The 57671-nt window shown below is 47.4% G+C and carries 49 protein-coding genes (1 of these 49 only partly in view); 21 read left to right on the top strand and 28 right to left on the bottom strand.

The features are described from left to right. The first annotated feature begins 33 nt into the window (after positions 1 to 33). Complete coding sequence (locus Q4Q54_RS07945; protein WP_311988153.1) at positions 34 to 1509, top strand: DUF4145 domain-containing protein; 1476 nt, start codon at positions 34 to 36, stop codon at positions 1507 to 1509. Positions 1510 to 1594: 85 nt separating this feature from the next. Here Q4Q54_RS07945 and Q4Q54_RS07950 read toward each other — a convergent pair whose 3' ends face one another. Further along, entirely contained in the window at positions 1595 to 1942 is a 348-nt protein-coding gene (locus tag Q4Q54_RS07950; RefSeq protein WP_311988154.1) for a hypothetical protein, read from the bottom strand. Between the two features lie 374 nt (positions 1943 to 2316). Between Q4Q54_RS07950 and Q4Q54_RS07955 the strand changes: the two genes are divergently transcribed. Continuing rightward, on the top strand, positions 2317 to 4188 hold the full coding sequence (locus Q4Q54_RS07955) for a methyl-accepting chemotaxis protein (RefSeq protein ID WP_311988155.1): 1872 nt from the start codon (positions 2317 to 2319) through the stop codon (positions 4186 to 4188). A gap of 84 nt (positions 4189 to 4272) precedes the next feature. On the opposite strand, the gene Q4Q54_RS07960 is transcribed toward Q4Q54_RS07955, so the two are convergent. Then, a complete protein-coding gene (locus Q4Q54_RS07960) occupies positions 4273 to 5244 on the bottom strand; it encodes a LysR family transcriptional regulator (RefSeq protein WP_220591414.1) in 972 nt (323 codons plus the stop codon). A gap of 113 nt (positions 5245 to 5357) precedes the next feature. Between Q4Q54_RS07960 and Q4Q54_RS07965 the strand changes: the two genes are divergently transcribed. Both Q4Q54_RS07965 and Q4Q54_RS07970 read left to right on the top strand, forming a co-directional pair. Beyond that, the gene (locus Q4Q54_RS07965; RefSeq protein WP_106649064.1) at positions 5358 to 6566 is read left to right on the top strand and encodes a multidrug effflux MFS transporter; all 1209 of its coding nucleotides are present in this window, start codon (positions 5358 to 5360) and stop codon (positions 6564 to 6566) included. Positions 6567 to 6723: 157 nt separating this feature from the next. Further along, positions 6724 to 7347 (top strand): tRNA-uridine aminocarboxypropyltransferase, encoded by a 624-nt coding sequence (locus Q4Q54_RS07970; protein WP_311988156.1) that lies wholly within the window; start codon positions 6724 to 6726, stop codon positions 7345 to 7347. 719 nt (positions 7348 to 8066) lie between these two features. Here the strand turns inward: Q4Q54_RS07970 and Q4Q54_RS07975 are convergent. Next, on the bottom strand, positions 8067 to 10187 hold the full coding sequence (locus tag Q4Q54_RS07975; RefSeq protein ID WP_311988157.1) for an EAL domain-containing protein: 2121 nt from the start codon (positions 10185 to 10187) through the stop codon (positions 8067 to 8069). A gap of 293 nt (positions 10188 to 10480) precedes the next feature. Between Q4Q54_RS07975 and Q4Q54_RS07980 the strand changes: the two genes are divergently transcribed. Both Q4Q54_RS07980 and Q4Q54_RS07985 read left to right on the top strand, forming a co-directional pair. After that, positions 10481 to 10852 carry a hypothetical protein gene (locus Q4Q54_RS07980; RefSeq protein WP_199908772.1) on the top strand — a complete coding sequence of 124 codons (372 nt, stop codon included), beginning with the start codon at positions 10481 to 10483 and terminating at the stop codon, positions 10850 to 10852. A gap of 106 nt (positions 10853 to 10958) precedes the next feature. After that, positions 10959 to 11609 carry a methyltransferase domain-containing protein gene (locus Q4Q54_RS07985; RefSeq protein ID WP_311988158.1) on the top strand — a complete coding sequence of 217 codons (651 nt, stop codon included), beginning with the start codon at positions 10959 to 10961 and terminating at the stop codon, positions 11607 to 11609. An 84-nt stretch (positions 11610 to 11693) separates the two neighbouring features. Here Q4Q54_RS07985 and Q4Q54_RS07990 read toward each other — a convergent pair whose 3' ends face one another. Beyond that, positions 11694 to 12023, bottom strand: coding sequence for an antibiotic biosynthesis monooxygenase (locus Q4Q54_RS07990; RefSeq protein ID WP_311988159.1), 330 nt, complete (start codon positions 12021 to 12023; stop codon positions 11694 to 11696). Next, a complete protein-coding gene (locus Q4Q54_RS07995; RefSeq protein ID WP_259511014.1) occupies positions 12020 to 12403 on the bottom strand; it encodes an NIPSNAP family protein in 384 nt (127 codons plus the stop codon). The genes Q4Q54_RS07990 and Q4Q54_RS07995 overlap by 4 nt, the downstream gene beginning before the upstream one ends. Before the next feature lie 64 nt (positions 12404 to 12467). On the opposite strand from Q4Q54_RS07995, the gene Q4Q54_RS08000 reads away from it, so the two are divergent. The 6 genes from Q4Q54_RS08000 to Q4Q54_RS08025 all read left to right on the top strand — a co-directional run bounded on the left by Q4Q54_RS08000 (position 12468) and on the right by Q4Q54_RS08025 (position 19399). Continuing rightward, on the top strand, positions 12468 to 13187 hold the full coding sequence (locus Q4Q54_RS08000) for a winged helix-turn-helix domain-containing protein (RefSeq protein WP_311988160.1): 720 nt from the start codon (positions 12468 to 12470) through the stop codon (positions 13185 to 13187). Positions 13188 to 13808: 621 nt separating this feature from the next. Further along, a complete protein-coding gene (locus Q4Q54_RS08005; protein WP_014620553.1) occupies positions 13809 to 14078 on the top strand; it encodes a hypothetical protein in 270 nt (89 codons plus the stop codon). Further along, positions 14075 to 14308 (top strand): hypothetical protein, encoded by a 234-nt coding sequence (locus Q4Q54_RS08010; protein WP_311988161.1) that lies wholly within the window; start codon positions 14075 to 14077, stop codon positions 14306 to 14308. The genes Q4Q54_RS08005 and Q4Q54_RS08010 overlap by 4 nt, the downstream gene beginning before the upstream one ends. Positions 14309 to 15036: 728 nt before the next feature. Continuing rightward, positions 15037 to 16440, top strand: coding sequence for an amidohydrolase (locus Q4Q54_RS08015; protein ID WP_311988162.1), 1404 nt, complete (start codon positions 15037 to 15039; stop codon positions 16438 to 16440). Between the two features lie 137 nt (positions 16441 to 16577). Further along, positions 16578 to 17909: a pitrilysin family protein gene (locus Q4Q54_RS08020; protein ID WP_259524021.1), complete on the top strand. Its 1332-nt coding sequence runs from the start codon at positions 16578 to 16580 to the stop codon at positions 17907 to 17909. A gap of 26 nt (positions 17910 to 17935) precedes the next feature. Then, positions 17936 to 19399: a M16 family metallopeptidase gene (locus Q4Q54_RS08025; RefSeq protein ID WP_409438284.1), complete on the top strand. Its 1464-nt coding sequence runs from the start codon at positions 17936 to 17938 to the stop codon at positions 19397 to 19399. 131 nt (positions 19400 to 19530) lie between these two features. On the opposite strand, the gene Q4Q54_RS08030 is transcribed toward Q4Q54_RS08025, so the two are convergent. Further along, on the bottom strand, positions 19531 to 21552 hold the full coding sequence (locus Q4Q54_RS08030; RefSeq protein WP_311988164.1) for a S9 family peptidase: 2022 nt from the start codon (positions 21550 to 21552) through the stop codon (positions 19531 to 19533). 294 nt (positions 21553 to 21846) lie between these two features. Between Q4Q54_RS08030 and Q4Q54_RS08035 the strand changes: the two genes are divergently transcribed. After that, on the top strand, positions 21847 to 22431 hold the full coding sequence (locus Q4Q54_RS08035) for a hypothetical protein (RefSeq protein WP_311988165.1): 585 nt from the start codon (positions 21847 to 21849) through the stop codon (positions 22429 to 22431). Between the two features lie 42 nt (positions 22432 to 22473). Here the strand turns inward: Q4Q54_RS08035 and trmL are convergent, their stop codons facing one another. Beyond that, complete coding sequence (gene trmL / locus Q4Q54_RS08040; RefSeq protein WP_012090515.1) at positions 22474 to 22938, bottom strand: tRNA (uridine(34)/cytosine(34)/5-carboxymethylaminomethyluridine(34)-2'-O)-methyltransferase TrmL; 465 nt, start codon at positions 22936 to 22938, stop codon at positions 22474 to 22476. A 160-nt stretch (positions 22939 to 23098) separates the two neighbouring features. On the opposite strand from trmL, the gene Q4Q54_RS08045 reads away from it, so the two are divergent. The 3 genes from Q4Q54_RS08045 to Q4Q54_RS08055 all read left to right on the top strand — a co-directional run bounded on the left by Q4Q54_RS08045 (position 23099) and on the right by Q4Q54_RS08055 (position 25826). Further along, positions 23099 to 23872 carry a transporter substrate-binding domain-containing protein gene (locus Q4Q54_RS08045; RefSeq protein ID WP_268649929.1) on the top strand — a complete coding sequence of 258 codons (774 nt, stop codon included), beginning with the start codon at positions 23099 to 23101 and terminating at the stop codon, positions 23870 to 23872. A gap of 126 nt (positions 23873 to 23998) precedes the next feature. Continuing rightward, positions 23999 to 24856, top strand: a complete 858-nt coding sequence (locus Q4Q54_RS08050) for a DMT family transporter (RefSeq protein ID WP_012090513.1) — start codon at positions 23999 to 24001, stop codon at positions 24854 to 24856. Between the two features lie 28 nt (positions 24857 to 24884). Continuing rightward, positions 24885 to 25826 carry a LysR family transcriptional regulator gene (locus Q4Q54_RS08055; RefSeq protein WP_006084548.1) on the top strand — a complete coding sequence of 314 codons (942 nt, stop codon included), beginning with the start codon at positions 24885 to 24887 and terminating at the stop codon, positions 25824 to 25826. Here the strand turns inward: Q4Q54_RS08055 and Q4Q54_RS08060 are convergent. Together Q4Q54_RS08060 and Q4Q54_RS08065 are read right to left on the bottom strand one after the other, a co-directional pair. Next, complete coding sequence (locus Q4Q54_RS08060; protein ID WP_311891800.1) at positions 25810 to 26691, bottom strand: patatin family protein; 882 nt, start codon at positions 26689 to 26691, stop codon at positions 25810 to 25812. The genes Q4Q54_RS08055 and Q4Q54_RS08060 overlap by 17 nt on opposite strands. A gap of 78 nt (positions 26692 to 26769) precedes the next feature. Continuing rightward, a complete protein-coding gene (locus tag Q4Q54_RS08065) occupies positions 26770 to 27783 on the bottom strand; it encodes a LysR family transcriptional regulator (protein WP_311891799.1) in 1014 nt (337 codons plus the stop codon). Between the two features lie 124 nt (positions 27784 to 27907). Between Q4Q54_RS08065 and Q4Q54_RS08070 the strand changes: the two genes are divergently transcribed. Next, positions 27908 to 29908: a ligand-gated channel protein gene (locus Q4Q54_RS08070; protein ID WP_311988166.1), complete on the top strand. Its 2001-nt coding sequence runs from the start codon at positions 27908 to 27910 to the stop codon at positions 29906 to 29908. A gap of 56 nt (positions 29909 to 29964) precedes the next feature. Here the strand turns inward: Q4Q54_RS08070 and Q4Q54_RS08075 are convergent, their stop codons facing one another. From Q4Q54_RS08075 to Q4Q54_RS08085, 3 genes are all read right to left on the bottom strand, one after another. After that, on the bottom strand, positions 29965 to 30906 hold the full coding sequence (locus tag Q4Q54_RS08075; RefSeq protein WP_311988167.1) for a DUF4424 domain-containing protein: 942 nt from the start codon (positions 30904 to 30906) through the stop codon (positions 29965 to 29967). Positions 30907 to 30934: 28 nt separating this feature from the next. Next, entirely contained in the window at positions 30935 to 31168 is a 234-nt protein-coding gene (locus Q4Q54_RS08080; protein WP_106649081.1) for a hypothetical protein, read from the bottom strand. Between the two features lie 132 nt (positions 31169 to 31300). Continuing rightward, positions 31301 to 32638, bottom strand: a complete 1338-nt coding sequence (locus tag Q4Q54_RS08085; protein ID WP_311988168.1) for a coproporphyrinogen III oxidase family protein — start codon at positions 32636 to 32638, stop codon at positions 31301 to 31303. A gap of 379 nt (positions 32639 to 33017) precedes the next feature. Between Q4Q54_RS08085 and Q4Q54_RS08090 the strand changes: the two genes are divergently transcribed. Next, positions 33018 to 33920 (top strand): bile acid:sodium symporter family protein, encoded by a 903-nt coding sequence (locus Q4Q54_RS08090; protein ID WP_311988169.1) that lies wholly within the window; start codon positions 33018 to 33020, stop codon positions 33918 to 33920. Positions 33921 to 33992: 72 nt separating this feature from the next. Here the strand turns inward: Q4Q54_RS08090 and Q4Q54_RS08095 are convergent, their stop codons facing one another. Further along, positions 33993 to 35384 (bottom strand): hypothetical protein, encoded by a 1392-nt coding sequence (locus Q4Q54_RS08095; protein WP_311988170.1) that lies wholly within the window; start codon positions 35382 to 35384, stop codon positions 33993 to 33995. Between the two features lie 395 nt (positions 35385 to 35779). On the opposite strand from Q4Q54_RS08095, the gene Q4Q54_RS08100 reads away from it, so the two are divergent. Next, positions 35780 to 35971 carry a hypothetical protein gene (locus tag Q4Q54_RS08100; RefSeq protein ID WP_261273625.1) on the top strand — a complete coding sequence of 64 codons (192 nt, stop codon included), beginning with the start codon at positions 35780 to 35782 and terminating at the stop codon, positions 35969 to 35971. Here the strand turns inward: Q4Q54_RS08100 and Q4Q54_RS08105 are convergent. The 3 genes from Q4Q54_RS08105 to Q4Q54_RS08115 form a co-directional block, all read right to left on the bottom strand. Beyond that, complete coding sequence (locus Q4Q54_RS08105; RefSeq protein WP_311988171.1) at positions 35934 to 36824, bottom strand: hypothetical protein; 891 nt, start codon at positions 36822 to 36824, stop codon at positions 35934 to 35936. The two genes, Q4Q54_RS08100 and Q4Q54_RS08105, sit on opposite strands and share 38 nt — an antisense overlap. A gap of 133 nt (positions 36825 to 36957) precedes the next feature. Further along, positions 36958 to 38499 (bottom strand): esterase-like activity of phytase family protein, encoded by a 1542-nt coding sequence (locus Q4Q54_RS08110; RefSeq protein ID WP_311988172.1) that lies wholly within the window; start codon positions 38497 to 38499, stop codon positions 36958 to 36960. A 353-nt stretch (positions 38500 to 38852) separates the two neighbouring features. Next, positions 38853 to 40436, bottom strand: a complete 1584-nt coding sequence (locus Q4Q54_RS08115; RefSeq protein ID WP_311988173.1) for a methyl-accepting chemotaxis protein — start codon at positions 40434 to 40436, stop codon at positions 38853 to 38855. Between the two features lie 667 nt (positions 40437 to 41103). Between Q4Q54_RS08115 and Q4Q54_RS08120 the strand changes: the two genes are divergently transcribed. Beyond that, positions 41104 to 43161 (top strand): TonB-dependent receptor domain-containing protein, encoded by a 2058-nt coding sequence (locus Q4Q54_RS08120; RefSeq protein WP_311988174.1) that lies wholly within the window; start codon positions 41104 to 41106, stop codon positions 43159 to 43161. A gap of 80 nt (positions 43162 to 43241) precedes the next feature. On the opposite strand, the gene Q4Q54_RS08125 is transcribed toward Q4Q54_RS08120, so the two are convergent. From Q4Q54_RS08125 to Q4Q54_RS08180, 12 genes are all read right to left on the bottom strand, one after another. Continuing rightward, on the bottom strand, positions 43242 to 44225 hold the full coding sequence (locus Q4Q54_RS08125) for a formate dehydrogenase subunit gamma (RefSeq protein ID WP_311988180.1): 984 nt from the start codon (positions 44223 to 44225) through the stop codon (positions 43242 to 43244). A gap of 79 nt (positions 44226 to 44304) precedes the next feature. Continuing rightward, positions 44305 to 44874, bottom strand: a complete 570-nt coding sequence (fdh3B, locus tag Q4Q54_RS08130) for a formate dehydrogenase FDH3 subunit beta (protein ID WP_006083570.1) — start codon at positions 44872 to 44874, stop codon at positions 44305 to 44307. 29 nt (positions 44875 to 44903) lie between these two features. Further along, the gene (locus Q4Q54_RS08135) at positions 44904 to 47756 is read right to left on the bottom strand and encodes a molybdopterin-dependent oxidoreductase (RefSeq protein WP_311988175.1); all 2853 of its coding nucleotides are present in this window, start codon (positions 47754 to 47756) and stop codon (positions 44904 to 44906) included. A 17-nt stretch (positions 47757 to 47773) separates the two neighbouring features. Further along, entirely contained in the window at positions 47774 to 47974 is a 201-nt protein-coding gene (locus Q4Q54_RS08140; RefSeq protein WP_006084531.1) for a twin-arginine translocation signal domain-containing protein, read from the bottom strand. A gap of 382 nt (positions 47975 to 48356) precedes the next feature. Continuing rightward, positions 48357 to 49385, bottom strand: coding sequence for a formate dehydrogenase subunit gamma (locus Q4Q54_RS08145; protein WP_012090498.1), 1029 nt, complete (start codon positions 49383 to 49385; stop codon positions 48357 to 48359). A 49-nt stretch (positions 49386 to 49434) separates the two neighbouring features. Next, positions 49435 to 50031 (bottom strand): formate dehydrogenase FDH3 subunit beta, encoded by a 597-nt coding sequence (gene fdh3B, locus Q4Q54_RS08150; protein ID WP_106649087.1) that lies wholly within the window; start codon positions 50029 to 50031, stop codon positions 49435 to 49437. A gap of 26 nt (positions 50032 to 50057) precedes the next feature. Beyond that, positions 50058 to 52910: a molybdopterin-dependent oxidoreductase gene (locus tag Q4Q54_RS08155; RefSeq protein ID WP_220593090.1), complete on the bottom strand. Its 2853-nt coding sequence runs from the start codon at positions 52908 to 52910 to the stop codon at positions 50058 to 50060. Between the two features lie 17 nt (positions 52911 to 52927). Then, positions 52928 to 53125 (bottom strand): twin-arginine translocation signal domain-containing protein, encoded by a 198-nt coding sequence (locus tag Q4Q54_RS08160; protein ID WP_006083564.1) that lies wholly within the window; start codon positions 53123 to 53125, stop codon positions 52928 to 52930. A gap of 175 nt (positions 53126 to 53300) precedes the next feature. After that, positions 53301 to 53978, bottom strand: coding sequence for a molecular chaperone (locus Q4Q54_RS08165; RefSeq protein ID WP_106649089.1), 678 nt, complete (start codon positions 53976 to 53978; stop codon positions 53301 to 53303). Between the two features lie 10 nt (positions 53979 to 53988). Continuing rightward, a complete protein-coding gene (locus Q4Q54_RS08170; RefSeq protein ID WP_063882504.1) occupies positions 53989 to 55650 on the bottom strand; it encodes a 4Fe-4S binding protein in 1662 nt (553 codons plus the stop codon). 190 nt (positions 55651 to 55840) lie between these two features. After that, complete coding sequence (locus Q4Q54_RS08175) at positions 55841 to 56509, bottom strand: DUF3306 domain-containing protein (protein ID WP_259575059.1); 669 nt, start codon at positions 56507 to 56509, stop codon at positions 55841 to 55843. Further along, on the bottom strand, positions 56509 to 56973 hold the full coding sequence (locus tag Q4Q54_RS08180) for a DUF3305 domain-containing protein (RefSeq protein WP_006083560.1): 465 nt from the start codon (positions 56971 to 56973) through the stop codon (positions 56509 to 56511). The genes Q4Q54_RS08175 and Q4Q54_RS08180 overlap by 1 nt, the downstream gene beginning before the upstream one ends. Positions 56974 to 57292: 319 nt before the next feature. Between Q4Q54_RS08180 and Q4Q54_RS08185 the strand changes: the two genes are divergently transcribed. After that, positions 57293 to 57671: the start of a formate dehydrogenase accessory sulfurtransferase FdhD gene (locus tag Q4Q54_RS08185; protein WP_311988176.1), read on the top strand. It continues 494 nt past the right edge of the window; only the first 379 of its 873 coding nucleotides appear in the window; it begins with the start codon at positions 57293 to 57295; the stop codon falls past the right edge of the window.

Consider the following 57671-nt stretch of genomic DNA (forward strand, 5'->3'; position numbering starts at 1 on the left):
CGCAAACTCAATTCAGCCTGCAGGGAATCACTCATGGGGACGAAAACGGTCATTAAGGATAGTGAGTTTATCCAAGATTTTTCGGCCTCCTTGAGTGATGACTACCTCAAGGCAAAAAGCTATGTGCAGGATGTGCCGACTCAGTCGCTACTGCACATTCGCAGTTTTACCCATAAGCTCACCGAGTTACTGGGGCAAGATAAGCAAATCGCGTTTTCGAGTCCGAATCTGTACGATAGGATCGAGCAACTAAATCAGCAGCGCGTTATCGATGTTAAGACGACTCGCGCCCTGCATCGATTGCGGGCCGACGGTAACCGCGGCGCTCATCCTGAAAAATATCACCTGACTCAAGCGCAATTGCTCGCGCTGGCGCAAAAATCTATTAAAGATGTTTTGGCGCTAATCGAACACTTGTATCCCAAGGTTAAAGGCCAAGCCGCACCTGATTATCGTTATGAAGCGTCTGATGCCATGACAGCGAAGGATTTATGCTACCGCGCTGTGATGGAAGATGACGCCGAAGCTCAGTATCTGGTGGGTATATCCTTTAAGACCAAGGCCTTGATGCTGAAAGAGCAAGAGCTGCAACAAGATCAAGAGTTTGCCAATTCAGCTGAAGCTACTGCTAATCCAGAACCTTCTGGCGTTTCACCTCTTACTTCCCACATTAGCGCCGCTGACAGTTTTGCCCGTGCCGCCTATTGGTTTACCCTTGCGGCGCCCAGACATATGGAAGCGTTGCATGAGCACGGTGTGGCCTTGATCCACGGTTATCAAGGTGTGCCAGAGGTGGCGAAAGGTGAGCAGCTTATTGCGACGGCGGCCGAGGCTGGGGTAGTCAATGCGATGGCGTTATTAGGATATTTTTATCTTGTCGGCAGTGAGTCGTTTCAACCCGATAGCAAGTTAGCGCAGCAATACTTACAGCGCGCAGCGGAGGGTGAGCAAACCGAAGCGATGGCGAACTTGGGTGTGCTGCATTATCAGCAAAAAAATATAACCCAAGCCTATCATTTTATAAGTAAAGCCGCACAAGCGGGTTATCCCCACGCCCAGTATCATTTGGCATTAATGCTCGCCAATGGTGAGGGTTGTACTCGAGATATGATTGCCAGCGAGTATTGGATGGCAGAAGCTGCCGAGCAAGGGCAACTCGATGCCATGCTGACGCGGGCGCAGCATATGCTCAATGACGATAATGCCTTTGGTAGTGATTTGACTCAGGCAGAGGATTATCTGCGCCAAGTGATCAAATATGGTCACAGTGTGCCTGCGATGATCGAGCTGAGTATGGCATTGGCCGACGGTATGTTAGGGCGAATTGATGTTGTAGGAGCCGCTGCTTTGCTGAAGTTGGCGCGACAACATGCCAATAAAAAAGAGGCCGAGATTATCGAGCCTCTTTGGCGTTCTCTTGCATTACAAATTAAAAATGTACTTAAGGTAACTCAAGATCCCGCAGAAATTCATAGTCTTAAACGCGCACAGACATTACTCGTCATTTGAGTCGAATAACGACACTTCACTCCTCGTTTCGCGATCACTAGCTTGCCAGAGCGAACAAAATTTAGTCTCGAAACGTCAACACGCCCTAGTGTTCATCCTCTTTATGCTCAAAAGTTCGCCCTTGATAGCGCGTTGCATTCGTTTCCCTAACAATTGTTTCTGAACCATAAACCTGGCTCTGTGGCTCATCTGCAGCATGGGCGTGTTGCTTGGTGTTTGCCTGTGCCTGATTAAATTTAGCCAACTGACGTGCCATGTAAAAACGGCTAAACAGGACTAAACAACCGAGCGCAATGGCGCCAAATAAAAGCACGAAGGGCAATAAAAATAGCGATAAACAGATAAGGCTAACGCTAATTGCCATGGCTAACCAAGCCCGTGGGCCAGAAATTCGGGTCTGCAGCGGGCTCTGTTGGAACTGTTGATAAATCATAAGAACTCCTCGATAGGCAGTGGACATTTAGTGTGCAATAGCGAGTGCGTCTAGGTCACGTTAATCTTGATTAATTTACTTTATTTTACCTCTGAGACCATTTGGCTGTTACGTATCATCTTGATATGTGATCTCGTAGTCGCCTATGTTGTGCCTCGAATAACAGTTGGTTAATTATATGTTTTTGCTCGAATCTTTTTGATGTAAATCTGAGCAATTTCTTTGCGAACGGTACAGAGTATGAGAAAATTAAGTTCAGATTAAGCTGCAGTTTTAACTCAGTTAGCCGCCTTATTATATTGGTTGTAAATGTTCGTTCGACCCGCTCAAACACCCTCTTGTTTCACTGCTTTGTTAATTAATTAGACGCCAACATGAACTCATATTCGCTCAAGCAAAAAATTCTGTTCTCTGTCGTGGCAGCCCTTTCACTCGTGATTGGTTTGTTGTCATGGCAAAGTTATTCCAGCCAAAAATCCCAGCTGTTACAAAACAGCCTAGAACAAGTGCAGCGCTTAGGTGAACAGCAGGCTGAGCGTATTCAAGAATGGTTGGCTGGCCGCCAAGATATTATGGGAGCCCTGGCGAACAAAGTTGAAGGTGACAGCCTCAATACACTTCAACAAGCACAGGCATCGGGCCGTTTTCAGCTGACCTATTTTGGCTCTCAAGCAGGGCAAATGTTGGATTCTGATCCGAGTATTGATCGTACGGGCTATGATCCTCGCAGCCGCCCTTGGTATCAACAAGCCATCAGTGAACGCGGTCTTATTTTGACAAAACCTTACGTGGATGTTGCCTATAACATTCTGGTTGTGACTATGGCGCAGCCTACCGCACAAGGTGTTGTGGGTGGTGACTTATCTATCGCAAGCCTAGTTGACGGTGTTAATCGGATGAAGTTACCGGCAAACGGTTATGCCATCATGATGCACAAAGACGGCACAGTGATCGCTTATAAAGATCAAGCTAAGACGATGAAACCTATAGGTGAAATCGACAACGAGCTTAATCGCAACTTACCGGAACAGAGCCGTGCAGCGGGCACTCTGTTGCCTATGTATTTTGAAAATGAAGGACGTGACAAATTAGTCTGGAGCGTTGATATCCCTAATACAGATTGGGAATTAGTGTTAGTGCTTGATAAGGAAACGCTAGAAGCGCCACTGTCGAGCCTGTTACTCACCCAACTGGGTTTATCGGCACTCGTACTGCTGTTGAGTGTGTTAGCGATTTCTTGGTTAGTTGGCATGTTACTGGGTCCATTGAGCCGAGTATCGCAGGCACTGGCGCGTATCGCCGATGGTAACGGTGATTTAACTCAGCGTATTTCAGTCGACACTCAAGATGAAGTTGGCGTGCTTGCCGATAGCTTTAACCGTTTTGTTGGTAGTCAACATCAGCTGATCAGCCATATTCGCCAGTTAGCGAATGAGTTAGATGCCGATGCTGAACGTAGTCTGGCCACCACACAAACCTCGGTAACTGAACTACAACGTCAACAACAGGAAGTGGCTATGGTCGCGACCGCAGTCACAGAAATGGCGAGTGCCACCAATGAGATTGCGGCCAATGCTGAAAACACGGCAACGGCGGCTCAACAATCTGCCGCGAGCAGTCTACAGGGTAAAGAGTTAGTCAATAAAACCCGTAACTCGATTAATTCGCTGGCCGATGAAGTGACTCAAGCGACCGATGTCATTGCTGATTTGAGCCGTCACGCTCAATCAATTTCAAGCATTCTAGCGACGATTCAAGGGATTGCAGAACAAACTAACTTGTTGGCGCTTAACGCTGCCATTGAAGCGGCGCGTGCTGGTGAGCAGGGCCGTGGTTTTGCCGTGGTCGCGGATGAAGTGCGCGTGCTATCGCGCCGTACTCAAGATTCGACTCAAGAAGTGCATACTACGATTGAAACACTGCAACGCACAACCGCCAGAGCCGTCAGCTTGATGGAAAGCAGCCAAGCATTAGCGGGTCACAGTGTTGAAGATGCGAATGCGGCGGCAAAAGCCCTTGAAGAAATTACTCAAGCGGTCAACGTGATTTCAGATATGGCAGGCCAAATTGCTACCGCAGCGGAAGAGCAGACTCAAGTGACGGGTGAAATCACCCAAAACACCGTTGCGATTAAAGATGTGACCGATGAGATTACCGCATCGGCCATGGCTGATTTGGCACAGGCGCGTGGATTAAAAGCCCGTGCTAATGATCTTAATGCACAAGTCGCGACCTTTATTCTGTAGCCACTATTTGTAGCGCTTCACTTTGATAAGAGCCCGATAACGCCTTTGCTTTATCGGGCTTTTTTATTGATAGTGATTTGGTGTTTAAAGCATTTCTGCGGGAGTAAATAACTTAGCCACACTCTGACAAATCGTTTCTCTAATCCATTTATGCCCTTGATCTTCATCATTTCTTTGATGCCATAACAACACATAGGCCATGGGCATAAATTCGAAGGGTAAGGGCAGTAGTTTAAGCGGATAGAGCTGGCAGGCGTGCCTTGCAAAGCTCGAAGGCAGAGTGAAGATTAAATCGCTGTGGGCGCATACACTGGCGGCACCATAAAAATCGGGTACTGTTGTACTGATCCGGCGTCGATGGCCGAGATCGGCAAGAAAGTAATCCAGCGCCCACCAATCGCTGCCTTCACAGCGAACCTGCACATGGGCCATGTCGAGGTAGAGTGGGAGATCCCATTGGTCTGAAGTCAGCGCAGCCATCAGCGGGTGGTCTTCACGTACTAAACACACTTGTTGATCGGTAAATAGTGTTTGATAGGCAATCCCTTCAGGTAGGCGATCCACCTGAAAATCGGACAAAGGATGCAAATCCCGCCCTGAAATACCAAAATCAATTTGCCCTTGTTGCAAATCCTGCATCGACTTTTCGGTCCAGACATAGGAGTCAAGTTTGACATTGGGTGCAGTAGTCAACATAGGGCCGATAAAATATGGGATTAAGGTTTCATAGGCGCTTTCCACCATGGCAAAGGAGAATTGTCGATTGCTACTGGCGGGATTAAAGGTCGGAGGCTGAGTGAGTTGATACAAGTCTTGCAAAATATTCGGCAGTTTTTGTCCCAGAATGAGGGCGTGCGCCGTCGGTTTTAAGCCGTGGGCCGTGCGCTGAAATAGCGGATCATCTAAGGTTTCTCTGAGCCGATTTAAGCTCTTACTGAGGGCTGACTGACTTATATGTAATCGGCTGGCGGCGCGAGTCACGCTTTGCTCTTCTAGCAGAACTTTGAGTATGACCAGCAAGTTAAGATCGATTCTGGCTAAGTTGTCGATATTCACAGATATTCCTCAGAGGAAATTTACTTTGGAAATTATACCATTTCTGTTCATACCTTGAGTTAATTAAAATAGCGCCCACTGAAATACCTTTTCCTGATCAACTGAGATTATTTATGCGGCGCAATTTATTACCTATCCTGATGTCTATGGTGCTTCTTAGCCCATTAGCCATCGATATTTACTTACCTTCAATGCCAACTATGGCGGCAGAATTCGCCGTATCTGCCAGTGATGTGCAATCCACGATCGTATTATTTTTATTCGCTATGGGTTTAGGTCAAGTGTTGATTGGGCCATTAGCCGACCGTTATGGTCGCCGTCCCGTGGCTATTTTCGGGGTGTTACTCTACTGTGCGAGTAGCCTTTTAGCAGCTGCAGCTGTCGAATTTCATTGGTTACAGATTGCCCGTTTGCTGCAAGGTTTAGCTGCCTGTTCGACTTCTATTGTGGTGTTCAGCGCCGTACGTGACTGCTACGATCAAAAGGAAGGCGCTAAGATTTACAGTTACTTAAATGGCGCCATTTGCGTTATTCCCGCATTAGCACCGACCTTAGGCGGCTTATTAGCAATGCAATTTGGTTGGCGCTCAACCTTCGTCTTCATGACGTTATATGCCATGTTGATGATGCTTGTTGTCGGGTATCGCTTACCTGAGACTCGACCTGCCAATACGGTCACCACTGGCCCACTTTACCGTTGGGGTCGATATAAGCCTGTACTGGGTAACGCTCATTTTTTGTTTTATGCCTTTGCTTGTATGTCAGCGATGGCCGCGATTTTGTGTTACGTGTCGTATGCGCCAGTATGGTTGATTGGGCATTTAGGGCTTTCTGAGCTCATGTTTAGTGGTCTATTCGGTTTCAATGCCGTGTTTAATATCGTGGCCTGTTTTACTGCACCCCTGATCATTCGCAAACTCGGTAATCGTCCTACAACGATTTTGGCCCTGTCCATACTCGTTTTGTCTGCAGCACTCACTGTGGCTGGTCAGCAATTCGGTCCGAGTACTGGAATGATGGCAGCGTTTGCCTTTATGTTGCCTATGTTGATGTTAGGGGTTGGGTTTTCCTTCTTACTCGGTCCAGCGACCAGTATGGCTCTGTCGGCCTTTGGTGAACGAGCTGGAACTGCCGCGGCTATGTTAGGTTTTATTCAGATGAGCGGTGCGTCCGTGCTTGCTGGACTCGTACAACAAACGAGTTTAACCGCACCTTATGCAGTGGCCTTAGTGATGGGCGTATTTCCTCTCGGTTTATTATTGATGATGGCGCTGAGTCGATTTGACCACTGGCATCAAGAGCAGTTAGCTGGCGAGCATTAGTTCGCAGCACAGGTTAATTACAAAGTCGTTAATCACAGAGTACACCCTTTACCCACAGTTTGTTTGACCGCGAACTGTGGGTATTTTTTATTGTGCCTTGTACCTCTTTATCCTTTGGTATACTCGTAAAATAACTTACTCAAACCGAGGGTAAAGCTTGTCCCGTCACTATTGTGCTATTTGTCGTTATCCCCTGAATGCTTGTCTGTGCGCGAGTGTTCAGCCTATCTCTCCAATGACTCAGTTGGTGGTTTTACAGCACCCGAGTGAAGTCGAACATAAAAAAAATAGTGTGCGGGTATTGAGTCTTGTTGTTGCTGAAACGCAAGTTTATGTGGGCGAAAGCGAGGCCGACTTCAATGGTTTACGGGAACATTTAGCGGCGTGCAATAAGTCGATTTATCTCGTCTATCCCTCTGAGCAAAGTGTGAGTGTTGAACAGCAGCCTATCAACCCAGATTGTGTATTGCTCTTACTCGATGGTACTTGGCGTAAGGCATTTAAGATGTTGCAGCTGAATCCTTGGTTAACCCAGTATCCTGCGGTGCATTTGGCTGAAGGTTATGAGTCGCGTTATCGGATCCGTAAGTCGAGTCGTAGCGATAGTTTATCAACCTTAGAAGCTTGCGCTTATATGCTAAGCGCTCTTGATCCAGTACTGGATGTTCAGCCCTTAATGACGGCATTTGATGCTATGGTTGAGCTGCGAATTAAGGCGATGCCGAGCACTGTGCAGGCTCGTTATCAGAACTCAAACAAACCTAACTGCGAGACTAAGTGAATGTTTTGACATTATTTAGCCTTAGAGGTTTTAGGTCTGATTTAATGCCTTTAAGTTATTGAGTTTTGATACTGCGTACGAATTAAATTAGTCAAAATCTTATTCAGATCACGCTAACTTAGTGTGAAATACGGTTTAATATCAAGGATTCATTTGCGCAGCAAATGATGAGATAGCTTTGCCAGCCAATTGCTTTGCAGGGGAGTGATTCCATTGTTAATCACAATTAGTTAATGGCGTGCTGGCAGGGCTATCGAGCTTTAGCTATATGTTTTTGTTAATCATAGTGAGAGTGCTTTGCCAGTCAATAATTGGCTTTGCGGGGGAGTGATTCCATTGTTAATCACAATTAGTTAATGGCGTGCAGGCAGGGCTATCGAGCTTTAGCTATATGTTTTTGTTAGTCATAGTGAGAGTGCTTTGCCAGTCAATAATTGGCTTTGCGGGGGAGTGATTCCATTGTTAATCACAATTAGTTGATGGCGTGCTGGCAGGGCTATCGAGTTTTAAGCTATATGTTTTTCCGCAAGAATACTTCTGTAACGCCTCTGTTTCTTCTCTAATTCTAATCAAACTCTTCCTAGAAAACAGTTGCATAGGTGTTCATTGTTCGGTGCGAATGTTGAAAGTGCTTTGCCAGTCCATAACTGGCTTTGCAGGGGAGTGATTCCATTGTTAATCACAATTAGTTGATGGCGTGCTGGCAGGGCTATCGAGCTTTAAGCTATATGTTTTTCCGTAAGAAAGGTTTGGGTGAAGTTATCGACTGAACTTGGGTAGCCAAAAAGAAATCCTTGGGCAAAACCTTGGCCCATGTCTGTCATTATGTCTCTTTGTTGTTGAGTCTCTATGCCTTCGGCGACGAAGTGAATATCCAGTGCCTGTGCGAGCTGCACTATGGCATTGCAGAGCTTTTGTCCTGACACTTCGTTTAAACGCAAGGCAAACTCGGCATCAATTTTTACACTGTCTATGGGCAAAGTGCCTAAACGACTGAGTGAGGATAATCCAGTACCAAAATCATCGATAGCAATGCTGACACCTAGGGCTTTTATGCGGTTGAGTGTGAGTCGTGCTTGCTCAGGTTGGCGTAGCAGTGCCGATTCGGTGATTTCTAAAATCAGTGCCTCAGCTGGTAAATTAGCCATTTCCAATGCATTAATCACTTGGTCGATAAAATCTAAGTGTTCCAATTGCAGTGGCGACACATTGACTGAAATTCTAAAGTCTGCCTGATTATGTGCCCGCCATTGTGCCGCTTGCACGCAAGCCTGTTCCAATACCCATTGACCAATACTGACAATTAACCCTGTCTCTTCCAGCAATGGCACAAAATCGGCGGCGTCATAATACTCGGTAGGTGATTTTTGCCAGCGCAGTAGGGCTTCAGCAGCTATCGTTTGATTTGTGTGTAAATCCACAATGGCCTGATAGGCGAGAGTGAATTGTTTTAAGCTGTGCGCATGTCTTAGGCTATTGATTAACTGCAGCTTTAATTCTGCTGCTTGGCTCATAGCCTTATCGTAAAACACGAGGTGCGGTAAGCTCTTTTTAGCACAATACATGGCTGTATCTGCAAGGCTAATCAGTTGTCCCGCTTTATCACTGTGGGTCGGAAATAGCGCAATGCCGATACTCGTGCCTAGGAAAAACTTTTGCCCTTCAATTTCAAAGGGGCTCTCAAATAGACTAAGTATCTGCTCTGCAAACAGTTGGATTTCATCTTTGCAGCTGCAGTCTTGCAGCACTAAGGTAAACTCATCTCCACCCATACGGGCTATGTCGGCTTTTTCGATGCAACCGGCTTCGAGTCTGGCTGCGACGAGTTGTAATACTCTATCGCCCATGGAGTGGCCGAAGCTGTCATTGATATTTTTAAACCCATTGAGATCTAAAAACATTAGCGCACCGAGGGCGAGGGGATCGGTTTTAAGTTTTTCGAGGGCAGTATTGAGGATCTGCTTAAGGTGGAATCGGTTAGGCAATCCAGTCAAGGTATCGTACATAGCACGGGTCGTCAGTTGAGTTTCGAGCAGCTTTTTCGTGCTAATATCACTGAAAATATTCACATTATAGTGAGCGCCATCTTCGGTAATGATTTTACGGCTACTCTGCCAAGCAGGGAAATTGCTACCATCTGAACGTTTCTTCCAGGTTTCACCCTGCCAAAAGCCCCTTTGCTTCAGTGCAGTTTGGCATTCGGTTTCTGCCCCTAAATGATGGCTTTTCAACTCTAAAAATTCAGGGGTTTTACTGATAAGCTGCTCGGCGCTATAACCGCAAATACGGCACATAGCTTTATTAACGGCCAAAATCTGATCATCTGAGTCTGTGATATACACAGCTTCGGCACTTTCCTCGAGCGTCGTCGACAAAATCTCTTTAGGAATATGGGCAAAGCCATCGGTAATAATTTCGCGCATTTGATTACGGCGATTGAGCGCTTGAAATTCCACGAGCACAACGGGCTGTTGCTGCAGATAGCAGCGATAAAGGTTTACTCGAGTTGGCAGTTCATTGCCGACTTGACTCAAGTGTAGCCAGTTGAATTCAACATTATTTCCTGCAATGGCTTCGAGGATCATTTCCCTCGCATATTCAACACTGTTGCGGCCGGATGATTGAATTCTCGGAGAAAAGTCATAGGGCGTCGCATTCACAAACGCATCATACTCAGTCTCAAAATAACCGAGTGTCGCTTGGTTGGCGCTAATAAAGCTGAAGCCTTGAATTAAGGCTAGGGGAGTTTTGTGGGGATGTGCTTGCCAGAGCGACAGCTTTTCTTGCAGTACTGGATCATCCGTACTGAGTTTCTTAAGTAAGTGTTGCCATCTGATCATTTAGGATACTCCCTTGTGACACATATAAGGTCACATCCTATTTTTTAGGTCTTCGTTGATACGAAGTTGCCCAATAGTACATCATTCCAATGGGGTTAAAAATAAACCTAATTGTTGTTTCACTCAAATAGAAACTCAAAAAGTGTAGTTTAAGACTTGTATTTAAGCATATTTTTTAAGAACACCTGCTGAATATTCCAAGCTTAGGCAGATTTTATGCTATGTTTTGCGCATCTTGTGCGAGTTGGCTGTTATCGTTCATCCATTCGATGACCAAATAAAGGAGGCCGGAAATGGCGCATTTATCTAAGGTGCTCATCTCTAAAATGTTGATGTCGTTCATACTGATTTCCAGCATTCATCTTGCTGTGGCTAATGCCGCCGATGCGCCAAAGCCAAAATTAACCCTAGAGCAAAGAGCCGATAAGGCCCGGATAGACTCCCAGCGATTAGAGCAGGCCCAATTAGAGAAGGCGCGCCAAGCCGCTAAGGAGACAGCAGAGCGAGAAGATAAAATCAAACAGCAGTCCCAAACCCATGATTGGGAGGCTCAGCAAAAACTCAAGGCACAGAAACAGTTCGACGAGAGGGAAAGTCGCGAGCAAAAATATTTACGGGAAGCAAAAGAAGCCGCGGCAAAAGAGCGTAAAATCCCTAAGCCTTAACTAAGAGCATCGACACAGTCGATTTCAGCTAGGCAGTGCGAGCATTATTTGTGGGCATTGCGATTATTCTCATTACTATGCACCTTACTATCCCTAGGAATTGTTGTTGAATATCTGCCCCTTATGCCATGGCACTGAATTGCTCGCTTATCATCAAGATAAAAAGCGCGACTACCATCAATGCCAAACCTGCCAACTGGTGAGCGTGCCTCCTGAGTTTTATCTCTCGGCCGAGGCAGAAAAAGCCGAGTACGATAAGCACGAGAATCATGCCAATGATCTTGGCTATCAAACCTTTTTAAATCGCACACTTGAGCCATTACTTAGCCGTGTTAGCATTTCGGCCCAAGGGCTCGATTTTGGCTGCGGCGAAGGTAAGGCATTGAGTATGATGGCAAAGACGCGTGGCTATCAAATCGATAATTACGACCTTTATTACGCCAACAATCCTGAAGCCTTGGCTCGCCAATACGAGTTTATAACGTTAACTGAAGTCATAGAGCATGTGAGCGATGCCGCAGGTTTGCTTGCTCAACTTGATAGCTTATTAAAACCCAACGGCATTTTGGCTGTGATGACTAAACGCGTACAAGATCAGACTGCATTTACCCGCTGGCACTATAAAAATGATCCCACTCACATCAACTTTTATGCCGAAGCGACCTTTGAATGGCTCGCGCATCACTATGGCTGGCGACTCGAAATCATCGATAAAGACGTAGTGTTCTTATATAAAGAGATGCATAAAGTAAATTAATGCAGTCGTAGCGGTTTAACAAAATCATGTCCTTTACCGCTAAGACTGGATGCTAGCGTGGTCCGCTACTCAAGTAGCAGCATATCAGTTGCTCCTTGGTGCCTGAGCACGGTCGAACATGCCATAGTCACGAACAACTTCGGCAACCCGTAGACGATAGTCGGCGAATAATTGTTCGCGTCCTTGAGTTTGTGCCTCGCGGTGATATATCTGTCGTCGCCAAGCCTGTACCGCAGCCTCATTCTCCCAGAATGACAGCGATAATAAGCGTTCGGGATTGACCATGCTCTGAAACCGTTCGATTGAAATAAATCCTTCAATGTTACTCAGGCTTGATTTCAGGTCGGCGGCTATCTCTAAATACTTTTCTTGGCAGCTGGGATTCGGCACGACTTCAAAAATAACGACCATCATAGTTTTGTCTCCGCAGCTCTTTGATAGGTCTTTGCTATCGGCTTTAGGAAACTGCGTTTTTCACTCAAAATAAATTCTCCTTGCTTGGCCAACTGAAAATTTGCCTTGCCTGCGGCTTCTGTCTTCAGTTTGTCTCTATAGCGTTCATAGTGGGCCAGACTATCGAAGCTAATGAGACCAAATGCAGTGTCGTTGGTGCCTTCGTGTGGTAGAAAGTAGCCAAGGAGTTCGCCGCCGTAGGCTGGAATAATATCGCCCCAGTTTTCAGCATATTGGGCAAATTGTTCCAATTTGAACGGATCTATTTTGTATTCGATAAAACAGGTAATTTTCATAGTGTTTGGCGCCATTGACTTGTGTGCTAAAGGTTTTAGTTGCATTGTAATTACCTGAAAACTTAATGCTTCGATGGTTATCGAACTGTTCCCGAATGAGATTACAAGCATGGAACCTAACATTGCCTTTATTGCCAACTTGATTGGTGACGCCGCCCGCTCACGTATGTTGATTGCTCTTATGGGCGGACAGGCATTGACGGCGACAGAACTGGCTCTTGAAGCAGATATCACACCGCAGACTGCTAGCAGCCATTTAACTAAGTTGGTTGAAGGTGAACTATTGCTCGTGCGTAAGCAGGGGAGGCATAAGTATTTTCAGCTCCAGAGCCGCCAAGTGGCCGAACTGTTGGAAAGTTTGCTCAACATGAGCGCAGCCATTACGAACTCTAAGGTCATTCATGGACCTGCGGACCCTAGATTGAGACTGGCTCGTGTTTGTTATGACCATCTCGCGGGTGAATTGGGGGTGGCGCTTTACGACAGCTTAAGTCGGCAGAATTTGATCGCCCATGAAGAGGGCGAAACAAAAATCACCGCGGCAGGGATGACCTTTTTTGCCAAACGTGGCGTAGAACACTCGTTGCTGGGTACACCAGATGATGTATTCGATGTGCCGAAAAGTCGTCAATCTCGCCGTCCTTTATGTAAGTCATGCCTCGATTGGAGCGAACGTCGCAGCCATCTAGCTGGTGTTCTAGGTCAATGGGTTCTTAAGGATATTTTGGCTAAAGGCTGGGCAGAGAAAGCCCTCGACACCCGTGCCCTACAATTTTCAAGCCGAGGGTTAAAATCCTTTCGTGCTGACTATGGCATTGCGACAAAATAGACAAGGTAAATTGGTCTATTTTACCAATGATACATAGCGTCTTGGCCTTGTTTAACAGAGCGCCGCCAGTCCGATGGTTTGAAGAAATTTATCAATAAAAATGTGTGATCTGAAGGTTTTTATAAAATGTCTTTAGGACGAAATTTAAATACATGATCGTTAAAATTTGTGAAGCACTTTTGCCTAGTCTGGTTTACGTACAGAACTCAGCCATTTGGGATTAGCTGTTAGTTAACGCGCTTTGCCCAAAAGCGTGTTTTGAGCAAATGAGAGTACTAGTCTGCCTCCTATTTATAGCCCCAATTTAACCAATGGTGCACAGGGTCCATTATTACAGGGTCAGATCAAGCTATTCTCGCTTTCTCTTACCCAAAGATTGTTGAATCCTGAATTTTTATGGCCTTAACCTACTGATATTAATTAGTTATTTAATGTCTCTCACGCTTTGATTCCTTGTGTCTAATAGGGTTTAAACGAGAAGTCAGAGTAAAACGATGTTAACTTTTTTATCAACGATATGGAGATCATTATGTATCCAAAGGAATTTTACATCCTACCCGAAGAGCTTTTCGTCTAGGAAATGCCTCAAGTCCACGTTTATCTAATGTGTGAGCTAGCTATGTGACAACCATTAATGGAATTATCGCGAACGGAAAAGAAATCAGCGTGTTTGACAGGGAAGGCATCAACAACGCTCCTATGACTGATTGGATTTGGATGTTTCCGCCGAATACCCAGCCTCTACATGGATTAAAAATGGTTCAGCATAAGCCTCACCATTATTATATTTCTCCCGTTCAGAACATGCCGGTGGACAAGTTCAAGGTATTACTCGAAGAAATGTCTTTGAAAGCATCTCTTGTCTTCAAGAAAGAAGGAAAAGTTGTATGAGCCAGTTCAAGCTTGAGCTTGCAGAATCAGAATTGAAGTACATGCTTGAGGGCCTTATGGCGCTTGAGCTGCAAATGGCCGAAACCTGTGAAGCCTCAGATGATCCTGATGAGATTGCAGATATCGGCAATGATCTAATTGAACTGCGCTTGTTGCTCAACCCTCTAAAAGAAAAGGCTATCAGCCAGTTCGGATTAGGTATCACTGATTTTTCACGAGACGAGTTATAAGTTAACAAGGCAGTGAAGGGCGCTGGTGGCTACGACGCTGCTGTATAGATTACAGCAGCGTTAACCATAGATTCTATAATGACGGTTTAGTCTTAAATCGTGCCTGTCAATACTCTACCGTAGACTGATTCACGCCGCCGTTAAAAACTATTCCTTATTTTCTGTTTAAGTGCCATATAAGGAAATTTATTACCTCAAAATGAATCAAATCTCTTAAGAATTGATTCAATGCCAAATAATGGAAATTAAGTCGGCTTCTGGTCGTGAAAATTTGCGCCTAAAGGACAGAATGATTCATCCATTAAGAAATTTTGTGGATTAAAAAAATAAACTAAATAGGTACGCCGGAATTAACGGCATTAAGCACTGCCATGGAAGTGACCGTCCGTGGCATGGATGCCACGTTCGAGCATCCATGGGCGGACTGGCTGCGTGTCACTGTAATGGCAGTGCTTAATCGCAGACATATAATGATAAGTTACTGTTTTATAAGAGTATAATATCGTCATAGCCTTCTTTGCCAGTGAACCACCAGTCCAATTCTTCCCATGTTTAAAGCTTAAGATCTCTAAAAGCTGGATTCCCGCTCAGAAGTATTGCGGGAATGGCGACTAGAGACCGTCTCCAATAAAGCACAGTCTCTTTTACCTTCATCATTAAATCTATTAACAATTCATCAGTGTCCGTGTAGTTTAGGTAGCTTATAAAAACAACAATAGGTTATCGCTATGACTTTACCCTCTGTATCACCATCTGCTATTTCAAAATCAGCAATCCCAAAGGCATTTGAATTTAAATCCTTTGCAAATAAGTCCCATTTTTCCAAGACCTTACTCGCTTCGGCCTTAGCCTTGAGCTTTATGGGCGCGGGTTTGAGTTCGGCGCAAGCGGCGACCAGTGCTATGCCGGATGCGGCTAAGTTGGCGGCGGGTGTGGAACAAAAGGTGATCGACTGGCGCCGCGATTTGCATCAACACCCTGAGTTGTCAAATCGTGAGTTTCGCACCAGCAAGATTATTGAAAAGCATCTGAAATCATTAGGATTGGAAGTACAAACGGGTGTGGCGCATACAGGCGTTGTGGCCATTTTGAAAGGCGGAAAGCTGTCTGGTCCGTTGATTGCAATTCGGGCGGATATGGATGCTTTACCTGTGACTGAGGTGGTCGATTTGCCCTTTGCCTCTAAAGCGACCGATACCTATCGTGATCAAAAGGTGGGGGTGATGCATGCCTGTGGGCACGATACCCATGTGGCCATGTTGATGGGCGTGGCTGAAAACCTCGTTAAAGTGAAAGATAGCCTCGAGGGTGATGTGATGTTTATCTTCCAACCTGCCGAAGAAGGCGCGCCAGACGGGGAAGAAGGCGGCGCGGAGTTAATGCTTAAAGAAGGGCTGTTTGCTAAGCGTAAACCTGACCAAGTGTTTGGTATGCATGTTACCTCTAGCATGCCGAGTGGCATGATTGGTGTGCGCAGTGGTCCGGCGATGGCGAGTGAAGATTCCTTTACGATCAAAGTGAAAGGCCGCCAAACCCACGGTTCGCGTCCTTGGAATGGGGTCGATCCTATTGTCGCTGCGGCGCAAATTATTACCAATGTGCAAACGATCGTCAGCCGTCAGGTGGATATCACTAAAGCCCCTGCCGTGGTGAGCTTTGGTGCGGTTAATGGTGGCATTCGCTCTAACATTATTCCCGATGAAGTCGAGCTGATTGGCACGATTCGCACCTTCGACCAGCCCATGCGCGCCGATATCAAACTGCGTTTAGCTGAAATGGCCGAGTTATCGGCGAAAACGTTGGGGGCGAGTGCGACAACAGAGATCCACCCAGGTTATCCTGTTGTGGTTAATAATCCTGAATTAGTCGCTAGCATGCGTCCTGTGCTCGCCAGTGTGGTGGGCGATAAGATGCTGATTGAACCTGGGTTAATTACAGGTGCCGAAGATTTTTCTTATTACGCCTTAGAAGCGCCGGGGATGTTTTTCTTCCTTGGGGTGACGCCAAAGGGAACTGACCCTGAAACCGCTGCCAGCAATCATTCTCCGGCATTTTATGTGGATGAAAGTGCGCTAAAAGTGGGAGTTGAGGCCATGACTAAAGTGGCGTTGACTGCGCTTAAGGCGCAATAAGTCGGACAGACGTTATTCCGTAAGCTCTTCGGTATAACTTGAGCTTACAAAAAATCGGCGCGGGATACGCTTTCTGCGCTTGATTTGTTAAACAATTTACCTCTATATGTGGATATTTACAGCAAGGAGCGAACAAGATGAAGCGCACGCTATCGGCTCTTGTGTTGGCCATGGGACTTTTGAATCCCCTAAGCCAAGCACAGGCCACCACGGCAGAAGACATTAAGAGTTTCACGCTAGATAACGGCATGAAAATCATGGTGCTAGAAGATGCCTCTATTCCCAATGCCAACATGTATTTGTTTTGGAAAGTCGGTTCACGTAACGAAGTGCCCGGCATTACCGGTATTTCGCACTTTTTCGAACACATGATGTTTAACGGTTCGAAAAAGTACGGTCCAAAAATGTTCGACCGCACTATGGAAGCCGCAGGTGGCGCGAATAATGCGTATACCACTGAAGACATGACGGTTTATACCGATTGGTTCCCCGCCAATGCGCTCGAAACTATGTTCGATCTCGAAGCCGACCGTATCGCAAACTTAGATATCAACCAAACTATGGTCGATAGCGAACGTGGCGTAGTGCAGTCGGAGCGCTCCACTGGCTTAGAAAACTCTAACTGGAATGCCCTTGAAGGCGAAATCAAAGGCGTGGCATTTTTAGCTCACCCTTATTCGTGGTCGGTGATCGGCCATGAGTCGGATATTGCCGCTTGGACGCTGGAAGATCTCGTGCAGTACCACAAAACCTATTACGCGCCGAACAATGCCGTGGTCGTGATTGCGGGTGATGTAAAGGTTGCCCAAGTTAAAGCCTTGGCCGACAAATACTTTGCGCCTATTCCGGCACAAACTCCGCCTAAAGCGATTCGCACCGTAGAACCTGAGCAAAAGGGCGAGCGTCGTACCTTTGTGCAGAAGGCATCGGTGAGCACACCTAATGTGATGCTGGCATACCATATTCCGGCGGCGACTCACGCAGATTTTTATGCGCTGGATTTATTAAGCTCGATTTTAAGCCAAGGTAATAGCTCGCGTTTATATCAATCACTGGTTGATAAACAAGTAGCCTTAGAGGCGCAAACCTACATGCCGATGTCGGTCGACCCGAACCTCTTCTACGTGATGGGTGTTGCCACACCTGAGGTAAAAGCCTCGACGCTGGAGCATGCGCTGATTGAACAAATCGATGCGATTGCGACAACGGGTGTTACTCAGCAAGAACTGGATAAAGTTAAAAATATCAAGTTGATGGATTTCTATCGTTCGATGGAAACCATTAATGGTAAGGCTAATACCATAGGCACCTATGAGATGTATTTTGGCAGTTACGACAAGCTATTTAATGCGCCAGAAGCCTATAACAAGGTGACGCCAGCGGATATTCAACGTGTTGCCCAAACCTACTTACGTAAATCGAATCGCACTGTAGCTGTGCTGGCGGCAAACGAGGAGATATCTCAATGAAATCAACGGCAGCGAAATCGATGGCAATGAAATCGACAGCAATGAAATCACTTAAGATGGCATCACCTGGGAAACCTTCTAAGTTAATGGCCGCATTAGCCCTAGGCACAAGTTTAGCCTTAGCGGGTTGTGCTACGACATCGGCGCCAAAACGCGTTGAAACTGGCAGCTTTGTGATGCCAAGTTACGACAAGTTTGTACTGGATAACGGCTTAACTGTGTATTTAATGCCGCAGCGCGAAGTGCCTTTAGTCACCTTAAATGCCGTGGTACGTGCGGGGGCTGTCAATGACACCACCGCAGGCGTGGCGCAAATGACAGCAGAAGGTTTGTTGTTAGGGGCGGCGGGTAAATCTAAGGCGGATATCGAGCAGCAAGTGGATTTTCTCGGTGCAAGTTTAGGCGCTGAAGCGGATAAAGAAGGCAGCTATCTCAGCGCCGATTTTATGGCGAAAGACACTGACGTCATGCTGGGCTTATTTAGCGCGGCGATGTTAACGCCGGACTTTGACGCCGCCGAGTTCGATAAACTCAAGCAACGCGCGATTGCGGGTTTGCAGCAAGATAAAGAAAGCCCACGGGCTGTGATTGGTCGTTACTTCGATAAGTTGGTATTTGGTGCCCATCCTTATGGTAATGCGGCTTCGGGTAACAGCGATTCGCTTGAACAAGTGACAGTGTCGCAACTGCGCGCTTTCCATAAGAGTTACTACCAACCGGCCAATACTGCGATTACCGTCGTGGGTGACTTTGATGTTGCCGCCATGAAGGCCAAGCTGACACAAACCTTTGGTCAGTGGAAAGGCAGCGAGAAACTGGTGCAGCCTGACTTAAACCAAGGTTTACCTCAGTTAACTGCGGCTAAAGTTTTGCTGGTGGATAAACCCGATGCCATCGAGACAACCTTTGTTATCGGCGGTTTAGGCATTAGTCGTGACAATCCAGACTATGTCGGTTTAACAGTAGTGAACACTATTTTAGGTGGTCGTTTTACCTCTTGGCTTAACGACGAGCTGCGGGTAAACGCGGGCTTAACCTATGGCGCACGCTCAGGTTTTAGTCCTTATACTGACTCGGGTGTGTTCACTATCAGCACTTTCACTAAGACGGAAACCACTCAAGAAGCGATTGATCTCGCACTGAAAACCTATGCTCGTTTATGGGAGAAAGGCGTAGATCAAGCGACCTTAGATTCGGCTAAAGCCTATGTGAAGGGCCAGTTCCCACCTAAGTTTGAAACCTCAGGCCAACTGGCGGGATTATTGTCAGGCATGTATCTGTATGGCTTCGATGATAAGTTTATCAATGAGTTCCAAGCAAAGGTGGATGGTTTGACCTTAGCTGAAACCCAAAGACTCGTGAAAACGTATTTCCCGCAAAAAGATCTGCAATTTGTGCTGATTGGCAACGCGGCTAAGATTGCACCTATCGCCGCTAAGTATGGCAAAGTGCAAACCGTGGATATTAAAGCCACGGGATTTGGCCAATAAGCCAAGTCATTTTAAATCAAGTTATTTTAAGTTAAGTCTTAAAAAATAAGATGTTAGTTTAGGTTCTGGTTTAAGTTAACCCATTAAAAAGGTCTGCATTGCAGACCTTTTTTGTCTCTTATGGCTGACGTTTAACGCGCGCCAGGTTCGGTAAAGTGGGTCATCCACTTCTTCACTTCGTTATACCAGTAGACTGAGTTATTAGGCTTCATAATCCAGTGATTTTCATCGGGGAAATAAATCATCCGCGATTCAACATTTCGACTTTGCAGGGTGTGAAACAGCTCGAACCCTTGGGTCGCCGGCACTAAGTAATCGAGTTGGCCATGACTGACTAAGGTTGGAGTGTTGAAGTTAGCCGCAAAGTAATGGGGCGAAATGGCTTTATACAGTTCTGGGTTATCCCAATAGTTGCCAAATCGGGTGCTGTGCACGGCAAAGTCCGACGCCATTTGTGCATACATGTCATAAACCGCAGCATGGATCAACAGGGCTTTAAAGGGATGCGGCTGACCCAAAATAATCGAGGTCAGGTAACCACCATAACTAGCGCCGCCCGCCACCATGCGATCACTGTCTATCCAGCTTTGTTGTTTAAACCAGTCTGCCGCCTTGAGCACATCCTCAAGGGGTTTTGTCTTCCAATCGGGATTGATGGCATCGGCAAATTCCTGACCAAAGCCGCTCGAACCGTGGAAGTTTGGCCACGCAGTGACATAACCCCAAGAAGCAAAGGTTTGCGCGTTCCAACGATAATGGAAACCGTCGGTAATGGCATTGTGTGGCCCGCCGTGGACGAGCATAAACAATGGGTATTTTTTGCTGCGATCAAATCCTGCGGGGTAGTGGACCCACATTTGAATATCTTTACCTTGATAGCCTTTGTAGGTGACTGATTCATAAGTACCTAGGTCGACATCTTTGAGAATATCGTCGTTAAAGTTTTCTAGGCGTTCAATCTTACCGTTGCGAGGATTGATGCTAACCAAGCGAGCGGGATACAAGAAGCTCTGATTGGTGGCAATCAGTTCGCCGTCTTTGCCTATGGCGGGTTGGCTAAAATCGGTTGCCTCTGTGATGGCTTTTACTTTGCCGTTCTTGGCATCGATAGAGTAAATGCGGTTTGTGGCGGCGTCTTCCACAGTGGCATAAAAGCCCTTGTTGTCGGGTGTCCAACTGAATTGAGAGACAGAACGGTCCCAGTCTGATGTGAGTGTTGTGAGTTTACGGCTGTCGATATCCAGCAGCATCAGCCTTGAGGTATCGGCGTAGAAACCGGGGATTTTCTGGCGGGTAAAGGCGAGCGTTTTACCGTTAGGGCTAAAGCTCGGATTCAGATCCGGCGCTTGATTATCAGCGGTGAGATTTTCGGCCTTGTTGTCTCCAATCGTGGCGAGAAAGAGATCAATTTTAGGATCGACTTTATTCTCTGAACCATAGGCGTTGAAGGCAATCCAGCGCTCATTGGGGGAAACATCATAGCTTGTACTGCTTTGGTCTGAGCGTGGTAATTCATGGCCCGCAGGCTGGGTGATATTTTCGACATTACCGCCTTTGGCCGGAATTCTAAATACATGGGCTTGGCGACGTTCATCTAACCAGTGATCAAATTGGGAATAGGGCAAGGCGTTCCATTGATGGGCAGAAACCTTATTGTCGGTATCTGTGGCAAGCTGGGTTTTCATTTCCTCCCAGCTTTGATTAGGAAAGATATTGCTGATGAAATACAGATGCTTGCCAACCCACTTAATACTGTTAACGCCTGTGGGAATATCGGTTAAGCGCTGCGCTTCACCCGGACCGTCCATCGGCAGCAGGTAAATTTGGCTCGCCTCGTCTTCATTGCGCTTACTCACAAATGCCAAGGTTTTGCCGTCGGGGGAAAACACGGGCTCGCTCACCCTTAAACCTTTGGCTGTGATGGCTCGGTTTTGCTTGCCATCGAAACGCCACAGCTGGGTTGAGCCTTTATCCGTTTTGAGATCGTACTCTGTGACTGGCGCGATAATGTGCTCGCCCGTGGGGGAGACAATCGGGCTACCGATACGTTTGAGTTGCCAAAGCAATTCTGCTGAGAGTGGTTTGCCCTGTTCTGCAAATGCCGAGCTAAAGGGCAGTAGTAAACAGAGTAATAAAATGCCTGTCTTCTTCACTATGAGTCTCCTTGTGATACAAACAGTTACTAGAATTATGATGTTGCGTATTTTTGCTAAGTGGCAAGTTAGCATGAAAACCCGCCATGCCTGAATAAGCTGTTATGTAAGCAACTGTGAATCTTTGTTGGGCATCTCAGCTCAAAAGCGGCGGATGTAGGCGGTAAACTGTCAGGCTAACTGCAATACCAAAGCGCTCATTCCGTCGTTAAAGGAATCGTTTGTGATGGGGAATTTGTCGATTGATACTTTTAACGCTAATGTATTGATCTGTTTCGGGTAGGTGCTAGAGATATGCCGCTTAAAATCGACCGTTTAAACCTTATGCTGGGTCTTGCCATTGTGCTGAGCGTGTTTTCGTCCTCCTCAGTCATGGCCGCTAAGGTCAGTTTCAAGGAATTTTGTCCACAATTGGTGGGGCAATGGGCGGGTGATGCTGCCAAGGCGGGGGAGATTCCGAAAAAAGTGGCTGTAACGGGCTTTTGCTCCCACGATCAGCGCCAGTTGATCTTATCTGTGAGTATCGGCACGCGGGCGCCTTTTAGTGAAACCTGGTGGTTTAGGGAGCAGGGCGATCAAGTATTACTGACCTATTACGACGGTGTGGCGGAAGATAAACAACAAGTCTTTAGTTTATATCGACAAAATGGAGATTATTCCCTACTAGGGGAAGGCGTTGTTAATGCGAGACCTGCGTTGATCCAGTTACTCTTTGATGCTCAGACTCAGACTCAGACTCAGACTCAGACTCAGGCTCGGGCTCAAAATCAAGCGGGGGGATGGCAATGGACGCAGAATATTCAATATTTAGACGATGATGTTGATCGCTATCAGCTGTTTCGTGGGATAGAGATGACGCCTGTCGCGCCATCTCCTTAGCCGCCCCTTAGCCACAAATCAGCGATTTAGCTTCGACAGCGTTTAAAGTGCGCCAGCAAAATCCAGTTGGCGCCACGCTTCATAGCTGATAATCGCCACCGCATTTGACAGATTCAAACTACGACTGGTGGCCGCCATTGGAATACGTAATCGCTGCTCAGTCGGGATAGATTCGATAATCGACATCGGCAGACCACGGGTTTCAGGGCCAAATAACAGCACATCATCTTTCGCAAAAGTCAGCTCAGTATGCGGGCGACTGCCTTTAGTGGTACAAGCCATAATGCGCTTGCCTGCCATGGCTTCGAGGAAGGCATCGAAGTCTTTGTGGCGAGTCACATTGGTTAAATCAGCATAGTCTAAGCCCGCGCGGCGCAGTTTTTTCTCTTCAAAATCAAACCCGAGTGGTTCAATTAGATGAAGTTGGCTGCCGTTGTTGGCGCATAAGCGAATGATATTACCTGTGTTGGGTGCGATTTCTGGCTCATAGAGTGCGATATGGAACATGCTGGCCCGCCTATAGAAAAATGACGGCTGATTATACGGCAAACAAGGCTTAAGCGCAGTGACTGAGTGATGCTTTATCACGTTCTCATTTGGATGCGAGGAATGAACGCCACAATCGTTGTCCTCTGCTAAGCTTGAGAAAGCCACCGAGGGACCACCCATGTTCAGTCACTTTATTACCTTGTGTATTTTTTCTGTGCTTTTCCTTCAGAGCATTTTCACCCCAGCCTATGCCGCGGATGATGCTGTCACTAATGCTGGCGGCAAGCGGCAGATGACGGCTTATTTAGGGGAGATCCCTGGATTAATTAATGCCGATGGCACAGGGCCATTTGTGGAACTGGTTAAAGCAATTGATAGGGCAGATCCTGAGGTTGAAATTGAGATTAAGGTTTTTCCGCTTTCACGGGCTATGCTAGGCGTGACGCTTGGTCGTGCTGATTTTGGTTTGCCCGCCATCCGTAATAATGCCGCGTTAGATGCCTTATCTTACCGTTTTAGCACTGTTTCATTTGGGCAAGTCACCCATGTGCTTTATACCAATGTGGATAAGCCGATTACGAAGGCCATGTTATTTGATCAACAGCAAACGGGGCGCGTATTTACCGTGGAGGCGATTCCAGATTACATGCCTATCCCTGCGGAACCTTCGATAACCATTAAACGTTCTTTGCTAAAACTTTCCCATGGCCGTATCGATGCCTTCGTTTGGGCGCAGGAAGAGGCCGATATGATGCTGAAACAGTTGAAATTGCATAATATCCACCGTGAAGACTTTGGCGATTTTGAAGATGTGTTTGTGATTGCCAAGGGCCCCGAAGGGGATGCCGTGGATGCATATTTGACTCGCATGATTGAATTACTGCGGCAGACTGGAGAATTAAGCCAGATTTATCAAACTATCCATCTGTCCTACAATGACTGGCAACCTTAGTTTTTAAATCAAATAGTTAACCTAACTAACTCCCGCCGATAACGAGATATTCATAAACTTCACTTGCTAGGAGTGAAGACTGAGAATAATATATCTTCACATCAAGATACTTTTTAAAGAGTTATTATGCCTTTTGTCATCGCCTTACTCGCCCCTGTATTTTGGGGGACGACCTATGCGTTAGTGAGTCTCTACTTACATGATATGTCGCCCTACTGGGTGGCGGTGTGGCGCGCGCTGCCTGCGGGAATACTGATGTTGATGCTGCGTCCACGTTTACCAACGCTGGCTTGGTCTAAATTAAGCTTGCTGGCGTTTTGTAATATTGGCGCCTTCTTTGCGCTGCTGTTTATCGGTGCGTATCGTTTGCCGGGCGCTGTGGCGGGTACCTTAGGGGCGACGCTGCCGTTAATTTTCTTAATCTTAGCTTGGGTGATAGATAAAAAACGCCCTGGGATGAAGTGGTTGCTATTAGGTTTGATGGGATTAGGAGGAGTGATTTTACTGCTAAACCCGTCGGCGGATCTCGATCCTATCGGCGTGTTGTGCATGTTGAGTGCCACGACGTTAATTGCTTTCTCTTCTCGCTGGATGCAAAAGTGGGATGTGGGTGACTTTTTAGTGCTCACAGCATGGCAACTGTTTTTGGGCGGCTTGATGTTAATTCCGCTGGCATGGTTTATGGCGGGCCCGCCGCAGTTACCTAGCCTGACAGTGGTGCCGTCGTTACTATGGTTAGTGATTGCCAACACCGCCATCGCTTATTGGGCTTGGCTGTGGTCGATGCGAAATTTAGGACCAGAAATCATGGGCATGGTCGCTTTAGTCAATCCCGTGGTTGCCGTATCATTAGGCGTATTGATTGTGGGTGAGACCTTAGACATGCGTCAGTGGGCGGGGATAGGTGTGATATTACTGTCGCTGTTATTGATGAAATTGCCACAGAATTTAAGGTTAAACCCATTTAAAAAAGTGCAGCCCTAGTCAGTATTTTGGGGTAAATGAGGGATAGATGCTAAAACGTTTGGATCTGAATTTACTACCCGTACTGGAAATCCTGCTTGAGGAGCAAAGTGTGACCGCCGCTGCGGCGCGTTTGCATTTGAGCCAGTCGGCGGTGAGTAAACAACTGACGCGCTTGAGGGAAGTATTTGATGATCCTCTGTTTGAGCGCACCGCCTACGGCCTAAAACCGACGCCTAAAGCCTTGTCGCTCGCGCCTGAGTTGCGCCAATGTTTACAGCAATTGGCGCAATTTACCCGGCCCGATACCTTTGAGCCCGCCTTAAGTCAGCGGCAGTTTAGAATGCATTTGGTTGAGACCACATACTCGCTCACTTTTCCGCATTTTATGCCCTCGCTGCTCGCCCAAGCGCCCGGTGTGAGTCTCAATTGCCAAACTTGGCGGCTCGATACTATGGACAGATTACTGCGCTGCGACATCGACTTAGCCATAGGTTGCCGCGAGTGGGACGAGCGTTCGCCTATGCATGTGAATCATATTCCCGACGACTTGTGCCATGTCGAGCTAGTGCAGGATTATACTGTGTGCTTGATGCGCCGCGATCATCCGGCGTTAGCACAAGAGTGGAATTTAGACACCTTCTTGAGCTATCGCCATCTGCAAGTGGCTTTTGGTGGCATAGAGCATTGGTTGCTGGATGATGTGCTGCAACTTGAGGGCCGTCAGCGCGATATCGCCGTGAACATGACCGACTTTCAGAGCGCTCTTGCTCTGTGTGAACAAAGCGATTTAATTCTTTGCGCGCCGTCCCGTTATGCATTTGCTGTGATGAAATCCTTCGAGCTTCAGTCTTTACCATCGCCTATCAAGCTGATCCCCGGCGCGTATTTATTGATGTGGCATAAACACTTCGAGCACGACTTGAGCCATAAATGGCTACGTGAGTTGATTATCAGTCAAGTGCTGCCGTCGATTACGCCTCGGGTTTAGGCTCTTTTGGCGCTGCTAACCAAGCGGTTAATGCGGGTAAGACTGTTTTCCCATCCGCTAGCCCTTGTTGATAGACGGCGGTCACTTTATCGATATTGCGATCGAGCCTGGATAAATTAAGTGGCTGCGCTGGGCGGATCACAAAGGCATCATCAGATGCAACTGCTTGGTCTAACTCGGTTAATGCGTGATTATAAACTCGGTGCCGCTCACTTAACGCATGGGCAACCGCGGGGTAGCGTTTGTAGGCTTTGCGGGCTAACCAATTCATTTTCATCGCGGATTTTTGGTAATGCTGATCTTGAGTCAAGATCACCACTTGGCGTGAGTAACCATCTTTGCGTGATTGCGCTAACGGTATCGGTTCGCCTATGCCGCCATCGAGGTAATGATGTTGGTTAATCACGCTGGGTTTAGACATAAAAGGCAGGCTAGAGGAGGCGATGAGCACGTCGAGTAATTTATCGTGGTCATTAAAATCGGCCATACCGAAGTAATCGGTTTTCCCTGTATTGCAGTTAAAGGCGCCGACCTTAAATTCGGTATGACTATTTAAAAATGTATCAAAATCAAATGGCAGTAACTCATAGGCCATGCGGCGATAGGTAAAGTCTGTGTTGACATAGTTGCCTGTCGCCAACCAATGGCGCAGGCCCATATAGCGTTTATCGTTGAGATATTGCTGCTGAATTTGAAGATTGCGACCGAATTGACGGGACACATAGGACGCGGGATAAATGGCACCCGCAGACACCCCAATCACATAGTTGAAGTTGAGCGACTGCTGCAAAAACGCGTCTAACACACCTGCGGTATAAATGGCTCGAAGGCCGCCACCTTCCAACACTAAGGCCACATCTTTCATCGAGTTACATCTTTTTTATTGGTTTATCCCAGCAGAATACCCCAGCTTAGCGCAGAAATGAATGCGCAAAAGGCACACTTAAGATGCGTGATCGACGTTGGTGTGATGGGACGCTTGCTTGGGCTTTATGGGTAAAATATTGGTCACGCAATCCTTTGTGCCACCATTTTGAACAGGCTGTTTAGATTGAACGGCAGGGGTAAAATCCGCCTGACTGAAGTATTGGCTAAGTGTATTGAGCGCTTCTTTTACTTTTGCGGGCTGCTTATCCCGCGCCGAAGTGACGCTGTAAACGCTGTAAGTATTGAGTGACCATTCGGGTAAGAGGGTCACAAGCTGGCCGCTTTCGAGGTATTTACGAATTTCTGGTTCGGGCAGAGCGGCAAACCCGAGACCATCGAGAGTGAGTTGGATTAATGCCTGCATATTGTTGACCGTAATGCGCTGGCTTGTCAGTTCGAAGCATTCTTTGCTGCGGCTGTGAGTTAAGGTTTCACTGTTAGCGCTGGGGTGATTAATGCGATTAAAGACAGCTAATTCAGCGGGATGCAGAATAGTTTTGTGCATTGGCAGATAATCGGGCGAGGCGCACAGCAACATGCGCCAATCGGCTAAGTGGCGGGCAATTAAGTTGGAATCGGATAAAGGCCCGATGCAAATCGCCAGATCAATCCCCTCGTTGACTATATCTATTGGGCCATCCTGCAGCAGTAAATTCAAACTTATCTGCGGATGCGCCGCCAATAGGTAGTTAAAGGGCTCGCTCAACAAGCCGCCGCCAAAACCTATGGGCGCGGCAATCTTTAATTCCCCCGAAGGAATCCCTTTCAAGTTATTGAGTTTCTGCTCAGTGCTTTCGACTATCGCAATGACTTTGCAGCAATTCTCATAGAACAAGCTGCCCGCCTCTGTAAGGGTAAGATTGCGAGTATTGCGATGGAATAGACTGATCCCCATGTCCATTTCGAGCTTAGTTACTTGTTGACTCACCGCCGACGAGCTGAGATTTAATTGCTGCGCTGCGGCGCTCATTGAGCCCTTTTCAGCTATTGCCGCAAAAACGATCATGCCTTTGATCATGTTTTTATTCATTTTTAAGTAACTCTTACAAGTGAATACCTAAAGTCTAACTTGAGCTGATTGTAACATAGGGATACATTGCCGTATTGAAAATTGTTCTCATTTACAATCTGTACCCAATGGAGACTTGTCGGTTATGTTGTTAAGTCGTAAGAAGTACCTCGCTCAAGTGATCACCGCTTTATGTTTGTTGCCCGCAGTATCTGCGACAAATGTCCTTGCGGATACCGCGCCTGATAAAGAAAAGATGATGGAAAGAATCGTGGTAACCGCATCGGGATTTGAACAGCAAATTCGCGATGCGCCAGCTTCTATCAGCGTGATCACCCGTGAGGATTTGGATAACCGCTTCTACCGCGACTTAACCGATGCCATGTTAGAAGTGCCCGGCGTGGTGATTACGGGCGGTGCAGACCGTCAGGATATCAGTCTGCGGGGCATGGGTAGCCAATACACGTTAATTTTAGTGGATGGTAAACGCCAATCCTCGCGCGAGACACGCACCAACAGTGACGGCCCAGGCGTTGAAGGCGCTTGGACGCCACCATTGGCTGCTATCGATAGAATTGAGATCGTTCGCGGGCCTATGTCATCACTTTATGGTTCGGATGCTATTGGCGGCGTGATCAACATTATCACCCGTAAAGTGCCGAACGAGTGGCAGGGTGAAGTGCGACTCGACACGACATTGCAGGAAAAGTCGACCTCGGGAAATGTGTATCAAGGCAACTTTTTCGTCAACGGTGGTTTGATTAAAGATCTGCTGGGGATGCAACTCTACGGTCAATACACTCAGCGTGAAGAAGATAATATCTATGGCGGTTACCGTGGCCGCGATGCGACGAATCTGACCGCGCGGTTTGCGCTCACCCCCAATGATAACCACGACATCATGCTCGAAGTTGGCACTTCTAACCAAGAACTCGACAGTAGTTTAGGTAAAACCGTTACACCGCTAGCGCCGGGCGAAGCTTGTGGTCGTCGCGGTTGTCCTCAATCTTCAACGACAGAATACGAAAACAGCACTATTTCGCTGTCACACACAGGGCGCTGGGACTTTGGTACCTCGGATTCTTATATCAAGCATGAAGTATTTGATAACAAAACCCGCAAGATGAAGATCACTAACACGGATGCGCAATCTAGCCTGATCACCACCTTAGGCCAAAGCCATACGGCGACTTTTGGTGCGGCATTTAACCATCAAGATTTAACCGACGAAACAGGTAACCAAGTAAGTGACTTAACTGATATTAGTCGCAAACAATGGTCGGTATTTTCTGAGGATGAATGGCGCATAGTCGATAACTTTGCCCTGACCATGGGGCTGCGTTTGGATGACGATGAAAACTTTGGTCACCATGTCAGCCCGCGTGTTTACGGCGTGTGGGGATTAACCGACAGCACCACCTTAAAGGGCGGCGTGTCGACGGGCTTTAGGGCGCCGAGTTTGCGCCAGACAGTGCCCGATTGGGGACAAGTGAGCCGTGGCGGCAACATGTACGGTAATCCAGATTTACAGCCCGAAACCTCAGTGAACTATGAGTTAGGTGTGTATTCGGATCTGACCGAGAGCATTACCGCCAGTGCGGGCGTGTTCTATAACGAGTTTAAAGATAAGATCACCCGTGTGGCCTGTCCTGCGACTCAATGTACCGATGGCCCCAATCAATTTGGTTCTGACCCAACCACTTACGTGAATATCGACGATGCTGTGACTCAAGGGATTGAGCTGAGTATCGACTATCGGATTCGCTCAAACCTGAGCTTTACGGGTAACTACACTTACACGGATTCAGAGCAAAAGACGGGAGCTTACAAAGGTAGCCCATTGAATCAATTGCCTAAGCATTTGATCCAAGCGTCGTTCAACTACGAGCCTATTGATAACTTAAGCACTTGGTTGAGAGTCAACTACCGTGGCGAAGAGAGCCAACCGACGACGGGACCGTCATCGAGCAGTTTAATCGCCCCTTCTTACACTCTGCTAGATTTGGGCGCTAACTATCAGTTGAACGATAGCCTGAAATTTAGCGCGGGTATTTACAACGCCTTCGATAAGGACATTACCCAAGAGGAATACGGTTATATCGAAGACGGCCGCCGCTATTGGTTAGGTATGACCTACAGTTTTTAAATTAAAAACATATCTCGTCCTGAAAGAAGCCAGCACTTAGCTGGCTTCTTTTTTGATTATTCAATATTCGGTTTACGAATAAACAGTATGCTGAGATCTTGCTTTGGCGTGAACTGTTTTTGTTGGAATTCAAAGGTGAGTGGATCGGTTTTTTTAAGCTCGCCATCAAAACACAAGCTGATGAGATCTGTGGGTTGGGATTTTTTCAGGGTGAGTTTGAAGTCCTTAATCGCCCCTTGCCAGTTATTGGCCGTCACCAAAATATAGCTAAGGTGGCTCCATTCGACACCAATCTCCTGATCTTCACCGTCTTGTTTAACGATAAGGTTGCGCTTCCTAATGCCTTGTTTGGCGCTTTCATCTAAACAGGCCAGTTCAGTATGAGTATCGATAATTTCGCTGGCGGGATAGGGAACACCCGTTGAAATACTCGGGCTGTAGCTATGGCTGATTGCGACAGATTGGCCCGCGGGAAAGGTTTGTTGCCACACAAAGTAATCACTTAGGGTAAAGGCGATTTGCTGGTTCTCATCCAACCATTGCTGTGGGAGTGCAGACTTACCCTTGGGAATTTCGGCATATTCGGCAAAGTAAGCGACTTCATCTACCCCCCAACCAAGCTGTTTCAGCTCGGTTGAAATATCGGTTTTATCGGCAAGTTGGGCAACAAGCCTGTGCTGAGTTGGCTGGGTTTTGCCATTCACTTTAAGGGTGAAGTTATCAATGCTGCTGTGATCGGCGGAGCCAAAAAACATCGGTGGCATGGGGAAGGCGATGGGGACGATAAGATCCTGCGAACTGGTGTTGGTAAACACATAATCGACCCTGACTTCGGTCTCGCTGATAAAGAGCGACTCTTTGTCCATATTGATATGCGGCTGATATTTAAGAGTGATTGAACCATTAGCATCGCCAAAACTGCTGTCGTTGGCAAAAGCCGGTGTGCTAAATAACAGCGCGGTTATCGTGCAAGTTAAGATGCGAAAATAAGATGGCATAAACATCTCGAGGGGAAGAAATATCAGACTAGCTGCGGCGAGCAAGCTCAATAGCCGCGGCGATGGCGTTTCGCGCTTGGGGACTGTTTTTCCAACACGTGGTGCGTAGCATGCTGGCGACTAAGTTCGCGATATCATCCACTTCGTGTTGGGCGAGTTGTTGCAGTGAACTGATACCTATTTCTTCGAAGCGCTTTATCACAGTGGGGCCAACGCCTTTGAGTGCCAATAAAGCATGTTTTTCTTGTTCATTAAAACCCATAACGAATACTCCTTTATTGTTGGGATTGTGCTCAATTAATAGCACTGGGCAAGACTACCTTTAAACCGAGTTAACAAAAAGGCCCTCGAAGGGCCTGTTTAGTCTTTATGAATCAATAATCATCAATAAGTGTTACATATCACAGGGTTTGAGCGGTTTACGCAATTGGGCGCGTACGTTATCCATACCGGCGTAAAACTCTTTCATCATCAATAGACCCATCATCTTGCCGTTATCGGTGACGATCAGCTTGTCGGGATCGGTTGGATCATTTTTAATCGCGCCAATCAGTTTCATCGAGGTCATTTCTTTAAACAAGGCGGTATCTAAGTTGACGCCAAAGGTATCGCGGAAATATTTACGCGATAAACGGCCGGAGAACATGCCCAGCAAAAAGCGATATTGCATCACATCTTTTTTGCTGTAGTTCTTTTGCTGCTCGACGCCCATGTGGCCGGCTGCAATGCGTTCTTGGTACTTGCGCAGCGAGAAAGTGTTCACATAAAGCGTGTCATTTAAGAAGCTAAATGAGCCCGAACCTACCCCTAAATATTCGTCGTAGTCGATAACGTATTCGTCAAATCCTTCGTCATCGGTTTTACCAAATGCCCATGCAGATAATTGATTATATTGGCCATTCAGGCTGTTTAAGATCTGGCGATATTGGTTAGCCATATCCGCCTGCGGCGCCGCTAACTTGCCTTTCACGCTCTTGCGAGTCTGGTGGGTGATCATCAGCGGATAAGTGGTAATTTGTCTTGGATCCAAACGCGATGCCATGTCGAGATCGTGTTGGATCACTTCATCGGTTTGGCCGCGGAAACCAAAAATCAGATCGACGTTGATGATCGGGAACAGCTCTTTGGCGCCCATGATCTTGTCGAAGGTTTGTTGACCCGTACCGAACTTATCGAGTCGGTCAGTCATTTTTAAAATATCGTCATTAAAACTTTGTACGCCGATGGACATGCGATCCACTAGGCCTTTGAGTTGCTTAAAGCCTGGGCTGTCTAAATGCTGCGGATCGGACTCGCAGGAGACTTCTTTAATGCTCGGGAATAGGGTTTTCGCGTGTTCGATAGTACGGGCTAATTCATCTTCTAATACTGTGGTGGTGCCGCCGCCAATGTACATAGATTCAAAGTCATAGCCGAGGGCTTTGACCATTTCCATCTCTTTACGCAATGAGATGAAATAGGCGCGCGCCTTGTCTTCCTTAAACATAAAGCGGTGGAAGGTGCAGTAAGAACACAGGGTATGGCAGAAGGGGATATGCGCGTACAGCATATACTTTTTGCCTTCTACGGGCGCTGGCATCATTTCCGCGGAAAGGGTATCGAGGCGAAGATTCTTATCGACGTAGTACTGCATGACTCGTTCCATCGAGCCGAGCATCCAGTTAGGGACGGTAATATTCGCTTGATAAGGCGTTGCGATAGCGCCGTTGAGCGTTTGAATAACTGAAGACATAACGATTCCTATCTGTGAGTGCTAACCGTAAACACCGAAATTGCTTTAGGTAATTCACGACCACCTAGCGCAATAAGACTACATCGTATGTAATTGTTAAAACGTGAACTGGTTATAAGTTACGGTTTCCTAACAAGGAAATCACGGGCTTTTTGTTAAGCAGATCATGTTTTAGCGATCGAGAATGCATTTTTATCCTGCGCTTTGGGGCGGAATCTACTGTGAATTTGAGGAGTTAACTTAAGGTGTCAGTCTAAATGTGGAGATTAAAATATCACCATTAAAGGCTTTTATTGCTGACGGATTAGCGCTTGTCTATCCAATGCTCGACTGTCATCATCCGAGCGATGAAATAACCTCATGATCTAAAGGGCTAGCTATGTTGGTAAACGTAAACCGCTTCTTCCCGCTGTTGGCACTGATAGGCGCAGTGACAGCTTATCTGATGCCAAGTTGGTTTACTGAGCTTAAATCCGCCATAGTGCCGCTGTTGGTGATCATCATGCTCTCTATGGGGCTCACCTTAGATCTGCAGGATTTTGCTAATGCATTCAAACAGAAACGTGCAGTACTTACGGGACTCGTGCTGCAATTTTCGGTCATGCCGCTCAGCGCATTATTGATCAGTCAGTTATTGGGATTAGATAGGGAACTCACCATTGGCATGGTGTTGGTGGGTAGCGTTGCAGGTGGCACTGCTTCAAACGTGGTCTGTTATTTAGCGAAAGGTGACGTGGCTTTATCGATAACCATGACGGCGCTGTCGACCTTAGCGGGCGTAGTGTTAACGCCACTGATTATTAAGTTATTGATTGGCGAAATGATCGATATCCCCTTCGCTGACATGCTACTGAGTTTAGTGAAAATTGTGCTGTTTCCTGTCAGCGCAGGCGTGATCATCAATCATTTCTTTAAATCGCTGGTGGCCAAAGTTGCGCCTGCATTGCCGTTGATTTCAATCTTGGCAATCGTGATGGCGATTACCATTATCGTGGCGTTAAATGCCAATCAGTTTGATAAAGTTGGCCCCATTATTTTGCTGGCAGTGTTCTTACACAATGGTTTTGGCCTCGCATTAGGCTATTTCTGCTGCCGTTTATTAGGCTTTAACCATACCGTCTGCAAAACCATCTCCATCGAAGTCGGCTTACAAAACTCAGGTCTCGCTACCGCTTTGTGTATTAAGTTTTTTAGCCCTATTTCTGCCATCCCCAGCGCGATATTTTCGATATGGCATAACCTATCAGGCGCCATGTTGGCAGGATATTGGGCGAGGGAATAATAAGATGTTGCTATCGAAAATAGACAATGCCTGTGGTCTAGCAAGCGCGGCCACAGGCTTAGATTGCTGTGACTAATCAACCGGTAATGGGGTCTCGACGGGCATAAGTGTCAGCTGCAAGATATTTTCTTGCTGGCTTAATGCCAGTGGCAGTGTGTAGTTGGGAAAGCGCAATCCGAATACGGCACCTTGTTGTAATAAGCGATACAGCTGATCTGTCATGACAATCGTTAAGCTGGCACAGCCATGTTCGTCGACTCTGCCTTCAAGTGGTAAAGCGATTTTGTCAGCTAAGGTGAGATACGCCGCCATACGCCAGTGCGAGTTTTCTCCAATATTGTATGTGCTGCCATGCAATTGGTTGTAGCCTAAATCACAGGCTTGCAAGCTTAATTGGATTTTGGCCGCTGTGGGTAGCGAAAGAGTCTGTTGCCGCTGCTGTGCCAGAAACGTGCCCCACGCCAGCCGATTTATAACTGAGTCCAGTGAGATGGGAACATACTGTTCTTGCTGTTTTAGTGCATTAAAGCGGGCAATGCCTTGTTCCAATTTAGTGAGATCGTCTTCATATTCCAGTTGTGCCTTAAGCAGTTCATAAGCGGGAGCCTTCGCTTCTTCCATGCCCGCTAACGCCGCTTTCTCGTAGTATGCCAGTGCTTGCACTTTATCGGCTTCTGCGCCCAAACCGCGCTCTTCCATGCTGCCTAAATGATAATTAGCGATGGCAACTTGACGCTTAGCACCTTGTAAAAATGCGGCTTTCGCACCGCTGTAGTTATTTTCGTTCAACAGTAGGGCGCCGTAGTTTGTCCACGCCGTACCGTCATCTGCTGCCATACCCAATTCTAGCCACTTTATGGCTTGCTGGCGTAACTGCGGGAGGTCGAGACTTTCTCTTTCGCTGCCGACACTTTGCATTGCTATTAAGTAAGCGCGCAGATACTCGCGTGAGGCATTATCCAGATAGAGGTTATCGGGTTGAAGTTCAAAGGCTTGTCCAAAGTAACTCCCCGCTCGCTGCGCCGCTGCGATTGCTTTCGTTAGATAGAACCTTGAGCTGGGATCTGCCGGACTGTGTGCTCGCCCTAGGTTATATAAGGTCGGTAGTTTAAGACCCCGCGCCAGCGCTTCTTCTAACAGGGGGATGGCCAGCATTTTTCGATCATTATCCAGCGCCATACTGCCTAGGTTATGGCTGGCACGGGCCGAACCTAAGGCTCTGGCCTGTTCATAGTATTGGCTGGCGGTGGCATTGTCTTGGGTGACGCCGCGGCCGAGATGGTAGGCTTTACCCAGTAGAAATAACGCCTCAGCATTGTTTTCTGCGGCTTGCTGCTGTGCTTGTTGTAAGAAAGCGTTGTATTGTTGTTGCTCAAATAACTGTTCCAGCGCGGATTTTTCCGCCGTTGCTGCAAAGCTTAGGGTCAGCAGTAATAGGAGAGTCGCAATCGTGAATATCTTCATAACATCCTTGTAGTTAAGCGGGTACTTGCAAGCGGTAGTGCGAGTGAAGTTGGCTAACATAGTGGCTTGTTATGCTACAAGCAAGTCTTGCTGTTTGCCACTGTGTTATGACTGGCGGATGAGTTGCAGCGATAGCACTGCCGTGACTATTGTGTGGCATTGCCAGTTTGAAGGGGCTACCGACATTTTCCTTGTTACCTAGTTTACCTACCAAAATAGCCGTTTTGCGGCTTTATGCCTTATACCAATCACATTAAATATCTAATCAGTTCAGAGCCTCACAGGCATTTCAATCCAAGGCGCATTGACGCAGAAATGGTTATTCCCTTTTAAGTCAATGCAACACGGGAGTGGGATGCCTGTGAGGCTCCCGAAGGGCGGCTGATGTTAACGGCATGGCAACGCGCTTTATACTGCGTTCAAGGCTTTCGACAGAGCACCACTATGCCTTCAAGCCTTCGCCTTGTCTAAAGCGCGTTGAACTCCCGCTGAATGAACAGATATTTAATACGATTGGTATTAGTGTTAACGACGCTGATTTGTGTGTCGTTATTGACTGCAAAAATTGGGTGTTGCTGCATAGATAAAAGCAGTTTTAGTCAGTGAACTCGTTGAGTTCCACGCACTCATTTGCGCCATAGCGTCGAAAGCCTGCTTGGCTCTTTGCACGACTTTGGCGGTGTAATTGCCATTGGGATCTTTATATTTAAAGGATACTTCGGCAATCACGGGTTGCTGCGAGGCACTTGGGGAGCAGGTGTACCACAGCGTGAGTTCGAGTGAGGCGTCTATGCTGCCTAAATCGATTTCACTGCCTTCAAACACATATTCATTAATCGTAAGGCCACCGACTTTGGCGAGTGTGAGATTGTTACTTAAACCGTAAGCATCGGCAAAGCCTGAAAAGTGACTATTTACATCGGCCATATCATTTAAGGTGCGAGTGTTTGGCGTGGTGGTTGAATGGCTATACACGATGCGGATGCCATTATTGATATCGGTACTAATATCGGCTTCGAGTTTAGTGTCGGCTTGATTATCGGGTGAGCTGAGATCTTCAAAGTCAGCAATAAATCGATCAGGGCTGCGAAATTTAAGGGTTACTTCACTTTTGCCATCGCTCGTTCGGTTACGAAAGATATAACCTAATTGCTTTAACTGACAACTGGTTGGGGTGTCATAGAAGGCTACTTGACGTGTTTTGGTTAATGCCCAAGAGCCTGTGACATTGCGACTAATTACGTTGCTAATGGCTTGTTTAGCATCCGTTAGATAGCTATTGGCGGTTGTGCTTTGAGTAGCATAATTAAAGTGGCTTGGGTCGAGCAGCAGCTTATATTCCCTTGATGTTTCGACTGGATTTGCTTGTGCTGCACATGAGGCGAGCAGGGCACTTGAGACTAACGTGAATGACATCATCGCCTGTGAAGCAGTTTTCATCGGTTAATCCTTAAGTGATGTGCTGATGCAAGGTAGTTTATGTTTTCGCGATAACGACTTCTATTACAACTTGAGTGTGTTATGAGCCACCACTATAAGACAGTGATGGCTCATGTGGCTGAATGCTTAATGGTTATTTATCAGCCGATAAGGATAAGTCGTCAACGATATACAAAGTGTTGCTGTCGATATCACTTTGCGCACTATCGAGATATTTCTGTTCTAAGGTGTTGTTATTGCTCCAAGTGGCAAAGTCATCGTCATTTAGCACACCCAAACGCTTATTATCAATGAGCCACAAACCTTCCATTTTGTCATGGGGATATTGTGTTTTGGCGGCCATATCTAGCACCAGTGATTTTGTCGCGGGTATGATGCCATTGGCTGCAAGTACCTCCCAGCCATCGCTTAGAGCTACCTGTTCTAAGGTTTTACCTTTAAGGGTTAAACCTAACGCCGCATCTTGGGCGATATCAGCTTGTGCAGTGACGGTCTCGAGATCCGTCGCGCCGCTTATATCTATCTTGTATACATGCTTCATCACATCAGTGTCGATATTAAAAAACTTGCCATCACGTTCTAACACTAAAAATTGGCTGTTACTTAAGGCAACGATCGCTGAGTTAGAGTTCTGGGCAATTTCTTGCTGATACAAATATTGGCCAATAGCGCCGGTCGACAAGTTGATAGTCACGATTCGAGTCAGGGTATTATTGTTAACACTCTTATCGGGATTAGAAATGGTCGATTGCATTATGCCCACAAGTGTCGACTGATCGGGCGTGATGGTCAGCCCTTCCATCCCGCGGTTGGCACGGCGATGAGCAAATTCTGCCGGTAGGCTATATAAGTTGCGTGCATCGTCTGCGAAAGGATTAATCCGCGCTATTTCTACCCCTTCAGCCGAGTAATGCACTATATGTGGACCATACTCGTCGCTGACCCAAAAACTGCCATCATCCATGGCGGCGAGACCTTCAGAATCTAACCCATAATCATCGAGTTTGATGGGGTTGGTCTGGGCATTATAAGGCTGGCTCATGTCTTGACGAATGACTTCACCTGCTGCGTCATAGGGGATTTCTCCTGTGCCGCCAAGGCTACTGCTATTAGGCAGTCCAGTGATCAAGCTGCCATCAGGGCGTTTAAATAAGATGTCTTTGACCTTAGTGATAGTGCCATTGGTTTGCAGTTCAAACAAACCGATACGTGGCGTGTAGTTAGGCGTTGGAAACATTTTTCCTTTGCCTAAACTACCGCTGTAATCTGCATTCGGGCCGCGATCGGTGAGGGCATAAAATTGAATAGGGTTATTGGGGTTGGGCGCTGCATCAGAGCCATAGCCGCCGTTACGAATTTCAAATTTAGTACCAGGCATAGCGCCATTGTCTAAATCATCGCGCAGCACAGTGAAAGGTAAATGCACCGCTTTGTCCGTAAACAGGTCGGCGTTACATGCATAGCTGCTATCAACCACTTCATTACTGTCGAGCTTGCCGTTATCGTTGTTATCAAGACCCGAATCTGTGCGAGTGCCGCCCATCCAGCAGTGGTTATCACCGCCAATTAAGGTGGTTTGTGTGGTCAGGCTATTGATGTCTTTATTATCCGAATTACAAGCACTCAGTAGCAAAACTGACAGGCACAAGCCTGAGGTGACGAGCACATTTTTCATCTTAATATATCCCGATTCTTAAAGTGATTAGCTATGTTGTTGGCAGGTAATATAAAGTTAGGCTGTGAACTAAATGTGACAAGTGTGCCGCTTAACGTATCGAGCACGAATACTGTGTGTTGGCGTGAGTGGGAAGCTGATTATGGTGTAGTTGAGTGGCTGAGTGAGACGTTTTATTGATGTTTAATATAATATAAACAATTGATTATCATGATTATATTTTCTAAATCACTTAGGTTTCCTGACAGCGATTTATATTGGAGGTGTGATTCTTTTTGTTTTTCATCAAAAAAATCTGCGGCCTAATAATTTTTGTTATTAGGCCGCAGGTTTAAAAGCTTAGTTCAGTAAACTTAAAGCTTAAAGTGCGAGACCACGCCGACGAGTTGTTCCTTCGTCGCGGCCAAAGAGGTTGCGCTATTAAGGGTGGCTTTACCGCTTTGATTCAGTTCATCGACCATTTCACGAATGGTGGTCAGATTACGGTTTATTTCTTCGGTCACGGCGCTTTGCTCTTCGGCGGCAGTGGCGATTTGATTGCTAAGCCCATTAATATCGAACACATAAGCGGTCAGGGTATCGAGGTTTTCCGTTACCAGAGTGGTTGTGTCAGCGGCTTGTTGGCAACTGTGTTTGGTTTGCTCCATTGCGGTCACGGCTGCATCGGCACCGCGGCGTAAACGTTCAAGCATCTGATTAATCTCGGATGTACTGGCTTGAGTACGAGCGGCCAATGTACGCACTTCATCGGCGACAACGGCAAAGCCCCGACCCTGTTCACCGGCACGGGCAGCTTCGATAGCCGCATTGAGCGCGAGCAGATTGGTTTGATCGGCAATATCCCCAATCACATCTAAGATAGTAGCGATATGGCGGGTGTTTTCATTCATATCATTAATCGCATCGGCAGCGACATCCACTTTAGTCACTAAGGCAATCACAGTGTTGGCGGCCTGTTCAACGGATTTCTTCGATCTATCTGCTTGTTCATTGGCTTGCTGAGTAAACTGGGCGGCAGATGCAGCATCGCCTGCGACATTGTGGGCAGTCGCGCTCATTTCTGTCATGGCCGTAACGACTTGGTCGGTTTCTACCGCGTGGGTCTGCAATGCATGGGTATTGGCATTAGACTGCACGTTCAGTTGGCCAATTTGATCTGAGATATGGTCTGAGGCTTGGGTAATATCCGAGATGATATGGCGTAGATTATCGATAACGCGATCGAGATCTGTGGCGAGTGAGCAGAGTTCGTTGTCACCTTTGATATTTGTCTTATGTGTCAGATCGCCATTGGCTAGGCGTTCCATTACCCGCTTAATGTCATTGACTATCCTGACTAAGCGTTTGCTCATAAAGAGTGCACTAAGGAGTGAGGCGACGATGGCAATTAGGATTAGGCCAAGGAGCAATGCCTCGGTGGCGTTCACTTTGTCTTCGGCTTGTTTGCCAAGATCATGGTTTCGCTGAGTGATCAACTTAACTAATTGATTAATCTCATTGCTTACTTTGGGTCCAAGGGCCTTGCGCTCGAGTGTTAGTTCAGGCTCTGCGCCAGTTTGTTTGGCGTAGTTGATTTCTTGCTGATACAGACGCACATATTGCTCAATTTGCGGCAACAGCGTACGGATCGTTCTGGCATCTGGCCCCATAAAATCGGTGTTGAAGTTTGCGAGTTTCTCTATGAGCCGCTGCACATTTCGTTGTTGTGAGCTGATGGCGTCAGTGTTATGGACTAATGTTGCTAAACGCAGTTCAAAGAAGGATTCACGTACACTAGTGAAGGTTTCGGCGAGCTGGGTATTGTTGACCAGTTTGCTGCTGGTGTCATTGAGTTCGGCAAAGCCTCGATAGGAGAAAATACCGATAATGATCAATAGAATACTAGAAAATACTGAAGGCAGCGCCGTCAATGTGCTGGTTTTTGCATTGTTAAACATGGTGGCCTACTGAGGTATAAATCAAGAGATGTGTAATTAAATTACATATGGCAGCCATTTTAACGCTTGGAATTACACAGTCGCAAGGTGATATTCTGAGACTTTTTGACGTAAATTTATGTTTTTAAAAGGTTTGTTATTATTTTGTTGGTTTGAAATAACCTCCTGGTTGTTATATGTTGTGTAATTAAAATTCAATAATATCTCAGTTAATTGATTTTTAAGGGTAAAAATAAAGCAGGGTTAGCCGCCATTCTACAGCTTATTAACAGTGCAAAAGGCGATTGTGACGCAGATCGCAAAACACGCAAACGCTGCCCAAAGGGTTTGTCTGGCAAGCTCCTGCTCGTACTATCAATTACACGATCTGCTCCTCATTTGGGAGGAATAACGGCACTTCACTCTTTGTTTCGCGATCACGAGCTTGTCAGGGCGAACAAAATTTAATCTCAAAACGTCAACAAGCTCTAGTCCCTGTCAACGTAAGTCGCACTTATTCCCGGTTCACTCTTTTACTTATCATCACACGCAAATTTGCGGTCAGTCACAAAGCCATAAACTTAATGTAAATGATATTGGTTATCATTTGGATTTAAGATTGTTTTAATGTAGATTGTCGGCATTTCAAGCTAACACCGTTTAATCAATGATCGCTGTCGAGGTTTTTATGGAATGCAGGGCGTTTAAAAAAAGTGCAATTGCCGCAATAGTTTCGAGTTTGTTGATATCTTCAGCTTATGCAGGCGTAGATGCTGAATCTTCTGAACCTATTGAGAAGATTACTGTTTATGGTGAAAAGATTGAACGTAGTCTTAAGGATACAACCTCTTCTATTTCGGTGATCGACAAGGAAGCGCTCGACAGCGGTCAATATCAATCCACCTCGAGTGCTTTATCTGAAGTACCTAACGTGGTGGTGCTATCGGGTTCTGTGCCGGATATCCGTGGGGTTTCAGGTAACGGCTCTGCCTCTGGATTTAACTCTTTTACCGGTGGCGCTCGGGCGCGGGTATCCACCTTAGTCGATGGGGTTGCTGAGCCTTTTGTTGCCGATCTTACTGGTGACACTGGCCTATGGGATATCCAACAAATTGAGGTGTATCGCGGCCCACAATCGACTATTAACGGCCGTAACAGCATTGGCGGCACAGTGTTTATTAAAACCGAAGATCCGACCTTCGATTGGCAAGGCGCGGCTCGTGTCGGTTATCGTAATCAAGATAACTTTATCGACAGTGCTGTGATGCTCTCAGGCCCGATCCTCGATGATGAGTTGGCATTTAGGGTGAGCGGACAAAATGTGACAGGGGATACCTACAATAAAGGCTTGGAATACGAGACGAATCCCGCCACTTTTGATCAAAATGAACTGATCACCAATCGCTGGCGCGGTAAATTCCTGTGGCAGCCGAGTGCGATTGAAGATCTCAAAGTGCTCTACAGCTTTTCATACAATGATGAGAAAGGTGACTCTGGACGTAACTATTTTACCGGTGATGATCCTTGGGCGTTTAAGCCTATTTTCCAGCGATATATCGAGACTAAATCCACGACTCACTCAGTGAAAGTTGATTATGACCTCGGTGAAGGGCGCGCCTTAGATCTCATCGTGGCTTATATGGATTATGACTGGGGCTTTGAATCCTATGAACCCCTTGTCACGGCGCAGCAATATGTCGATATGAGCGACCAGAGTTACACTGTCGATGGTAAATACAGTTTTGGCCTTAAAGATAAAGACTTCAACGGCTTTGTGGGTTTAGCGTATTTTAAACGCAGCCAAGATTTTGGCAGTACTGGCAGTTCCGTTTACAGTGGTGATGACAGCACTAAGTCCACCTCCATTTACGGTGAAATAACCTATGGGCTTGCCGAGTCACTCTGGGTTACTGTCGGCGGCCGCGTGATGCGTGACGAGCAATTACGTAACTTCAATATGCTCTATCAGGGCAGCCAATTGCAGGAAAAACTCGACGATGCCAATACCGTCACCCTGCCGAAGCTGGTGTTGCAATATGCGCTGAATGACAGCACGACCTTGGCGGCCAGTGTTCGCCGGGGTTATAACTCGGGCGGCGGTGCGCTGTCGCTAGCCGAAAGTGAGTATTACTATTACGACGAAGAGTACGTCAATACCTATGAACTCAGCAGTCGCAGCTCATTTGCCAATGGCGATGTTAACTTGAGTGCCAACCTCTTCTACAACGATTTTGATGGTTATCAGGCGTCTAATAGCGCCCGCAAAATTACCAATATCGATAAAGCGGTCAGCTACGGTATTGAGGCTGAATTTAGTGCCATGTTAACCGAAAACCTGCAATTTATTTCGGGCGTAGGGTTACTCGATAGTGAGATCAAACAAGCGGATCCTAGCTATGGTGACATTATCGGCAATCAGCTGAACTCGGCGCCGCACATGACCGCCAATGCGGGCTTAAAATATTGGTTGGGCGATGCGTTTTCTTTCGGTTTTTCAGGCAACTATGTGGGTGAGTATTTTGCGGATATCAATAATACCGAATCACGGGTGGCTGGTGACTATGTGGTGGCTCGCTTAAGCCTCGATTATCAAACCGATAGCTGGAGAGTCAGCGGTTTTATAAACAACCTGTTTGATGAGCAAGCATTGACGGTAAATGAACCCGCCAGCCGCAGTTACCCCGATGGTTATGCAGCGATTATCGACCCCAGAAATCTGGGTGTCTCTGTGATGTACCGCTTTTAAGCGCTCGATTTAACGCACTTATTTTACCCATAAAAAAACCTCCATAGCATGCTGTGGAGGTTTTGTATTTTCAGCGACTTTTACTCTTTATATGTCAAAGTGCCGTTGGCTTTGATTTCGTCGTACCACAGGTTGTGGTGTTGAGTTGCCCAGTTTTCATCACAATAACCAGACACCATACACTCCATACCGCCTTCAGACATTACCGTTGCCATGAAGATGTGCACGATAGAGAAAGCACAGATCACTATGGCGCTCAATGAGTGCAGCACGAGTGCGATCAAGCTTAATGTACGGCTTGGTTCGAAAAGATTTGGGAACAGCAACAACATGCCCGAGGCCGAAATCACTAATCCAAATAGGGCAAAGGCCCAGAACCACATTTTCTCACCGGCGTTCGCAAAACCTGCGTCTGGGTGCTTACCTTTAAATGGGCCAAAGTTAATGTAACCGCCCACGACTAAGAACCATTTTACGTCGTACATTTTTGGCAGCTGGTTTTTCGCCCATAGGGTGGTCATTAATGCCCAACCTATCATGAAGGGAATCGCCATCACGTCATGGATTTGCTTCGCACCGTAGACGATGGCTTCCCAGATACCTTCGCCCAACCAAGGTTGGAAGAAGAAGCGACCTGCCAGCAAGGTTAAGCCCGTTAAAATCAACAGTAAGCACGGGATCGCGCCTAACCAGTGGATTGAAACATCAAACTTAGACCAGCGATGCACTAACTTGCCTGAAAAACCATGGTGCAGCTTGGAGATGCCGTTCACCTTGATAAATAAGACAAAGATAATAATCATGCCGAATAGTGCCGCCATTAAGGCCGGCGCTAACCAGTCGCTACGCAGCTCTAATACCCGTAGATCATAGGTATTGATGGGTTGAGCATGAAACTCACTTTGGGAGGTAGTGTATCCCGTGGCACCATCCTTCAGTTGTGCCCAAATTTGGGCATCAGACTGCTGAACTTGATTCGCCAGTTCATCACCACCATTGGCTATACACACGGCACTAAATAGCAGTGCTATGGCTAAACCTATGTGTTTGAACCATTTGTTCATCATACATCCTCTCTCACTTAGTCGCGCCCACTTGAGCAGGCGCTAAGCTAAGTCTGTGGACAGATCCTGTTGACCTGAATTAATTCCAAGCCGCGTTTTTAGCACCACGGTAAGCCACACGTTCACGGAAGATGTTTGAAACAATTTCAGCATCACCCGCTAACAGGGCCTTAGTGGCACACAGTTCTGCACACATAGGCAGTTTGCCTTCGGCAATACGGTTTGAACCGTATTTTTGGCGCTCTGCCTCTGAGTGGTTTTCTTCTGGGCCGCCAGCGCAGAAGGTACATTTATCCATCTTGCCACGGCTACCAAAGGCCCCTTTTTTCGGGAACTGTGGTGCACCAAACGGACAGGCGTACAAGCAGTAACCGCAACCAATACAGGCATCTTTGTTGTGTAGCACTATGCCGTCGTCGGTTCTGTAGAAGCAATTTGCTGGGCAAACAGCCATACAAGGTGCATCGCTGCAATGCATACAGGCGACAGAGATAGAGGCTTCTCCACGTTGACCATCGTTAATGGTCACTACGCGGCGGCGTTGGATCCCCCACTCGAGAGCGGAGTCGTTTTCGTTTTTACAGGCAGTGACACAACCGTTACATTCGATGCAGCGCTTGGTATCACACAAAAATTTCATTGTAGCCATAATGGCAATTCTCCTAGCTTAAGCTGCACTTACGCTTTAACGATCTGACACAGTGATGCCTTGGTTTCCTGCATTTGCGTCACAGGGTCATAACCATAGGTCAGCGCAGTGTTAGCAGATTCACCGATAACGTAAGGCACTGTGCCCTCTGGATAATTAGGCGCTAAACTTTCGCCGTGCATCACACCCGCAAAGTGATATGGCATAAAGGTCACGCCAGGTTTAACGCGTGGCGTCACCATAGCTTGTACCTTAATACGGCCACCTTCGGCGCCTTCTAGCCAGACGTCTTCACCGTTACGAATGCCGCGATCGGCAGCATCGGCAGGGCTTATCTCAACAAACATTTCCTGTTGAAGTTCAGCTAACCAAGGGTTACAACGAGATTCTTCACCACCACCCTCGTATTCAACCAGACGCCCTGAGGTCAGTACCAGTGGGTACTTGCCGCTCATGTCTTTGTCTTGGATTGACTTATACAGCGTAGGCAGACGGTGCACTTGCATGTCGGCATAGGTGGGGTATTTGGCCACTAAGTCACGGCGCGGCGTGTATAACGGTTCGCGGTGAACTGGCGCTTGGTCTGGGAAAGTCCAAACAATACAACGGGCTTTAGCGTTACCGAAAGGAATACAGCCATGCTTGATCGCTACGCGCACTATGCCGCCGGATAAGTCTGTCTTCCAGTTGCGGCCTTCGGCTTCGGCTTTTTCTGCCGCAGTCAGATCATCCCACCAACCGAGTTGTTTGAGCAGCTTATCGGAGAACTCTGGGTAACCGTCTTGGATTTCAGCACCTTTAGAGAAAGAGCCTTCGGCCAACAGATTTTTGCCATTGTATTCAACACCATAACGGGCGCGGAAGTTACCACCACCGTCTTTAACGTGTTTCGATTGGTTATACAGAATTTGAGTACCAGGGTGTTTCGCTTCTGGCGTGCCCCAACATGGCCAAGGTAAACCGTAGGTTTCGCCTTTCGCTGGGCCGCCTGCGGCTTCCAACGTCTTGTTGCTGAAAGTGCCCCAGTTTTGGGTGTGTAACTTGATACGCTCAGGGCTTTGACCCGTCATACCGATAGTCCACATGCCGCGGTTGATTTCGCGGGTGATGTCTTCAATCACAGGCAAATCATTTTCTTTAGCGATGCGTTTAGTGTACTGCTCAGCAAAACCGAGTTTTTGCGCTAAGCGATACATGATTTCGATATCGGTTTTAGATTCAAACAATGGCTCTATAACTTTCTCGCGCCATTGTTGACTACGGCCAGAGTTAGAAACTGAGCCTTCAGTTTCAAATTGTGTCGCTGCTGGTAGCAAGTAAACACCATTCTTACGGCGATGCATCACACCTGCCATAGTTGGGAATGGATCGACTACCACCACTGTGTCCATCTTGTCTAAAGCATCACGTACATCACGTTGACGGGTTTCGGTGTTGACCGATTGTCCCCAGAAAAACGCCATACGGATGTTATCTTGCTGCGCGAGTTTGCCTTTTTCTTCTAACACACCATCGTGCCAGCGAGAGCAAGGGATACCGGGCGTAGTCATAGGTTCACGGCCAAGATAAGTGCCTTGATCGAAACGGCTCTTCATCCATTCCATGTCCAGATCCCACACGTGGGTCCAGTGGGTCCAAGCACCCGTTGTTAAGCCGTAGTAACCCGGTAAGTTATCGAATAACAAACCTAAGTCAGTCGCGCCTTGCACGTTATCGTGACCACGGAAAATGTTAGTACCGCCGCCTGACACGCCCATGTTACCTAGCGCTAATTGCAGAATACAGTAAGCGCGGGTGTTGGCGTTACCGACGTGGTGTTGAGTACCACCCATACACCAAATCACAGTACCGGGGCGGTTATCAGCCATGAGTTTTGCGGCTTGATAAACCTCGGCTTCGCTCACGCCTGTGATGTTTTCCACTTCTTTAGGTGGGAATTTTTTCGCTTCGGCGCGAATGGTATCCATCTCAAAAACACGTTGTTGGATAAAGGTTTTATCTTCCCAACCGTTTTCAAAAATGTGCCATAACATACCGTAAATAAAGGGAATATCTGTACCTGGACGCAATGCGCAGTGCAGATCTGAATGCGCTGCAGTACGAGAGAAACGTGGATCAACCACGATCAACTTAGCGTTGTTTCTTTCTTTCGCGATCAGAATATGTTGCATCGCCACTGGGTGGGCTTCTGCAGGGTTGGCACCGATAAAGAAAATCGCATTCGCGTTTTGGATATCGTTAAAGGAGTTAGTTTGCGCACCGTAGCCCCAAGTGTTAGCAACACCGGCTACCGTGGTTGAGTGACAAATACGAGCTGAATGGTCGACGTTGTTTGTGCCCCACATGGCCGCTAGTTTGCGGTACATGTAACAACCTTCGTTTGAGAATTTAGCGCTACCCATGAAGTACACTGAGTCTGGGCCGGATTCTTTTCGAATGTTGAGCATTTGGTCGCCCACTTCGTTAATCGCATTTTCCCAAGATATTTTTTTCCACTTGCCATCAACCAATTTCATTGGGTATTTCAGGCGTTTTTCACCATGGCCATGTTCACGCAGTGCCGCACCTTTAGCACAGTGACCGCCGGCGTTGAAGGGATGATCGAATGCGGGTTCTTGACCCGTCCACACGCCATTTTGTACTTCAGCATACAGACCACAACCGACGGCGCAGGCACTACAAATAGTACGTTTGACTTCGATAGGGGCATCATGTGGCACTTCTTTGGCTTCGACGCGACGCATCATGCCTGTGCCCATCAGAGATGCTGCGGCAATACCACCTGTGGCAATACCTGCGTGCTTCATAAATTGACGACGGCTAATGCCTAACGCCGGTTTGTCTGCCACTGGGGCGACACTAGACTTGCGAGTTAACTTCATCGCTGACTTCTCCTAGATTAGCTGCGCAAGCTATTGTAATAGCTGCTGATGTGCGCAGTTTCGTGGTAACCCTTTGACGCTTTGGTGGTTACCTTGCTGCTCTCGCTGGCCTGTGCCACGCTCATGCCGGTTGCGGCAATCGCGGCACCCGCTACGCTGCCGACGGTGAGCGCTTTGAGCAAAGATCGGCGAGATAAATCGCTGGGTTGCTGCTTCATGCTGACTCCTGAAATTAGGGTTTAGTTTTGAGATCGCACGGCTTTTTGTGGGGTTTATCTTGTTATCAAAAAGTGAAGATTAGCGGTGGGAAAGATAATGAAATCATCTTGTTTGCCATCAATCATCGCGCGTGACGGCAATATAGTAGGAAAGGGTTGAGTAGGAATTGATCTAGGACAGTTTGCAGTGTTGAAATCGGCAGCCGTTATCTTAAAGCGTTAACTCGCTCATAGTTTCGAAACTCCCTTGGGAGCAGGGCGCTGGCGGCTTTTTGTATCACGGAGTTTCAGGTGTTAAGTTTTTGTATTATCTAATGAAGTGCAGATAAAAGAACACCCCGCATGGCGGGGTGTTCTAAGGACCTAAAAGCTGCGGTTTAACTTAGTCTTTATACTTTAAGTTGCCGTTGGCTTTGATTTCGTCATACCAGAGATTGTGGTGCTGGATTGCCCAGTTTTCATCACAATAGCCTGACTTCATACACTCCATACCGCCTTCGCTGAGTACGGTCGCCATCCAAATATGCACTATGGTAAAGGCAATCAGGATAATGGCGCTGATAGAGTGGATCAGTAACGCGCCCATGGAGGCTTCGCGCGGCAAGTCTAAGCCAGGTAATACCAACATGATGCCTGAAACACTGATGAATAAACCAAATAACATCAGGGTCCAGAACCACATTTTTTCACCGGCGTTAGCAAAACCACTGTCAGGGTGTTTACCTTTGAATGGACCAAAGTTGATATAACCACCGACCACTAAAAACCATTTCAAATCATACATCTTGAAGGTTTGTAGTGGCATCCATTTCACCACACAGACAGCCCAAGCCGCGATAAAGATGGGACCTGCCCAATCGTGGATGGTTTTGCTGCCGTAGATCAATGGTGCCCACAGATCAGGCCCTAACATTGGCTGAACAACATGCTTACCTAACATTATGGTTAAACCGGTAAACATCAGTGTCAGGCAGCTACTCGCCATGATCCAGTGGATCCACAGATCCGCCTTTGACCAACGCGCCACTAACTTGCCTGAAAAGCCCTTGCTGAGTTTTGATGGACCATTCACCAGATAAAACAATAAGAAAGCCCCAAACACACCGACAACGGCTAAAGCCATAATCGGGGTTAGATATTGATTTCTCAGTTCTTTACCTTGGTTACCGGCAACGTTAATCAACACCCCAGTTTCGACCCCTTTAGCCGTGGTATAGCCGGCATCGCCTGCTTTTACCGCGCGCCAAAGATCGGCCTCGCTGGTTTGCGCTTTCGCCTGTTGTTGACTCGATTGCTGATCACTTGCGTGTACTGGGCTTGCGCTCATTACTGAACCTAATCCCAATCCCATGACGAGCACCAACAGAGCAAACAGACTGCGCAGTGATTTGTTTAACTGTTTGTTTAACATTTTCACTCCTTGCCAGAGGTTAGGGATGACTCCCTAACCCTCGCTCTGCTTAGTTAATCTCACCTGTCTTGGGGTTGTAACCCCAAATCACGTTAGGATTGCCACGAGAGGCCATACGTTGACGGTAGATATTGGATACCACTTCCGCATCACCCGCGAGCAGGGCTTTTGTCGAACAAAGCTCAGCACACATAGGCAACTTGCCCTCAGCAATACGGTTGGCGCCGTATTTTTTACGCTCGGCTTCGGAGAAGGTTTCTTCTGGGCCACCGGCGCAGAAAGTACACTTGTCCATCTTGCCACGACTACCAAACGCAGTCTTTTTCGGGAATTGCGGTGCACCAAATGGACAAGCATAGAAGCAATAACCACAACCGATACAGGTATCTTTGTTGTGCAGCACTATGCCATCGTCGGTACGGTAGAAACAATCTGCCGGACATACGGCCATGCAGGGAGCGTCAGTACAGTGCATACATGCCACTGAAATCGATGCTTCACCCGGTTGACCATCGTTAATTGTCACCACGCGGCGACGTTGGATTCCCCACTCGAGAGCGGAGTCGTTTTCGTTCTTACATGCAGTGACACAACCGTTACACTCGATGCAGCGCTTGGTGTCACACAGAAATTTCATGACTGCCATAATGGCTTATCTCCTCATCAAGTAGGTTAGGCTTTGCTGATTTGGCATAGGCTGGACTTAGTTTCTTGCATCTGAGTCACAACGTCGTAGCCATAAGTTAAAATGGTGTTTGCCGATTCGCCTATCACGTAAGGCACTGTGCCTTCAGGATAGTTTTTCGCTAGGCTTTCGCCCTCAAACACACCAGCAAAGTGGTATGGCATAAAACATTCACCCGGAACAACCCGTGGTGTCACCATAGCCTTAACCGTGATCTTGGCGCCTTCTGGGCCATGTACAAAGACATTGTCACCGTCACGCACGCCGCGATCCGCAGCATCCGCAGGGTTCATCTCGATGAACATTTCTTGTTGTAGCTCAGCAAGCCAAGGGTTAGAACGGGATTCTTCACCACCGCCTTCGTATTCCACTAGACGACCAGAGGTCAGTGTCAGTGGGAAGCCTTGGGTAAAGTCCTTATCTTGAATTGACTTATACAAGGTCGGCAGACGCGCAACCATACGGTCTTCGTAGGTTGGGTACTTAGCGACTAAGTCACGACGAGGAGTGTAAAGTGGTTCACGATGTTTCGGGATATCATCTGGGAAAGTCCAAACGATACAACGGGCTTTCGCATTACCAAATGGAATACAGCCATGCTTGATCGCAACACGTTGGATGCCACCAGAGATATCTGTCTTCCAGTTTTTGCCTTCGGCGCGTTTTTTCTCCGCATCAGTAAGTTCATCCCACCAACCCAATTGCTTGAGCATGTCGGCGGTAAATTCAGGATAACCATCTTGAATTTCACTGCCTTTAGAGAATGAACCTTCGGCGAGAATGTTGACGCCATCGTGCTCTACACCGTAACGGGCACGGAAGTTACCGCCACCGTCTTTTACGTGTTTTGATTGGTCATACAGGATCTGGGTACCAGGATGTTTCATCTCTGGAGTGCCCCAACATGGCCAAGGTAAGCCATAGGTTTCACCCTTAGCTGGGCCGCCGGGAGCTTGTAAGCTGTTGACGTCGAAAGTACCCCAGTTTTCTTGGTGCATCTTTAAACGCTCAGGACTTTGCCCCGTGTAACCTACAGTCCACATACCGGTATTGAATTCGCGGGTCACATCTTCAATTAAAGGCTCGTCGCCATTCACTTGAATGTGCTTACAGAATTCTTTTTCAACGCCCCATTTTTTGGCGAACTTATACATGATCACATGATCTGGCAGAGATTCGAACAGCGGCTCGATGACCTTAGTGCGCCATTGGATTGAGCGGTTGGTCGCTGAAACTGAACCATAGGTTTCGAACTGGGTCGCCGCAGGCAACAGATATACACCGTCTTTACGTTGGTGCATCACCCCTGCCATGGTTGGGAACGGATCGACCACCACCACAGTATCCATCTTGTTCAATGCTTCACGCACTTCGCGACCACGGGTTTCAGTGTTCACCGATTGTCCCCAGAAGAACGCCAGACGGATATTGTCTTTCTGCGCAATTTTGGTTTTATCTTCTAACACCCCATCGTGCCAGCGAGAGCAAGGAATACCAGTTGAGGTTTGTGGTGTTTGGCCTAGGTATTCACCTTGGTCGAAACGACTGGCTACCCATTTTGGATCTAAGTCCCATACATTCGACCAGTGAGCCCAAGCGCCAGAGGTTAAACCGTAGTAACCGGGTAAGTTGTCGAATAACAGACCGAAGTCCGTTGCACCTTGTACGTTATCGTGACCACGGAAGATGTTAGTTCCACCACCAGAAACCCCCATGTTGCCAAGGGCTAACTGTAAAATACAGTATGAACGGGTATTGGCATTACCAACGTGATGCTGAGTACCGCCCATACACCAAACGATAGTGCCGGGTTTGGTTTCGGCCATCATCTTGGCAACGCGGTACATTTGCGCCTTAGGCACGCCTGCAACCAACTCAACTTCTTCTGGAGTGTATTTTTTGGCTTCTTCGCGGATACGTTCCATACCGTATACACGTTGTTTTAAGAAGTCTTTATCTTCCCAGCCGTTTTCAAAAATGTGCCATAACAGGCCATAAATGAAGGGGATATCTGTACCTGGGCGGATATGCACGTACTCGTCAGATTTCGCTGCAGTACGGGTGAAACGAGGATCTACTACGATAATTTTGGCGCCGCGTTCTTTAGCCACCAAAATGTGTTGCATTGCGACTGGGTGGGCTTCACTTGGGTTTGAACCCACAAACATGACGCACTTAGAGTTGCGGATATCGTTTAACGAGTTGGTTTGCGCACCGTAGCCCCAAGTGTTAGCAACACCGGCTACCGTGGTAGAGTGACAAATACGGGCTGAGTGGTCGACGTTGTTCGTGCCCCACAGTGCCGCTAATTTGCGATATAAATAAGCTTGTTCGTTAGAAAACTTGGCGCTACCCATAAAGTAAACGGAATCTGGACCCGACTCTTGACGAATCGCTGCCATCTTGTCGCCGACTTCATTAATCGCTTGATCCCAAGAGATCTTTTTCCACTTGCCGCCTTCTAACTTCATTGGGTATTTCAGGCGTTTTTCACCGTGGCCGTGCTCACGCAGTGCCGCACCTTTCGCGCAGTGTCCGCCTTGGTTAAAGGGATGGTCAAATGCCGGTTCTTGACCTGTCCACACGCCATTTTGTACTTCTGCATATACACCACAACCGACGGCGCAGTGAGAACAGATGGTACGTTTAACTTCGGTGGGAACATTGTGGCCTATGTCTTCTTGGGCTTGAGCTTTACGCATCATGCCTGTACCTAGCATGGACGCCGCAGCGATGCCACCTGTGGCAAGACCTGCCGATTTCAAGAACTGACGACGATTGAGACCCAGTGCTGGCGCTTTAGATTCGACAACCTGGTCTGTTTTGCGGGTTAATCGCATCACACACTCTCCTCTGGTTAGTTGTTCAACGACGCATAATAGTTACGGATATGGTCGGTTTCGCGGTAGTTCTCACTCTTAGGCTCTGTGGTTGCAGCCGTTTTTGTCGAAGCTAACGCCTGACTGCTCACGGTTACCACTGCGCCTGCCGCACTGCCGAGTGCCAATGCTTTGAGCAATTGACGACGGCCCATGTCGGAAGCTGGCTTCTTCATAGTGTCTCCTTGTGTTGCGGGATTAAGGTGGCACAAACGGCGACCACCTCGGTTATTGTGAAAGCTTAAGCTTTCGTTATTGTTGCGAAGGTGCGTGTGACTTCACCTTCGCGGTTTGAGCTCATCTAGCATTGACATCTAGCACGCACAGGTCGCGCTTTCATTCAGTTTAGTCTCAGTTCATTAACTCTACTGGTTTTGCTAAATCGCTGGTGGCCGGCTGTAGGTCGGCGCTGCCTGGGCAATTGACGGGAATATCTAAACTCAATTGTTCAAAGGCACTGGCTTCCATTTCAAAGAAGGCTTTTGCCAGCTGGGCGACGGTTGCGTAAAACGCAGCGCTGGGTGCCTTGGCTAAGCTGTCACAGAAGCGGCCAATCCAGCTGCCGATATGGCGTTGGTAAAAAGCCAGTTGGCGATAGCTCGGCGCTTCTAAAATCAGGGTTCCCATCACTTCACACAGGGCGGCTACGTGATCTTCGGGTTCTTTAACGTTGTCTTCGCGCTCAAATCCGAGTTGCATTAGGTCTTGGCGCAGTAATGCCAGCGGTTTATCCATTAAAGAGCCGGTCATAAACCAGCTGCCGTAGGGCAAGATCTCGCCAGAACCTACACCGAGGAATAGCGCAAAATACTCGTCTTCGAGCTGTTCATTGTTGAACTGCTGGGCGGCGAGCTGCACGGATAACCAAGCCTTGGTCATCTCGTTGTCTTCATTGGCATCGATTTCAAGATTGGCCAAAAATTGCAGCAGTTCAGGGCTCGGCTGACGGCGCAATAGGGCGGCTAACAGTTGATAGATATCGGCTCTCAACTGATCGTTTTCTGAAACTTGTCTTACTGATTCGGTCATAGCGGATCTCTTATCGCAGTTGCTTTTCAGGATCTTGAAGAATGTCTTCAAACATGTCTTTTACCCGGCAGTCGCCACACATTTTCAAGCGCTCAATATTGGCAGAAAATGCGCTGTGCGCGCCGACCATATCCAGCATCCGATGCACCATAGATTGGGTCGCAAAAGGAGAGCCGCAGCGAATACATTCGAAGGGGGCTTCTTCTTTCAGGGTGTGTTGTTGCTGACGAGCAGCTTTATCAAAATTAATTTGTGGCGTTAGGCTAATCACTTTTTCAGGACAGGCCGCTTCACATAAACCGCATTGCACGCAGTTTTGCTCAATAAAGTGTAGTGCAGGTTTGTCGCCGCCATCTTGCAATGCCACGGTTGGGCAAATTGCCACGCAGGACATACACATAGTGCACTTTTCGACATTCACGCTGACTTTGCCAAAGGGAATGTTGTTGAGGCTAAGGCAAGTATCGATTTCACCCGCTTGGCTATTGAGGTGATCTATCGCTTCAAATAGCGTGTTGCGTTTAGTGGTCGAGGCAAATGCAGCGGGCACGATCACGGGCCAATCTAAGCTGATATCGAGCATCGCATCTAAATCGGCAAGCATGCTTGGGTCGATGAGGCTGATACGTTGCGGCTGACCCATCTCATCTAAAATACTGTTGGCTAACGAAAGTTCGCCTTTAAGCATTTGCGTGAGGGTTGGCGCTGTGGCGTCGGTATTGAGGATCAGCACTTGGCGTGCGCCCCATGCGAGTACCGACAGCCAATGATCTAAGCTGGCAACCGTAATTTCTTCTAAGGCGACGGGGATAATATCACCCGCTAGATCATCGGTAATAAAGTCGGCGCCGACGGCATTGTCGTGGAACAAAATTACCGGTGCGGTTTGGGCTTGCTCGCGGAAACGACTAACGACTTTGTTCAGGTATGAATGCAAAGCCTGCGGCGTCGGTAAATCGTAACTGATGGCACCCGTTGGGCAAGCACTAGTACAACTGCCCGCGCCGTGGCAAAGGTATGGGTCGATTTCAATTTTCTTCGCCACGCTACTAATTGCATCGGCTGGGCAAAAGTTAAGGCAACGATTACAACCATTGATGCCATTGCGGTCATGGGCACAAATATCTGGGTTGATTTTGACGTAGCGAGGCTTGTCGAATTGGCCGACGAGATCGGGAATTTGCGCGAGGGCATCTTCGAGTTTTTCAGCGTCTTGACCGACATAGAAATAACCGGGTGGCAGCATTTCTAAGTTCAAACAAGCTGTGCTGCTCAAATCGAGCACGATATCGAAATGGGGTTTACGAATCGACACTAAACTGAGTTCGGCCGCGCCATCTTGATGTTCAACACTGACTTGGAATTGGCCTAAAAAGCCTTTTACGCCAATGAGTTTGTTGTAGTAACTTTCGACATCGGTTGCCGCCGCCATCACACGCTCAAGGTGCGCTTCATCTTGGCTGGTAATGGCTTCATTGGCTAAAATCACGCGATGGGCCATAGTGGACAATTTGTCCGCGGCAAGGCGAGCCAGATCTTCTGGGCCGATAATGAGGACATTGCCTTCGGTGGTGTAGCTGACGGTTGGCGGGATCAGATTCTGCAACATCTGAGTTTGCGCTAACACCTGTTGCCGCGCTTGTTTTAACGCTTCTTGGGTTTGATTGGTCATCAAATGAGTGCTCACATTGCGTTCCTGAACAGTACTTTGGCTGTTTCTTGTTTTACTGTATCTGGGCAGATTTAGGCGGCTGGTAATAAGTAAGTCATTGCCTTTTCTGCTTTTATCTAAGCTTTTTTTATGTCTTAGTACAGCAATTCACATACCAAAGTTACGGACATTAAAATTAGCTAAACTGACGTTAAACAACTCGGGTTTGGGCCTGAGCCGAGGGCTCTGGTGCATTTTGGGGTAGGTCATCAGTCTCCCCATCCAAATTGTCCGCTATCGGCTCTGCTGCCAATTCGGTGTCGACTTCTTGAGTCGTGGTTTCGCTTACATCAAGACTAGCGGATGGATTAGTTTCTGCAGCTTGTTTGGCTAAGGCTGACTCTTCATCCGGCGTTTCGCTGTCTTTGGTGATGTAGCGGAAGACTTTTTGTGCTAATTCTGCTGAAACTTCGGCGCTGAGTTTGGGCTGATTACTGTAATCGAGCGCATATTCTAAAAGCCCATCTATCTCGTTGAAATGTGGTTGTTTCCACAGTGCTCGCAGCGCCGCAGATTTCGCCGCCGGATCGACATTCGCGCCCATAAAACTCGCAAAGCTGCCGCCAATTTCAATTTCGTCAGGATTCGGTAAATCCGCCGCCGTGAGCATGCGATTCGGATCGTCATGTTCGGCAGTATTGGACTCTGTTACTGGCTCTGTCGGTTGAAGCGGCTCAACTGCCACAGTGGCTTCGGTCGCGATCGGCGCTTGAGGCGCGGCTTCTTCTTGAGTTTCTCGCGCTTGTTCAGCGGCAACTTGTTCGCGACGCTGGTTCCAGCGACTCAGTAGCCCAGCCGTTTTTTGCGTGGATTCAGCCATTAGTCCCTCCGAAGTGGATCGTGACTCGGGCCTTGATTCTTACGGCCATCGACATGCTTACGGCGATGGGCGGCGATTTCGACTTCGCCATGCTGGGTGATAAAGGCTTCAATCCAACAAGCGATGGCTTCTGGCATCAATAGGTTGATAACAGGGGTATTACCCTCAAGACAACCTGCGGCGACGTTTTGGTCTGCCGACAGTGCTGCGGGTATCCAAGTGCCATCGGCCGTTTCATCGCACACTAAATACAGCATAGCGTTATCGACATCGAGATTGAGGCGATAGCTGGCGCGTTCGTCTTTGTGCAGTTCGAGGAGCACTAAGGTCGCGTCGTCAGGGGCTTGATGGGTGGCGGGAAGTAAGTGTTCAATTTCCCATTGTACTGAGGTCCAGCGGCCAACTTGTTTCTCTACTTTTTTAAGTGAAACGTACATGGGCCAAACATTCGTTGTATGTTGCATTGTCTCTCCGTCTCAGCCGTGTTGATGGACGAACCGTAGATCGAACGGATCGGTTTTACCAACAAATTGCGATAAAAGGTCACTGCAATATTGGTGCCAGTAAACATGGGGTATTAGTTTGAACTAGATCATCAAAAACCCCCTAAAAAGTGGACATTTTGTCCAGTGCTGGGTTTTGTTTGGGACATAAAAGGGCTAATGAAAAATCAGCATTGCGGCAGATCACGCATTTAAACCCGAGTTTTATACCTAGGTATAAATATTGCTATGCTCAGGCCATGACTCGTTAAGCGGTAGCATTATGATTTCGGAAAACAGCATGGGCACAGATAAAGAAGTAGCGGCAGCTAACCCCACTCAGAAGCCTCATCATCAGTGTTCTTTTGTGAGAACCCAAGCGGAAGTACCTTTAACCATTGCCGTAAAAGCAGTGAATGAAGCTGGGGAAGTGCTAGATAAATTTGTCGCCTGCGAACGTCCACTTACCGTTTATTTAAACTGGCGTCCGATAGTGACGCTGATGACACTAGGGGCAAAACCTGAGTCTCTGGCGTTAGGTTATCTTAAGAACCAAGGCTTTATTTCGGATGTGAGCCTGCTGGACTCTGTTATCGTCGATTGGGATGTGAGTTCTGCGGCTGTGATTACCCGCGAACAAATCGCCGATCTCGACGAGAAACTCTCCGAAAAAACCGTGA

This window comes from Shewanella sp. SP2S2-4, assembly GCF_031932025.1.
Lineage (GTDB): Bacteria > Pseudomonadota > Gammaproteobacteria > Enterobacterales > Shewanellaceae > Shewanella > Shewanella baltica.

Bases quoted from the DNA above. Each gene is read 5' to 3' on its own strand.
- Q4Q54_RS08115 (WP_311988173.1), bottom strand. From the start codon at position 40,436: ATGTTTAACAATGCAAAAACCAGCACATTGACGGCGCTGCCTTCAGTA.
- Q4Q54_RS08065 (WP_311891799.1), bottom strand. From the start codon at position 27,783: ATGAATAAAAACATGATCAAAGGCATGATCGTTTTTGCGGCAATAGCT.
- Q4Q54_RS08025 (WP_409438284.1), top strand. From the start codon at position 17,936: ATGAAATCGACAGCAATGAAATCACTTAAGATGGCATCACCTGGGAAA.
- Q4Q54_RS08080 (WP_106649081.1), bottom strand. From the start codon at position 31,168: ATGGGTTTTAATGAACAAGAAAAACATGCTTTATTGGCACTCAAAGGC.
- Q4Q54_RS08135 (WP_311988175.1), bottom strand. From the start codon at position 47,756: ATGAAGTTAACTCGCAAGTCTAGTGTCGCCCCAGTGGCAGACAAACCG.
- Q4Q54_RS08015 (WP_311988162.1), top strand. From the start codon at position 15,037: ATGACTTTACCCTCTGTATCACCATCTGCTATTTCAAAATCAGCAATC.
- Q4Q54_RS08100 (WP_261273625.1), top strand. From the start codon at position 35,780: ATGGCAACGCGCTTTATACTGCGTTCAAGGCTTTCGACAGAGCACCAC.
- Q4Q54_RS08125 (WP_311988180.1), bottom strand. From the start codon at position 44,225: ATGAACAAATGGTTCAAACACATAGGTTTAGCCATAGCACTGCTATTT.
- Q4Q54_RS08170 (WP_063882504.1), bottom strand. From the start codon at position 55,650: ATGACCAATCAAACCCAAGAAGCGTTAAAACAAGCGCGGCAACAGGTG.
- Q4Q54_RS08055 (WP_006084548.1), top strand. From the start codon at position 24,885: ATGCTAAAACGTTTGGATCTGAATTTACTACCCGTACTGGAAATCCTG.
- Q4Q54_RS08095 (WP_311988170.1), bottom strand. From the start codon at position 35,384: ATGAAGATATTCACGATTGCGACTCTCCTATTACTGCTGACCCTAAGC.
- Q4Q54_RS08090 (WP_311988169.1), top strand. From the start codon at position 33,018: ATGTTGGTAAACGTAAACCGCTTCTTCCCGCTGTTGGCACTGATAGGC.
- Q4Q54_RS08035 (WP_311988165.1), top strand. From the start codon at position 21,847: ATGCCGCTTAAAATCGACCGTTTAAACCTTATGCTGGGTCTTGCCATT.
- Q4Q54_RS08155 (WP_220593090.1), bottom strand. From the start codon at position 52,910: ATGCGATTAACCCGCAAAACAGACCAGGTTGTCGAATCTAAAGCGCCA.
- Q4Q54_RS08160 (WP_006083564.1), bottom strand. From the start codon at position 53,125: ATGAAGAAGCCAGCTTCCGACATGGGCCGTCGTCAATTGCTCAAAGCA.
- fdh3B (WP_106649087.1), bottom strand. From the start codon at position 50,031: ATGGCAGTCATGAAATTTCTGTGTGACACCAAGCGCTGCATCGAGTGT.
- Q4Q54_RS08105 (WP_311988171.1), bottom strand. From the start codon at position 36,824: ATGAAAACTGCTTCACAGGCGATGATGTCATTCACGTTAGTCTCAAGT.
- Q4Q54_RS08085 (WP_311988168.1), bottom strand. From the start codon at position 32,638: ATGTCTTCAGTTATTCAAACGCTCAACGGCGCTATCGCAACGCCTTAT.
- Q4Q54_RS08045 (WP_268649929.1), top strand. From the start codon at position 23,099: ATGTTCAGTCACTTTATTACCTTGTGTATTTTTTCTGTGCTTTTCCTT.
- Q4Q54_RS07995 (WP_259511014.1), bottom strand. From the start codon at position 12,403: ATGCAACTAAAACCTTTAGCACACAAGTCAATGGCGCCAAACACTATG.
- Q4Q54_RS08075 (WP_311988167.1), bottom strand. From the start codon at position 30,906: ATGCCATCTTATTTTCGCATCTTAACTTGCACGATAACCGCGCTGTTA.
- trmL (WP_012090515.1), bottom strand. From the start codon at position 22,938: ATGTTCCATATCGCACTCTATGAGCCAGAAATCGCACCCAACACAGGT.
- Q4Q54_RS07950 (WP_311988154.1), bottom strand. From the start codon at position 1,942: ATGATTTATCAACAGTTCCAACAGAGCCCGCTGCAGACCCGAATTTCT.
- Q4Q54_RS08010 (WP_311988161.1), top strand. From the start codon at position 14,075: ATGAGCCAGTTCAAGCTTGAGCTTGCAGAATCAGAATTGAAGTACATG.
- Q4Q54_RS07965 (WP_106649064.1), top strand. From the start codon at position 5,358: ATGCGGCGCAATTTATTACCTATCCTGATGTCTATGGTGCTTCTTAGC.
- Q4Q54_RS08175 (WP_259575059.1), bottom strand. From the start codon at position 56,509: ATGGCTGAATCCACGCAAAAAACGGCTGGGCTACTGAGTCGCTGGAAC.
- Q4Q54_RS08120 (WP_311988174.1), top strand. From the start codon at position 41,104: ATGGAATGCAGGGCGTTTAAAAAAAGTGCAATTGCCGCAATAGTTTCG.
- Q4Q54_RS08060 (WP_311891800.1), bottom strand. From the start codon at position 26,691: ATGAAAGATGTGGCCTTAGTGTTGGAAGGTGGCGGCCTTCGAGCCATT.
- fdh3B (WP_006083570.1), bottom strand. From the start codon at position 44,874: ATGGCTACAATGAAATTTTTGTGTGATACCAAGCGCTGCATCGAATGT.
- Q4Q54_RS07980 (WP_199908772.1), top strand. From the start codon at position 10,481: ATGGCGCATTTATCTAAGGTGCTCATCTCTAAAATGTTGATGTCGTTC.
- Q4Q54_RS08140 (WP_006084531.1), bottom strand. From the start codon at position 47,974: ATGAAGCAGCAACCCAGCGATTTATCTCGCCGATCTTTGCTCAAAGCG.
- Q4Q54_RS07955 (WP_311988155.1), top strand. From the start codon at position 2,317: ATGAACTCATATTCGCTCAAGCAAAAAATTCTGTTCTCTGTCGTGGCA.
- Q4Q54_RS08020 (WP_259524021.1), top strand. From the start codon at position 16,578: ATGAAGCGCACGCTATCGGCTCTTGTGTTGGCCATGGGACTTTTGAAT.
- Q4Q54_RS08110 (WP_311988172.1), bottom strand. From the start codon at position 38,499: ATGAAAAATGTGCTCGTCACCTCAGGCTTGTGCCTGTCAGTTTTGCTA.
- Q4Q54_RS08050 (WP_012090513.1), top strand. From the start codon at position 23,999: ATGCCTTTTGTCATCGCCTTACTCGCCCCTGTATTTTGGGGGACGACC.
- Q4Q54_RS08165 (WP_106649089.1), bottom strand. From the start codon at position 53,978: ATGACCGAATCAGTAAGACAAGTTTCAGAAAACGATCAGTTGAGAGCC.
- Q4Q54_RS08000 (WP_311988160.1), top strand. From the start codon at position 12,468: ATGGAACCTAACATTGCCTTTATTGCCAACTTGATTGGTGACGCCGCC.
- Q4Q54_RS08145 (WP_012090498.1), bottom strand. From the start codon at position 49,385: ATGTTAAACAAACAGTTAAACAAATCACTGCGCAGTCTGTTTGCTCTG.
- Q4Q54_RS08180 (WP_006083560.1), bottom strand. From the start codon at position 56,973: ATGCAACATACAACGAATGTTTGGCCCATGTACGTTTCACTTAAAAAA.
- Q4Q54_RS07945 (WP_311988153.1), top strand. From the start codon at position 34: ATGGGGACGAAAACGGTCATTAAGGATAGTGAGTTTATCCAAGATTTT.
- Q4Q54_RS07990 (WP_311988159.1), bottom strand. From the start codon at position 12,023: ATGATGGTCGTTATTTTTGAAGTCGTGCCGAATCCCAGCTGCCAAGAA.
- Q4Q54_RS07975 (WP_311988157.1), bottom strand. From the start codon at position 10,187: ATGATCAGATGGCAACACTTACTTAAGAAACTCAGTACGGATGATCCA.
- Q4Q54_RS08070 (WP_311988166.1), top strand. From the start codon at position 27,908: ATGTTGTTAAGTCGTAAGAAGTACCTCGCTCAAGTGATCACCGCTTTA.